The following is a 46,709-nucleotide window of genomic DNA, read 5'->3' on the forward strand; positions in this document are numbered from 1 at the left end:
TCTCTAAAGCTGGTTGCAAATAGGATATCGCTTTAGTGTATTCACCCTGCTGTTCTGCCAAATCTCCTAACTTCCGCAGAGTCATTGCTTGAGTTCGGACAGCACCAATGCGTTGACTTATTTCCAAAGACTGATTGTAGAGTCTGATCGCTTCATCCACTTCCCCTTTGTTGACGTAGATAATTCCCAGACAGTGCAACGTCGCCGCTTTCTCTTGGACATTTTACGAATTACGCATTACCCTATCAAGACTTGCACTCACACTTTCAGCATCCGGTGACTTCAATCGATGCAAAATCTCTAAAGCGGGTTGTAAATAGGATATCGCTTTAGTGTATTCACCCTGCTGTTCTGCCAAATGTCCTAACCACCACAGAGTCATTGCTTTGCCTTTAACATAATTAATACGTTCGTTTAGTTCCAAAGATTGATTGAAAAGTGTCATCGCTTGGTCTACTTGCCATTTGTTGGCGTAGATAATTCCCAGAGAGTGCAACGTCCCCGCTTTACCTTGGATATTTCCAATGCGTTCGTTTAGTTCCAAAGACTGATTGTAGAATATGATCGCTTGATCTACTTGCCCTTGGTTGGCATAGAGAATTCCCAATTGGTGCAACGTTACTGCTTTACCTTGGACATCTCCAATGCGTTCATTTAGTTCCAAAGACTGATTGTAGAGTGCGATCGCTTGATCTACTTGCCTTTTGTTGAAATAGAGATTTCCTAGTGAGTGCAACGTTGCCGCTTTGCCTTGGACATTACCACTACGCTCTGTTATTTCCAAAGACTGATTGTAGAGTGCGAACGCTTGCTCTGTTTGCCCTTTGTTGGCGTAGATATTTGCTAGGTTATGTAAAATTCGTGCTGTCCAGTCGGTATTGCCAACATGTTCAAACACTTTCAAAGACTGATTGTATAGAGTGAGCGCTTCATCTACTTCCCCTTTGTCGGCGTAGATACTTCCCAATTGGTGCAACGTCGCCGCTTTAGTCTGGACATCCTCAATGCGTTCTGTTATTTCCAAAGACTGATTGTATAGAGTGAGCGCTTCATCTACTTCCCCTTTGGTAGCTTTTAATATCCCTAAATAGTGATAGATTAATGCTAATTCTTGCTCGTCTTCTTTTGGACAAAGCTTTAAAGCTTGTTGATAATAATTCAGTGCTTGTTCAACCTCACCAAGTTGGTGTTCACAATAAGCCATTTCTTTGAGAACACGATAGTCTTCAGCAATTTCTATGGTTGATTTGCATAAATGTACCGCTTCCCTAAACCGACTTTGATGCCATAAGATATTTGCTAAATGACTGGCAATGTTCGCCGTAATTCCTTTATCCTTCCCTAACAATGCCAGGCGATGAATTTCTAACATTTGTGCTTCCGTAGAACTTTCCGCCTCTTCCCACCACAGACGATATAAAATTTGTGCAGCTTGTTTATATAACTCTTCACCCTTGGGGTTTTCTGGAAACTCTAGCAACGGTGACAAAATCCGGGGAACACGATACAACCTCTCTGTGTTGTTGGTAAGGGTAACTTCCAACAAACCCAAAATTTCAGCGCGTTGCTTATGACTTTCCCAACTTGAGATATCCTCACAAATCGGGTCAATAGCAGCTTGAGGAACAGGTAACTCATACACCAACAACTTCCCCAGCATTTGACGCAAAGCTGGAGTTTGCTGCTTCAGCAATTCCTGTGCCAAAATATCCTCACGAAATTCCTTTACCCTATCTAGCATCTTTTGCAGAATCATCTCAACTCCCCTCTCCGCTTCCGGCGACTTCGGGGAATTTTGCAAAATCTGATCTAACCATTCCAACAGCCGAGGATTTCCATCTGCTGCTTGTTTGGCACGTTCGGGCAAATCTGGCTGAAATTGCCAACTGCCATTAAACGAATCCAGACGATTATACTTTTTAATTAAATCTGCCCCACCCAGAGCACCCAGAGGTTCGCGGTACAGACGATGATTCAGTTCCGACAATGTGAAATTGTAGCGACAGGTAATAATTACCTTGTGGGGAAGTTGGGAATTTTGCATCGCCTTCAGCAACGCCAGCAGAACATCCACAACTTGTGGTTGCAAGACATAAACCCCATTTCGTAATTCCAAATTAGCCTCAAAGTCATCCAGCACAAAGGCAAAGCGCTGTTCTTTGGTATTCAGTCCTTCAGTGAAAAACTTGGTGAGGCGCTGCATCAAGGGTAACTTGCCATTGAGAATATCATGCCCCCGTTCTTCGGTACATTGTTCAGCAAGGGTTTTGAGCAGTTTGTCCTCATCCAGTTGCCGAAAGTTCACCAGCCTGTGATAGCCAACCATCCTTTCCAGAAGTCGCGCCGTCACAGTACTCTTACCCACACCCCCCAGTCCGTGAATTAGTACCCCTAATGAAGTGCGAATCGCTTTGAGACAACGTTGCAAAGTCCGGCGTCTCCCAACAAACTCAGAGGGTTTCGCCACCCGCACCAGTTGGGTATCGGGATCTAAAAACTGTTGATAAGCAGGTTCCGGCGCAGAGGGTGGCAAATCTCCCACCACTTCCACCAACGCACCCGGACATTCTCCCTGGACATATAACCGCAACAAATGCCAGTCACCCACTTTCTGTTTAAACAACTGCTGGTAAGTGCTAGCGAGTGCTTCAGCTAATTGATATCCGGCAGCCAATTTGCCGTAGAGGTGCGCGGCGGCGGCTGTAGCTGTCCGATCTTCGACAGGCCGCCCCCAACTTAAAACAGCCCTAGCTCCTTGTTCAATAAGTGCCTCAGCCATTGAAGGGACAGCGCCTTTATCTGCTGCTTGTCCAGTCCGACACCCAGACAAAAACACCAACTTAGGAAAACGAAACCGAAAAACTTCCGCCAGTTCTGCGGCTGTAGTTTCGTGGCGTTCCCCAATATCCGTCTCCGTAATAAAGTAAGGCGTATTCGCCTCTAATTCTTCTCCCCTCCTCGCTTGCGGGGAGGGGTTGGGGGTGGGGTTCTTTTCCGCTTCACCAGGAGTAATTGAAGCGTGTCCTGTGAGGTGAAACACATCAAAGTCATTAAAATAGCGACTCCACACCTTACCCAACTCGCTAACGCAACCGCTTTCTTCCACCCGCAAATCTACAGCAAAATCTCGCGTATCAGCCAGAATTCTCGCTTCTTCCTGTTCAAACTCTAACTTTGGTTGCACATCTTCCGGGTCGGTTGCCATAAACAATACTCGCAATTGTCGTGCTTCCACAGAAAACGCTTCCGTTTCTTTTTCAATCCAGCGCAGAGGTAACACCACTGGATTAACCCGCTTCACCAAAAAATCCTCACCATCATGCAGCACTTCCCAGGGTAGATGTGCCAATTTTTTATCAGTATCAATAGCAATTACCAACCCCTCACCGCGACAGTTAGCAATTCCGCGACTCAACCACCGTCCATCCCCATCCAACCAAAAAAATAACTGCTGCCCGATTCCTGGTAAATTGGGCAGCAGTTTATAGTAATCTCGTTCACCTTGCTTGAGGAAATCAGCAATTTCTGCTAATTTCAGGCGACGTGATTCATAGTGCTTTTGTTGAGGTAGCCAATACCTGAGTTCAACAGTTTCCTGCGTACTTTCCCGAAGTTGAATGCGGATAGTTTGCACTTATTTGTTGAGAGATTTGAGGATTTCCGTGATTTCCTCTATAGTAGCGTCTTCGAGTAAAATCCTGTTTCCAGTATCAGGGTCAAGAATTACCACATCAAATTGCTTCCCAGGATGAGATTTATGCCATTCCTGATACCATTTGCGGATTTGTTCAGCTAAAGCCGCCACACCACCCACAATGCCAATAATAGTAGCGATCGCCGCTAGAGTTCCCTCCCTTTGCGTCGGAACTTCATAGCTTCCCGATATTCCAGGAATTTCTAGCAAAGCCTCCGCTGCTGCTGGTGCGCCTTCCCCTTCAATTCCAACTTGAATTTCTGCCATAGCTCATCTGCAAACTTATACAACATACTGTATATTCTGCGTTGAAATAAGGATAATACTCATCCAAAGACACAGAGACAGCAAAATTATTTACTTAGTGTTGTACCAATTGTCTAAAATAAGACAACAGACCCAAACCTGGAAACCCAGATTTAATCTGACTTTCAAAAATTACGAATTACGAATTACGAATTACGAATTAATATGTCTCTTGCTCCTTGGCGAGGTGCGATCGCTCATGCACTCCATCGCAACCGCAGCCTTGTTTATGCCCGTTACCTGCAACTAGCAACAGTGCAACCCAATGGCCGCCCCGCTAATCGTACCCTAGTCTTTCGCGGCTTCCTGGAAGATACAAACCAACTAAGATTTATCACTGATACTCGTAGCGCCAAAGCCGACCAAATACAGCAACAACCTTGGGCAGAAATTTGCTGGTACTTTCCCAATACACGAGAACAATTCCGCATCACTGGTTGTTTGACTCTGGTAAGCGGTGATGATTCTCACCAGAATTTACAGCCAGCCCGGATCGCAATGTGGCAAGAATTAAGTGATGCGGCGCGTTTACAGTTTGGTTGGCCCTATCCTGGTAAACCCAGAATCCAAGAAGCAGGAGCCTTTGAGCCATCACCGCCTGATCCTGTTGAACCAGTCCCTAATTTTTGTCTCCTGCTACTCGATCCAGTGCAAGTAGACCATTTAGAATTACGCGGCGAACCACAAAATCGATGGCTTTACCACCGTAATCACCAGCAAGAGTGGTCTAGCGAAGCGATTAATCCGTGAAATCATTACGAATTACGAATTACGAATTACGAATTATTTGGTCAAGAGTCAAAAGATTGACCCTTAACCCTTGACTTTTAACTAAATGCCAGCACCATCTAGAAATTGCTGGATGGTCTTATCTTTGAGGTTGCACCAGCGAGAATCGTGGGTTGGCTCATCCTCTTTGGTTGCTAAACAACCCACTAAAACAGGAGTTTTTTCTGAAGAATTGGTGCGCTGAAGAGTTTGTATTTGTTCTTCCAACGCCTCAATCCGGTCTACTAAAGCACGAATTACTTGAGCTTCTGAATCTGGTAAGTTATTGTGTTCAAGAGGTGAAACCCGAACTCCAGAACGATACATAATGCGCCCAGGCACACCTACCACAGTACAGTCTGAAGGTACATCCCTTAAAACAACAGAACCCGCACCAATACGGACATTATTGCCAATTTGGATATTGCCCAGTACCTTCGCTCCAGCCCCAACTACGACATTTTCACCCACAGTTGGATGGCGCTTGCCACATTCTTTACCAGTACCTCCAAGGGTGACACCTTGATAAATTAGGGCATAGTCTCCGATGATCGCAGTTTCACCAATTACTACACCCATACCGTGGTCAATAAACACACTTTGCCCAATTACTGCACCAGGGTGGATTTCAATTCCAGTCAAAAATCGAGCCAAGTGAGAAATCAGGCGGGGAATCAAAGGAAGACCAAGACTATACAACCAGTGAGCCAGCCTATGAAATAGCAGGGCTTGCAAACCTGGGTAACAAAATAAAACTTCCAACCAGTTACGGGCAGCTGGGTCACGTTCAAATATGATACGAAAGTCAGCACGCAGTATAGATAGCACGAGATAGCACCCTCGGAAAGCACAACAAGCTACTCTCCCATCTTATCCTCTCAAGTGTTACACCTAAAAATTGGGAATAGGGGATTGGGGGTTGGGGATTGGGGATTGGGCATGGTTATTCTCCTTGTCCCCTTGTCCCCCTCATCCCCTATCCCCTACTCCCTACTTCACTGCTGCTCCACTGTCAGAGTATAATCTTGCTTGACTCCAGGATTAAATGTACCTACCCAAATCCGATATGTGCCGTTTTTCCAGTCGCGATCGCTAACGCTAGCATCTTTACTTTTGCCAGTGTCATCACCACAACGAATTGTAGTGTTATCTGGGCCTTGGATTAGTAAAGTTGTGTCGGTGTTGTTGCTATCGACTTGGATTGTTAGCTGGGAAAAGTCCTTTTCCAAAACCATAATATGATCTGGATTTGGATCGGCAAAACCAATACAGGCTTTTTGATCGCGATCGCGGTTACTTATGGCAGACAATGAGTAAGAACCACCTGTAAATCCCTGTAATGTTCCTTGTGCTTGATCAAAGTTTGTTGATAAATTGAAAGTGCCAAAATTCGCTGTCTCTGCTATTACGGGGGTAGCTGTGATGGCGGTAAGTAAAGCCAATAGCCAACCGCCGCAAAACTGAAGTCGGGGGCGACAGTATTTCATAGTAGCCCTCCAACAGGCTTTTAAATTAGTAGTTATATATACATATTCTAATGAAAAAATTCCAGTGAAATTTCAGTTGGGTGTGCCACATTAAAATGTGCCACAATTAATGACTTTTAATGCAGGCAGGTAATTGCTAGGTTGTATCTTGATCTAGATAGCAGCTACAATTTTGCAACTAATGATTTAGATGTAATTACCTCTTTTGGACTAGACAACTTCAGCTAGCGTGTTTAGTTTATTACGCCAATATTGTGGTTTAATCTGAACGATAAATGGACAGTCTCCGCTCAAGCTGTACGTAAACGTTCAATATCCTTAATTGGCGGCGCACCGAACATACGGGAATATTCACGGCTGAACTGTGAGGGACTTTCATAACCCACCTGATAGGCAGCATTGGCGGCATCAGAGTTTTCGGCAAGCATCAAGCGACGCGCTTCTAATAGTCTTAATTGCTTTTGATATTGAAGCGGACTCATTGATGTTACTTCCTTAAAATGGTGATGGAAAGATGAAGGAGACATACTAGCTTGCCCAGCTAGATCCTCAATCCGCATCGGCTTTGTAAAATCAGCCTTGATAAGTTTTATCACCTCGGCAATGCGCTGCATATTGCTGCCGGATGTAGCAATCTGGCGGACAGCTTCACCCTGTTCACCCATTAAAAGGCGATAATACATTTCGCGGATAATCATCGGCGCCAGTATGGGGATATCCTGTGGCGTATCTAAAAGCCGTGTCAGTCTTAGGGCACAGTCGATCAACGGTGCATCAACATTACTTACAAACAAGCCTCTGACAGAGTTTTCTTTCTTAGGCGTACCTGGTCTAATTTGGGCAATAATGTCACAGAGTTGCCGTGGATCTAAATTCAGCTTGAATCCTAAATAGGGCTTGTCTGGCGTGGCCTCGATAACAAATCCACTGAGCGGTAAATCAACTGAGACAACAAGATATTGAGCCGCGCCATAACGATAAGTTTCCTCACCCAATAAAGCTTCTTTTTTACCCTGAACGACGATGCCAAGAATAGGTTCATAAACACACTGTAGTGCGGTGGAAGTAAAAGATTCCCGCATAAATTCCAGTTTATTGATATCTGTTTTGTGGACACCGTTCCCCTTGCCGTCAGTGTGCCTCTCTAATAATGCTGCCAGTTCTTTACACTCATTGACAGCCGCGCCATGCTTCAGTATTTCAATCGCCATGCTGGCTTCCTGAGTGATTTAATCATTTTTCTTTGATGATTGTAGAACATCTTTGCCTACTCATAAAATCTTGTTTTGGAGAATTAGGCAATAAAACGCGAGGTTTGTGCATTTAAAACTCTTGATTACAGGCATATTATGAACACATCGAATAAAACAGTCAAAGGATAAGGCAATGACGAAAGACAAGACAAACGTAGAAAACAAAGTTGTTATCATCACTGGAGCCAGTAGCGGAATTGGTGAAGCTACAGCCAAATTGCTAGCTAAAAACGGTGCAAAAGTTGTTTTAGGCGCACGACGCACGGAAAAACTGGAAAAAATTGTTGAGGATATCCACAAGGAAGGCGGCACAGCAGAATTCAAGGCAGTGGATGTCGCTAATCGTGAGGATATGAAAAAGTTCATTCACTTTGCTCTAGACAAGTTTGGCCGCGTTGATGTCATCTATAACAACGCAGGTGTTATGCCCCTTTCCCCGATGAACGCCCTGAAAGTTGAGGAGTGGGACACCATGATTAATGTGAACATCCACGGCGTTTTGAATGGCATTGCTGCGGGTTTGCCCATCATGGAAGCGCAAGGCGGCGGTCAGTTTATCAATACTGCTTCCATCGGCGCACATGTGGTGGTGCCCACCGGTGCGGTTTATTGCGCGACAAAATATGCCGTTTGGGCCATATCCGAAGGGCTGCGTCAGGAATCGAAAAATATCCGCGTGACAACAATATCCCCTGGTGTTGTTGAGACTGAACTCGGCTCTGATATCACGGATGATTCTGCAAAAGGCGCTTTGAAAGAATTTCGCAAAATCGCACTGACTCCAGATGCGATCGCTAGAGCCGTCTTGTATGCCGTGTCCCAGCCAGATGATGTCGATATCAATGAAGTAATTGTCCGCCCCACAGCAAGCGCATTCTAATCTTGGGAAGATAGCGGCGCTAGGGGAAATACTAGGAGATAGAGTCAAGGTAGGCAGTAACGCCTACCTTGACTCTATTTTTTGTCATTCTCCAAATATTATGTAGGCGGCCGCCTCATCACAGACACCCTAGAAAAACGAATTATTTATGGAGTTTGAAGAAAACGCCACCTTTGAGCGATCGCGTGTCAGTTCCATAACTACTGACTGTGAGTGATCGCAGATTATCAAAAAACGGTTTCCCTAAAACTTCCGCTAGTTTGAGAATTGGCACTTGACGCTCTAACAAATTCTGGCTCTTTATCCAGTCAAGATATATATAGCCTTGGTTTGGTAAGGGAATTGCAGCAATACTATCTTTGAAATTAGGATTGTCAATTATGGAATTATCCTTAGTTGTGAGAATTTCATCCATAGTTTCTAAGTCAGAGGTGAAAATTTCGTAATTTCCTAAAGTTGTATGCAATCCCAGCACTTTTGTTTCAATGCTAAAGGATGCTCCTTCTTTGGCATCAGTTTTTTTTGTAGCCGTGGTTAACTCTGTCCAAGCGGAGATTTTTTGCTTGTCTATAGTCAAGGGATTAATACTGAGTCCATTGGATGAGGCGATCGCATCTAAACGAGCAACGCCTTGTTCCACACCCTCGGATTTTTCCACCACAAAAATCCAATGGGGGGTTATTTGCTCTTTATCAGGTAACAATGCTATGGCATATTCTCCTTGTACCCAGCTAAAAATATCCTCTGGTAAGTTTATCCCCCAGCGTTTTTGAACATCTACCAGAGGTTTTGCTAACCGAGCAACCACATCTTCTTCAGAACCATATATAGTTGCTGTTGCTTGTTTCCAGAGTTTGGCTAAATCACTGTCAGCTAAATTATTCAAATTCGAGCCGGAAATTGCCAAACCTGCGGACGCTGGAATATACTGCAATGCTCCCACAGGTTTAGATAGCGGTGGAGATGGAGGAAAAATTTCCAATGAAGTCAAAAAGGTGGTTTCCGCTAGTAATCCTTTGGGGTTTAACACCAGAGAAATGATTTCGCTGTTATATGTTTGTTCTGGTAGCTCTAACCCTTGCCATTTTGCCACGATGGGAAGATTCAAGAAAGCTATAGCTAAACCCCCTTTGGGCAGTTCTTTTCTAGCTTTTTGGTATTCGAGGGAACTAGTCAAATTCAGATCGGGCGCTTGGACGTTATTGATCGCATCTCGCAGCACTTTCGGATCGTTGGCAAATAATACAAAGCCTTCGCCAACAACAGCACCAGCAAGCAAATCTTGTTCTGGTTGAGAATTGTCAGAAATCAGTTTTACGCCTTTATATTGTTCAACAGCTAAGTTTGCTCCAGCTAACGCCCGTTTAGAAAACAACAACTCGACAAACTCGCGGCTTTTCTCCGGTTGCTTGGTTGCTAGTGCTAACAGATACCCTAGCTGCTGTCCGTTTTCTGGATCGCGATCGATATCTAATGTGGTGATCGCTAATGTAATTTCGTTCCCTAACCAGGGTTGAATGTCTTGCTTGTAATCTATGCCACTTTTGGCGAATAAACTGGTTTTGAGTTTAGATAGTTCTTCTTCACGCTCCAACACTTGCAAACGGTCAGGATTCGTCAGCAATGAAACCATTGCAGGGGAAAGTTTGGACACGAATATGGCTGCACCAGGCCCAGAGGTAGAAGCAATGAGGTTAGCCGGATTTTTGGCGAAGAACCAGTAAAAGCCAGCGATCACAATTACTAGCAGTGCGATCGCCCCAGCTACGATAAAACCAATAAATGAACGTTGCCTATTCACATTAAACCTATTAAAAAAGACGGTTTACAGCCATTTAAGCAGAAAGCCTAGCAGAATTTATCAACCCTCTTGAGAATGGATACTCATGCGAAGGCAGAGATTTTCTGTCACCATAAATAGGATTAGGACTGTTTATAGGGAATTCTTTTAGTCAACCCATGAACCAAATTAGTGTAGAAGAACTGGGGCAACGTCTTTCTTCTAGTGATGCAAGTATTCAGCTAGTAGATGTGCGTGAACCAGAAGAATTGGCGATCGCTAGCATTGAAGGCTTTGTCAACCTACCTTTAAGTCAATTTACCGAATGGGGAGATCAAGTACCTACCCTCTTCAATCCCCAAGCGGAAACTCTTGTGCTATGCCACCACGGTATCCGCTCTGCTCAGATGTGCCAGTGGTTGATTGCTCAAGGTTTTACAAATGTGCAGAATATTTCGGGTGGTATTGATGCCTATTCTGTATTAGTAGACCCTTCAATTCCCCAATATTAGCTTTTGCTCAGGTGGAACTCACTCTTCCATCTGGCTTTTGCTATGCTAATAACAGTAATACATCACTTTAAATGCTTGCCGGAAAGCTTGCAATTTGGACATCAAGTACATCTGCACAAGATTTTTTGATTTGCCCAAATTACAGTTCAGCATGAGCTATTGCGAAAAATTACGTATCTAATAATACTTTTGCAAATACAAATTTGTGCAAAAATACGGTTAGAAAGAAGCAGATTAAGGGTACATTATAACTAGCAGCTTTTGCCAAAAAATTGGGCTACTATCTCAAACCTACTCTTAAAAAATGCTGCATGTATATTAACTTTAAAAATACTTATCATAATATAGCTGTATAATTTGCTATCTTAATAAATTATTAATATTCTCTGTTTTCGATTAAATTCACAAATTTTTCAGAGTTTGATTAAAATTTGCCTTCAGCAAAACATACCACAATGGAAGTCCAGTTAACAAATCGACAACAGCATATACTTTGGGCAACGGTACGTCACTACATTGCTACGGCAGAGCCAGTTGGTTCAAAGGCTTTGGTCGAGGAGTACGACCTGGGTGTAAGCTCGGCGACAATTCGCAATGTGATGGGCGTTTTAGAAAAGTCTGGATTACTCTACCAACCACACGCGTCTGCTGGACGTGTACCTTCAGACTCAGGCTATCGCATCTATGTTGACCAGCTAATTACACCCTCTCTGCGAGACGCTACGCGAACGGAAACTTTAGGGCGAGAAGTAGAGGTGGCGTTGCAAAAGCATCTTCAGTGGGAAGATCGGAGTTTAGAAGCCTTACTCCAAGGAGCCGCGCAAATTCTAGCAACCTTGAGTGGTTGTATTAGCTTGATCACTATGCCGCAAACCACTACAGCACTATTGCGACATCTGCAATTAGTGCAAATTGAAGCTGGGCGGATCATGCTGATTGTCGTGACTGATGGTTACGAGACACATTCAAAATTAATGGATTTGGCTTCAACACCAGAAGAAACACAGCGCGATTCAGAGGTGATTGATCGCGAGTTGCAGATTGTTTCTAATTTTTTGAATAGCCACTTGCGGGGTCGAAGTCTGTTGGAATTAGCCTACCTCAACTGGAGTGAACTAGATCAAGAATTCCAACGCTACGGGGAATTCTTGAAAAACTCAGTTGCCGAATTGAGTCGTCGCACTCATGCACCGACTGCAACCCAAATTATGATTCGGGGTGTGTCAGAAGTTTTACGCCAACCAGAATTTTCCCAGTTACAGCAGGTACAAACCATCATCCACCTGTTGGAAGAAGAACAAGACCAACTGTGGCGATTAATATTTGAAGAACCAGAACTGGAGGATGGTGCTAAACCAAAGGTAACAGTTCGCATAGGTGCAGAAAATCCATTAGAACCGATACGCACCTGCACCTTGATTTCTTCCAACTATCGCCGAGGTTCTATACCAGTAGGAAGTGTGGGAGTTTTGGGGCCAACACGCCTAGATTATGAAAGTGCGATCGCAGTAGTAGCATCTGCTGCTGATTATCTCTCTGAAGCTTTCAGTTATTTCAATCCTTAATATCGTATCGTGTAATAGCAAATGAACGATACCATAGCAAGCAGATAGCCCAATTTATAGCGGCAAAATTAATAGTACTTAAATATTTCATGGTTAGAAAAATTTCCTTTAGCTTACTGTGGCTGGGATTCACTATCTATGCGTTTTTCCTCGCGCCTCCTGAGCAACCCGGTACATTCGAGTTAATTAAAAACCTTTCTACTGTGCAGTGGGAAGGTGTTAACCCTTTAGTAATATCACTATTCAACCTCATGGGTATTTGGCCTCTCATCTACAGTGCAGTAGTGTTGATTGATGGCAGAGGACAAAAAACACCTGCTTGGCTGTTTGCGATCGCTTCGTTCGCAGTTGGTGCTTTTGCTTTGTTGCCGTACTTAGCCATTAGGGAACCAAATAATCAGTTTATTGGTAAAAAAAATACCTTACTCAAACTGCTAGATTCTCGTATGACTGGGGTTGTTTTGACGGTAGCGACAGCTATTTTAGTTGCTTATGGTTTAAGAGAGGGAGATTGGGGCAATTTTGTCCAACAGTGGCAAACTAATCGCTTCATCAATGTGATGAGTTTAGACTTCTGTCTACTTTGCCTATTATTTCCCACATTACTGGGGGATGATATGGCGCGTCGCGGTTGGAAAAATCCCCAGTTTTTCTGGTTAATAGCGTTGATACCGTTATTTGGCCCATTAATTTATTTATGTGTGCGTCCACCTTTAAAAGAAGTGGGTATAGACTCCATATCCCAGCAGCCAGTAGCGAATTGAAGATTGAAGAAGGCAGGAGGCGGGAGGCTACACTGATTGCAGGATAACAAATCAGAGATTTTGGAATGGGTCTTAAACCCGGCAGGAAATAGATAGCGCAGCGGTAGCAAGTCAGACGCTCCTGTGTCGCTAACGCTGCGCTATTGAGCGTCGGGCAGTTTTCCTTCTGCCTCCTGCCCTCTGCCTCCTGCCTTCATTGATAAAGTGCGTTTCTCACAATCCAAAATCTAAAATCCAAAATCGTATCACCCAAAATCCCCTTTTTCAGTGAATTGGGGATTTTCTGTGGGTGCGTAAATCCCAAGAGAAAATTCTTTCTGAAAGTACTTTACAAAACGCAATAAATTATTTAAGATGTGTAACAGGTAGTCAAACCTACCTAAATTCATCTGCAAATAATCGCATTTATAAAACAATGACAACAACCTTACAACGTCGCGAAAGCGCCAACGTATGGGATCGATTCTGCGAATGGATCACCAGCACCAACAACCGGATTTACATCGGTTGGTTCGGCGTAGTAATGATTCCAACCTTGCTAGCAGCTACCGCTTGCTTCGTAATCGCTTTCATCGCCGCTCCTCCAGTAGACATCGATGGTATCCGTGAACCAGTAGCAGGTTCCTTGATCTACGGAAACAACATCATCTCCGGTGCAGTAGTACCTTCCTCCAACGCAATTGGTTTGCACTTCTACCCAATTTGGGAAGCAGCTTCCTTAGATGAGTGGTTGTACAACGGCGGTCCTTACCAATTGGTAGTTTTCCACTTCCTGATTGGCGTATTCTGCTACATGGGTCGTGAATGGGAACTATCCTACCGCTTAGGAATGCGTCCTTGGATTGCGATCGCATACTCTGCTCCAGTAGCAGCAGCAACCGCAGTCTTCTTGGTATACCCAATCGGACAAGGTTCCTTCTCTGATGGTATGCCTTTGGGTATCTCAGGAACATTCAACTTCATGATTGTGTTCCAAGCAGAACACAACATCTTGATGCACCCCTTCCACCAATTAGGTGTAGCTGGTGTATTCGGCGGAAGCTTGTTCTCTGCAATGCACGGTTCACTCGTAACTTCTTCACTAGTTCGTGAAACAACTGAGACTGAATCACAAAACTACGGTTACAAATTCGGTCAAGAAGAAGAAACCTACAACATCGTTGCGGCTCACGGCTACTTCGGTCGTCTAATCTTCCAATACGCTTCTTTCAACAACAGCCGTTCACTGCACTTCTTCTTAGCAGCATGGCCTGTAATCGGAATCTGGTTCACCGCCTTGGGTGTAAGCACAATGGCGTTCAACTTGAACGGTTTCAACTTCAACCAATCAATCATTGACTCTGAAGGTCGTGTGATTGCAACTTGGGCAGATGTAATCAACCGCGCTAACCTGGGTATGGAAGTAATGCACGAGCGGAACGCTCACAACTTCCCTCTAGATTTGGCTGCTGGTGATTTTGCTCCTGTAGCTCTTTCCGCTCCTGCTATCAACGGTTAATTCTGAAGTTTAGCTAAATTGAGAAAGCGCCCTCTCTAAACAGAGGGCGCTTTCTTATTTGTACTCATACAGTCCAAGTACCAAAACAAGTACAAGAATTAACTTTTGCGCGAACTCTAGGTAAAATACATAAGCCTCATCCTTTTTCTTTAAGATCATGGGCAACACTTTTGGTCATCTATTTCGCATCACTACTTTTGGTGAATCTCACGGCGGCGGTGTGGGGGTTGTGATTGATGGTTGTCCTCCACAACTAGAAATTTCGGCAGAAGAAATTCAAGTAGAATTAGATAGAAGGCGTCCGGGACAAAGTAAAATCACCACCCCTCGCAAAGAAGCGGATACCTGCGAGATTTTATCAGGGGTATTTGAAGGTAAAACCTTGGGAACGCCCATAGCAATTTTGGTACGGAACAAAGATACTCGTCCCCAAGATTATGACGAGATGTCCGAAAAATATCGTCCTTCTCATGCAGATGCAACTTATGATGCAAAATATGGCATTCGCAATTGGCAAGGTGGGGGTAGATCGTCAGCGCGTGAGACAATTGGCAGAGTAGCAGCAGGTGCGATCGCTAAAAAAATTCTCCGTCAAGTTGCCAATGTTGAAGTTATCGGTTACGTCAAGCGCATCAAAGACTTGGAAGGTGTAGTTGATCCAAATACTGTCACCTTAGAACAAGTGGAAAGTAATATCGTCCGCTGTCCTGATGCTGAATGTTGCGATCGCATGATTGAATTAATTGAGCAAGTTGGTAGACAAGGTGATTCTATCGGCGGTGTCGTGGAATGTGTAGCGCGTAATGTGCCGAAAGGTTTGGGCGAACCAGTATTTGATAAATTGGAAGCTGATATTGCTAAGGGTGTGATGTCTCTCCCTGCTAGCAAAGGCTTTGAAATTGGTTCCGGTTTTGGCGGAACGCTGTTAACGGGAATTGAGCATAACGACGAATATTATATTGATGAAAATGGTGAAATTCGCACTGTAACTAACCGTTCGGGTGGTATTCAGGGGGGAATTTCCAACGGGGAAAATATCATTTTACGAGTTGCATTTAAGCCGACGGCGACAATTAGAAAAGAGCAAAAGACAGTAACTCGTGAAGGTGAAGAAACATTATTAGCTGCGAAAGGACGACACGATCCTTGTGTGCTACCACGTGCAGTTCCAATGGTGGAGGCGATGGTGGCGCTGGTGTTGTGTGACCATTTGTTACGGCATCATGGACAGTGTAAGGTGTTGTAAAGATTTTTCAGAAAATATTTATGCTTCGGGGGTGAGTGTCTGACTCGCCCTTTTTTATCTGTATTGCTATAGTAGCGGATAACACATTTGAGTAAGTGCTATGACGGCTGCTATCAATACGGATAAAGAGTATCAAGATCGCTTAAAACACTTTACTAGCCTAAAGTCCAAGTATCAAGCAACGAAATATAAAGATTCATCACCCTCTAGTCTTCTCTATCTCATACTTCGTAAAGTTGATTTAGGAATTGAGCTAACTACATTAGAGATTGAATGGTTAAAAGAGCATGATCTTGAATTTATATGTCAAGAACAGCAAGATAAATTAAAGGACTTCGTAAAATTAGGGGTTGAATTCTCTAAATTAAAGTCTAAATATAAAGCTACAAAGCATGGTGTTTCTTGGCAATCTAGTCATTTGTATTTCATGCTTTGGAAACTTGAGTCAGGGAATTTACTCACTGATTCAGAGGTTCAATGGCTGAGAGCAAATGGTTTATATGAAACCAATAAAATTTCTCAAGAGATAAAACAATTTACTCAAGTTAAATCTAAGTACAAAGCGACTCAATCTCAAGATTCATATCCTGATAGTCTACTTGAGCAAATACTGAAAAAATTAGAATTAGCAGAACGTCTAAGTAATTATGAATATAATTGGTTAATCAACAACAAACTCTTTGAAACAGCAGAAGTTTTTCAACAAAAAGAGTCACTAAAAGAAACTCACTTTGCTCAGTTAAGAGAGAAATACCAAGCGAATCTAAACTCTGGCTTATCATTATCCAGTCCACTGTATCCAATCTTGCAAAACATTGATGCGAACAAAAATTTGCGTGAGTCGGAAATTAACTGGTTAGAACAGCAAGGACTTAGCCAAACAATTACCATTGGTCAAGAATTGGAACAAACACGAGAATTTTCTGCCTTGAGAGTTAAATATAAAGTAACTCATTATGAAGATTTATCTCCTAAAAGTCACCTGTATAAAGTTCTCAAAAGACTTGATTTATCCAATCAATTAGGCGAACAGGATATTAACTTTCTGAAAAAGCGTAAGCTGACTAAGATAATAGAAATTGCTAACGAAAAATATGCTAATACTCTCAAGTTAAATATAGAATCAGGAGAAACTCTAAATGAATCAGAAATTGACTGGCTGAAAAATAATGGACGAGAAAATATAATTATTCTTGCTCAACAAAAGCATTTTGCAGCTTTGAAATCCAAATATGATGTTTTAGGCTATCAAGATAAATCACAGACCAGTTTTTTATACACAATTTTGCAAAAGCTTGAGTTAAAAGAGCGACTTGAACCAACAGATTTTGCTTGGCTTCAAGAGACTAAAATTAAAGTGCTTCAACCAACATATAGTTATTACACGTGGCAAAAAGAGCCTAAGTATCAAGAGAAGAATTTAGTCTCTGGTAAGATTTGGATTGCTTACCACACAATTGAAGCAAATTTCTATGAGCAGGAGTTTCAGCGCACTGACAACAAATGGAACCTAGCAAATGCTAGTAGCCATTGGCGCAAAGCAGATAAACCAGAACAGGCATTGCAACTGACGAATAATTTGGAATTCGACAAAATAAAAGAAAATAAACTCAAGTCAGCGTTGCTAACCAGCAGAGGTGGAGCATTTCGAGATATTGAAAAATTAGATAACGCAGAAAATTGCGCCCGTCAAGCTATTGAGTATCAACCAAAAAGCCATCACCCTTACACTTTGATGGGAGCTATTTGTTTTGAACGACATCAATATTCAGATGGTGAATATTGGTTTCAAGAAGCAATCAAATGTGGTGCTAATCCTAGAGATATGGATTCTGAAATCAAGCGAGTAGTGAAAAATGCTAAGGATGAAAATAAGCGTCGGAAAGTAATAGAATACCTGCTGAAAAAAGATTCACAACGATATGCTTGGGCTAAATCTTATCTCAACAAATCGTCAGACAATGGTAAATAAACTGGTTTGCATCACCAAACTATCAACATGACCAGATTCATCCATGACCAATTTGCCAAAGACTACCTCGAACAATTACTCACTCCTTACGGCGAAGTCCAAGCATCTAGACGAGTCGCAGGAGAAGTTAGACAGATAGTAACAATTCATCAGTTGCCATGTATCTCAGAAACCTTATGGCTGAGAATCATCGGTAGGGGAAAATTTCAAAACATAAATGACAATTTTCACCGATTATTATTGCTAAGACCGTGATACATTTTTAGATTAGCGACTTATTCAATAAGTCGCTAATCTTGTTGTTTCGCTGTTGTAGCGATCGCTCAACAGTGTAAAATGTCTCATATAGCGTTTTATTAAGCAGGCAAGGGCGATCGCTGATGTATAATATTGCAACTTAATATAAATAATTAAACATGGATTTTCTGACAGTTCTAGGATTAGCGGCTGCCACAATAACCACAATATCTTTTTTGCCACAGATGTTTAAAACTTGGCAAACAAAATCAGCAAAAGATGTTTCTTTCGTTACGTTAATTACATTCATAAGTGGTATTTTTTTGTGGTTAATCTATGGAATTTATTTACAATCCTTGCCAATTATTCTTGCTAACGCCGTAACATTGGTTTTTAACTTAATTATTCTATGGCTTAAAATTAAATATAGATAAACTTGCCTCTAACAAACACCTGTGACATCATCTGTATTTGACTCTGAACGCCTTCTCTTTACACCTACCACCCCAGACACCAACGCTATACCCATAATCTTCGCCTTTCCCAACGAGTACAGCGTAGGTATCACTAGTCTTGGCTATCAAGTAGTGTGGGCAACTTTGGCAATGCGTGATGATGTACAGGTGAGTCGCCTGTTTACCGATACTCACGAACAACTCCCTAGAACGCCGGAAATTGTGGGATTTTCGATTTCGTGGGAACTGGATTATGTGAATATTTTAAATTTGCTGGAATCTTTAGAAATTCCCATTCGAGGAACCTCTCGTGATGATTCTCATCCGATAATTTTTGGTGGTGGCCCCGTTCTTACTGCTAACCCCGAACCTTTTGCAGATTTTTTTGATGTCGTTTTACTGGGGGATGGCGAAACCCTGTTAGGGAATTTTATTGAGGCTTATAAAGAAGTCAGAAATGCCTCAAGACAAACTCAACTAAAAAGACTTGCACAAATACCAGGAATTTATGTACCCAGTTTGTATGAGGTGGAATATCACACAAAAGATGGTGAAGTAAAGTCTATTAAACCGATTTCTCCCGAAATTCCCGCAGTGGTGCAAAAGCAAACTTACCGAGGAAATACTCTATCGGCATCAACTGTAGTCACCGAAAAAGCCGCCTGGGAAAACATTTACATGGTGGAAGTGGTGAGAAGTTGTCCAGAAATGTGCCGCTTTTGTTTGGCGAGTTATCTCACGTTACCTTTTAGAACAGCCAGTCTGGAAGATTCGTTAATTCCAGCGATCGCAAAAGGTTTAGAAGTCACAAACCGGCTAGGATTATTAGGGGCTTCAGTTACTCAACATCCAGAATTTGAGGCGTTGCTAGATTATATTAGTCAGCCAAAATATGATGATGTCCGTCTCAGTATTGCCTCAGTGCGAACTAATACTGTAACAGTCCAGTTAGCAGAAACTTTGACGAAACGAGACACGCGATCGCTTACCATTGCAGTAGAGAGTGGTTCTGAGAAAATCCGCCAAATCGTCAACAAAAAGCTGCATAATGATGAAATTATTCAAGCAGCCATAAATGCCAAAGCTGGCGGATTAAAAAGCTTAAAACTCTACGGGATGGCAGGAATTCCTGGTGAAGAAGCAGAAGATTTAGAGCAAACTGTGGCGATGATGCGTAATATCAAAAAAGCTGCGCCGGGATTGCGCTTAACATACGGATGCAGCACCTTTGTACCCAAAGCACACACACCGTTTCAATGGTTTGGGGTGAATCGCCAAGCCGAAAAGCGGTTGCAGTTTTTGCAAAAACAGCTAAAACCACAGGGGATAGAATTTCGCCCAGAAAGCTATAATTGGTCGATTATACAGGCTTTATTATCGAGAGGCGATCGCAGACTCTCCCAACTTCTTGAACTTACTCGTGACTTTGGCGATTCCTTGGGTAGCTACAAACGTGCTTTCAAGCAACTCAAAGGACAAATCCCCGATTTAGATTTCTACGTCCACGCCGAATGGTCAACAGAACAAGTATTACCCTGGAGCCACTTGCAAGGGCCTCTGCCACAGTCTACACTACTAAAGCATTTGGCTGATGCTAAGAGTTATATCAACCCATCTCCAAAGGAATTACAGCCATTGAATTCATAGCTGAAAACTTGATGCAAAACACAGCCGAGTATTACTGCGCCTATTGCGGCGAACCGAACTTAACTTTTATTGATTTGAGTGCTGGAGGACAGCAATCTTACGTTGAAGATTGTCAAGTTTGTTGTAACCCAAATATTTTGTATGTGCGGGTTGATGAAGATACCCTAGATATCGAGATTGATACCGAATCCGAAAGTTGAATTTTAGGTTTTTCTTTCCATGCTGCACTTTAAACATTCCTCAATCATTAACGCCTCACCAGAAGTAGTTTGGAAATTTCACGAAAGGCCAGATATTTTGCAACTGTTGAATCCACCTTGGCAGCCAGTCCAAGTGGTTCGTCGTGAAGGAGGACTAAACGTGGGCGCTATCACCGAATTTCGCCTGTTTCTCGGCCCATTACCCTTAACTTGGTTAGCGCGTCATACTGAATGTGAAAAATATCGTCTGTTTACCGACGAACAGATATCTGGCCCCTTTGAATCTTGGGTACATCGACATGAATTTGAATCAGAAAATGGCAAAACCAGATTAACTGACGCTATTTCCTTCTCTATGCCTGGTGGAGGAACTGTTGAATTTGTCAGTGGTTGGCTAGTACAAGCGCAATTAGAAGCGATGTTTCGCTACCGCCACTATGTGACTAAACGAGAATGCGAGTAATTATAAGCATTCTCTTGTAGTAAGTGGCTCCAGGTTTTGAGCTTACTAGGAGCCATATTTATTATTTTATCTTTGTTAGTTTGGATAATAAAAATCAGTAAATTTCCTAATTGACATTATATTTTTTTGACAATATAAATACTATTTCGCTAACTTCAAAGTGTTTCCTGAAAAGCTTGGAAATCTCATCCTTAGAGTTGAAGTTTAATCTTTAGTCTGAACTTTGGTGCGATCGCTTGGCAAAGATAGCTTTCTAGCCTACATTAGTTTGGGATCTCAACGGCTACAGCCTCATGCACGAATTACTCTACTTCATTCCCTACTCTTGACGCTAATTATGTTACCGCCTTTTTTCCAGACTTCGGCTGTTTAAAAAGCCCCATTTTAAAAACACTAGTTTTTATAATCACCAAAGCTATCAGTACCATAACTTACATAATCCAACCGCCATACCAAAAACAGTTGTTGGTATGGCGGTTGGATGTGTAATAATAGTTAAAGTATCTTAATATTTCTAAATATCTTAAGTGTTGGCACTATCCAATGCAAAACACTGACCACTAATAGAGTTTTCTGGCTGGTGGTTAGTGGTTTTTGTGGTGACTATATTTTAGGAATTTTCACCTGAATACTAGGCGGAGTAAAAGCGTGATTCAATTAGAACAACCACCCAGTCATCAAACAAAACTGACTCCAGTAGTGAAAAGTAAATCCCAGTTTAAAGGACTTTTCATTGCTATTGTCATTGTTAGTGTATGGGTCATTAGCTTGAGTTTATTACTTCCCCTTGACATATCGAAGTTAAAACTTTGGATGCTATTGCCTAGCATAGCTTGGCAAACATTTTTATATACAGGATTATTTATTACATCTCATGATGCTATGCATGGGGTGGTGTTTCCCCAAAACAGCAAAATTAATCATTTTATTGGGACATTAACCCTATCTCTTTATGGTCTTTTACCATATAAAAAATTATTGAAAAAGCATTGGCTACACCACCACAATCCAGCAACTCAAATAGACCCAGATTTTCATAATGGTAAATACAAAAACTTCTTTGCTTGGTATTTACATTTTATGAAAGGTTACTGGAGTTGGGGACAAATAATTGCTCTAACAATTATTTATAACTTTGCAAAATATATACTTCATATACCAAGTGAAAATCTAAATTATTTTTGGGTACTTCCTTCACTTCTAAGTTCATTCCAATTATTTTATTTTGGTACTTTCCTCCCACATAGTGAACCAATCACAGGCTATATTCAGCCTCATTGTGCCCAAACGATTAACCGTCCAATTTGGTGGTCATTTATTACGTGCTATCATTTCGGCTACCACGAAGAACACCACGAGTATCCCCATATTCCTTGGTGGCAATTACCAGAAATTTACAAAGCAAAATAGTTTTCGTTTATCTAATAAATAAGTTGGCGTGAATAATTAAAGGTTTGTAGTCAGTCTCTCCAGACCTTAAAATAAACCTGGGGCTGCTTACTAAGAGCAAATTTATTCTGCTTATGCCAATTAATAATTCTCGTCTTGTAACCTATAGCCCTGCTTATACAATCGTTCCCACTTACGAGTGCTTTAATCGGTGTAGTTACTGCAACTTTCGCAGCGAACCGGGTAAAAGTCCGTGGATGAGTCTTTTAGATGCAGACAGTATTTTAAAACCACTTCAAAACGAAAAAGTCTGTGAAATCCTTATACTTAGCGGTGAAGTACATCCCCATTCGCCAAAGCGTCAGGTGTGGTTTGAGCGGATTTATGATTTGTGTGAATTAGCGCTTTCAATGGGGTTTTTACCTCACACAAATGCGGGGCCACTGAGTTTTGAAGAAATGCAAAAACTCAAGCGTGTGAATGTTTCGATGGGGCTGATGTTGGAACAGTTAACGCCAACATTGTTAAATAGTGTACATCGGCACGCACCGAGTAAATTACCAGAAGTTCGTTTACAACAATTGCAATGGGCGGGAGAGTTGCAGATTCCCTTCACAACTGGGTTACTGTTAGGAATTGGGGAAACTGTAGATGATTGGTGGGAAACATTGACAGCTATATCTGAACTGCATCAACGTTATCACCACATTCAAGAAGTTATCTTACAACCTCATAGTCCAGGATATCAGCAAACCTTTGATGCACCACCTTTTGACCCTCATCAGTTACCAGAAGTAATTGCTAAAGCGCGTGAGATTTTACCGCCAGATATTACTATTCAAATTCCGCCAAACTTAGTTAAAGATGACCGATGGTTACTCGCTTGTATCGAAGCTGGTGCGGGAGATTTGGGTGGAATTGGGCCAAAAGATGAGGTGAATCCTGATTATCCTCATGTTCAGGAACAGGCATTGAGAGAAATTTTACAACCTGCGGGGTGGGAATTGGTGGCGCGATCGCCAGTTTATCCGCAATTTGATAGTTGGTTGTCGGGAGAATTAGAAACAGCGGTGAAGCACTGGCGCAAGACTCTAACCCCAGTTTCTCTTTTGTAACAACAGGGAAGTAGAGATTTTCCTATCTCGTAGTAGTTTTATTGCTGACGAGTATTTGAGGTGCGTTCATCCACCTTTGAACTCCGTTAACGAGTCTTTGAACTGGATTAATCCACCTTTGAACTCCGTTAACAAGTCTTTGAACTGGATTAATCCACCTTTGAACTCCGTTAACGAGTCTTGGAACTGGATGAATCCACCTCTGAACTCCGTTAACGAGTCTTGGAACTGGATGAATCCACCTCTGAACTCCGTTGACGAGTATTTGAACTGGATGAATCCACCTCAACTCTGTATAATCTCGATTATTATGAGCATCATTGCTATATTTTTTACCTATGGTTAATAGTACTGACTTACTCGCAAACCTCTACAACGCCTTTAACCCCTTTGAACCCTTACCCGCAGGTGATCCAAAATATGTAGATTGTCAGGATGTGCGGGGAGATGCCGATATTTTGCAAGAGTTGGGAAATCGGATGCAACTGGCAAATACAAATACTTGCCAATTGTATTCTGGTCATCGGGGTGCGGGGAAGTCTACAGAATTACTTAGGTTAAAGAAGTATTTAGAAAATCGGAAATTTTATGTAGTCTATTTTGCGGCTGATGAAGAGGATATCGATTCTGAAGATGCCCAATATACAGATATTCTCCTCGCCTGTACCCGCCGTTTGCTCAAAGATTTAAAAGAAATTGCTAGTCCTCGTCCCATACTTGACTGGTTGAAAGATCGTTGGGTAGATTTAAAAGATTTGGCGCTGACTCCCCTAGAGTTTGAGAGTCTGGAAGTAGAAGCCCAAGTTGCTCAATTCGCCAAGTTAACCGCAAATTTAAGAGCTGTTCCTGAATTACGCCAGAAGATTCGCCAAAAAATTGATCCTTACACAGTTCCTTTAATTGAGGTGTTAAATGAGTTTCTAACGGATGCAAAAAAGAACTTACCTACGGGTAAAACTCAACTGGCGGTAATTGTCGATAATTTAGACCGGATGGTGTTAGTCAAAGATGGCGACGGACGCACCAACTATGAGGAAGTCTTTTTAGACCGCAGCGAACAACTCCAAGCTTTAGATTGCCATTTGATTTACACTGTCCCCATTTCAATGGCCTATTCTACAAGGGCAACAGACCTCAGAGATATCTACGGCGACCCCCAAATTTTGCCGATGATTATGGTAAACACTCTCAAGGGGGAAGTTTACCAGCCAGGACTCAAGAAAGTTAAGGAAGTAATTAACAAGCGAGTCCGGCAAATTGCACCCGAACTATCACTAGAAACAGAAATTTTCGACAGTCCCCAAACCTTAGATAGACTTTGTTTAATGAGTGGAGGTCATGTGAGGAATTTGCTATTGTTAACTCAAGATGCCATTGGACGCACTGAAGAATTACCTGTTTCAGAAAAGGCGGTGCGACGAGCAATTACTCAAGCCAGGGATACTTATCGCCGCACTGTGGAAAATCATCAATGGTATCTGTTAGCGGAAGTGTCTTGTTCTAAACGCATTATTAATGATGACTTGTATCGGAATTTAATGTATAACCGTTGTCTTTTAGAATACCGCTATTTGGATGATGAGGGAGAAATGCAGCGTTGGTATGATATTCATCCATTGATTCAAGGAATTCCAGAATTTAAAGAAGCCGTAGCGAAACTTTCATGAACCCAAATTTAAGCGATTGGGATGATGATTTACCCCCAGAATCAGAAGAAGTTTATCAAGACTTGCTTCGCGCACTGAAGCGTAAATCAGGATTTGGTTTGTTTTTCGTGCAATGTACACCTGGGGAAGCAGACAAGTTCATTGTCAAACTTCCCCAGGAGATTCCGCAGAAGAAGATTGCAGTTTTGCGGTTAGTTGAGGCGATTGATAATTTATATCAGCCCGTAGCAGAGTTTATTAAAGACAAGCAAGTTGATATTTTATTAATTAAGGGTCTGGAATATTCTTTATACAAGTATGAAAAAAGAAGTTTTGGGGAAATTACAGAAGGGCAATTTAGCAATTTAACTAGTGTTCCGCATATTTTAAATCACTTAAACCAACAGCGAGAACGCTTTAGAGATGATTTTCCTATTAGCTTTGTTTTTCTTTTGCGTTCATTTTCGATAAACTATTTTATTCATCGCGCTCCAGATTTTTTTGATTGGCGTTCTGGGGTATTTGAATTACCGACAACGCCAGAATTGGTAGAACAAGAATCAAATCGTCTGTTATTGGAAGGAGACTATGAAGAATATCTGAAACTTAGTGCAGAACAAAAAATTGAGAAAGTCCTGGAAATTAAGGACTTGCTAGCGGAAAGACATCAGACAGAAAATTGTAAGGTTAGTTTACTACTTGAACTGGGAAGCTTGCTCATCACTGTGAAAGAATATGAAGCAGCTATCGTATCCTACAACCAAGCTCTAAAAGTTCAGCCAGCTAAAGACGAAACTTGGTACAATCGGGGCAATGCTCTAAAAAATTTAGGACGCTATCAAGAAGCTATTGCATCCTACGACCAAGCGATAAAAATTCAACCAAATAACTATCAAGCTTGGAACAAGCGGGGCATAGCACTAGGCAATTTAGGACGCTATGAAGAAGCGATTACTTCCTATGATCAAGCACTGAAATTACAACAAAATTACGATTGGGCTTGGTACAATCGGGGGATTGCTCTACGGAATTTGGGATTCAATAAAGAAGCGATTGCATCCTATGATCAAGCTCTAAAAATTCAACCAGATAAACACGAAGCTTGGTACAACCGGGGGATTGCTTTATACAATTTAGGATGCAACGAAGAAGCAATCATATCTTACGATCAAGTAGTGAAAATAAACCCAAATAAACATGAAGCTTGGAACAATCGGGGGATTGTGCTAGATGATTTAGGATGCTATGAAGAGGCGATCGCATCCTATGACCAAGTACTGAAAATTAAACCAGATTATCACCAAGCTTGGTACAACAAAGCTTGCAGTTATGCCCTTAAAGGTAATATTGAGCAGGCACTAGAAAAACTGCAAAAAGCAATTAATTTGAATCCTGATCAATGTAGTAAATGGGCAAAGACTGATTCAGATTTTGATGGCATTCGTAAAGATGAACGGTTTCAAGCTTTAATTCAATAACCGCTATAAAGACTAAATTAATGTAGCGATCGCCTTCACACTTCTACTGAAAATATTCACTGAAATTAATAGCGATCGCTCAGGTGCAGACAAGCACCACCAAAATAACCTCAAATCAATACCACCGTGAACTAATTCACAATGCATCCCTCAAAGGAGAGAGATAGGAGCCTAAACCCTGTTGTAAAATAGACATATAAGGATTCGGGGGGCCATTTAACTGGTCATAAACGCCTATAGAGACTATTTTTGGAAATCTCCAAGGTTTGAAGTCCAGCCAGCTGAAGCAACTACAGCGGCTGTATCACCAGCGTATACCGGGCGATCGCATCACCACGTCCGAGTTTTCCCAGCGTCTGGCAGCAATTAGCACAGAAGTCAATCAGCCTGTGTGCGCCTACATCAACCGTCGCGGACAAGTGATTCGCGTCGGGGTAGGCACACCGCGTCAAACACAAATACCACCGATGGAATTGCCCCGTTATGGTGCAGAACGACTCAGTGGTATTCGTTGTATCGCCACCCATCTCAAGCCAGAACCGCCGAATGAAGCGGCACTCACAGCTATGGCACTGCAACGCTTAGATGCCCTAGTTGTCCTAAATATTACCGGAACCGGATTCACACGGCGGGGAGGCGGTGCGACTGGGTATGTCAAAGAAGCTTATCTAGCTCATCTGACACCCCAAGACTCTCGCACCCTCATTCCTAGTCCTGCTGCTGTCAAAGTAGAGGAAAGCCAATTCGGCTTCGCTCACTCTAAACAAATCCAAACCCCAAGTTGGAATATATCGCCACCTCTGAGCTTGGATGATCTGGCAGACCAGGATTTAGTAGACTTGGTAGAAAATCTGGAAGCGGAATTCCAGCGCGAATTTATCGCCCAGGAAGTAGATTCTGACCACGATCGCGTGCTAATTGTGGGGCTGATGACCAGTGAGATGACTCCCCTACAATTCCAAGATACCCTAGTGGAATTGGCACGGTTAGTTGATACTGCTGGGGGAGATGTATTACAAACAATACAACAAAAGCGATCGCGCGTTCATCCCCAAACCGTAGTTGGCGAAGGTAAGGTGCAAGAAATTGCCCTAACTGCCCAAACACTAGGGGTTAATCTCGTCGTCTTTGACCGCGACCTCTCACCCTCCCAAGTCCGCAACTTAGAAATGCAGATTGGTATCCGGGTAGTTGACCGCACCGAAGTAATTTTGGATATCTTTGCCCAACGCGCTCAGTCCCGTGCCGGTAAGTTGCAAGTAGAACTAGCACAGCTAGAATACATGCAGCCGCGACTAGCTGGTAGAGGTCGTACCATGTCCCGATTGGGTGGTGGTATTGGGACTCGTGGCCCTGGTGAAACAAAATTAGAAACTGAACGCCGTGCCATTGGGCAGCGTATATCTAGACTGCAAAAAGAAGTGAACCAGTTGCAGGCCCATCGTTCGCGGTTACGGCAGCGACGGCAGCATCGGGAAGTTCCTTCAGTGGCTTTGGTTGGATATACCAACGCTGGTAAGTCCACTTTGCTGAATGCTCTCACGAATGCAGAAGTTTATACAGCCGACCAGTTATTTGCCACTCTCGATCCTACCACCCGCCGCCTGGTGATTCCTTATGGCGAAACAAATGAACATCAGGAAATTCTGATTACAGATACAGTAGGGTTTATACACGAACTGCCTGCATCGTTAATGGATGCCTTCCGCGCCACCTTGGAGGAAGTCACAGAAGCCGATGCCCTACTACATTTGGTCGATTTGTCTCACCCAGCTTGGTTGCGTCATATTCGCTCAGTCAGAGAAATACTGGCACAAATGCCAATAACACCTGGCCCTGCGCTGGTTGTTTTTAACAAGATTGATCAGGCTAATAGTGAGACACTGGCTCTAGCTAGGGAAGAATTCCCTCTAGCAGTGTTTATTTCTGCGAGTCAGCGCTTGGGATTAGAAACCCTACGTCACCGCCTTGCCCAGCTGATCCAATATGCCGTTGACTGTGGGTAAATACTAGAATTGCATCAATATTTAATGTTAATAAAACTCAGTAGCAATACTGGGTTTTTTCTTGTATGAAGCTAAAAATGAAGTCTTTTTGAACTAAGGCTGGTATCATAGACAACTTCTAATTGAATATCTAGAGTAGTAAAAGACTTTTCACTGGGTGCATCTGATTTTACATGGATAGAAAGCAGCAAATTCCCATCATTAGCAACTGAGTCTTACCATTTTCTTTTCCAAACATTGATTAACATGAAACATCTATTTTCCACCACAACAATACCTGCGTTTTTGGCTGCTACTGCCGTTGTGATATCGTCTTCTGCTTTTGCCCCTGCTAATGCCGCTTCGATGAATTTCACTATCAACGACTTCACAGGTTCGGATACTCAGGTGAAGTTTACCTTAGATGACTCAATAGCGGGGTCTGGCAAAGTTCAGTTTAAAGTAGATTATTTATCCACTGGCAGCAACACAATTGCTGATATACGCGGTATTTTCTTCAACATTTTAGATAACTCACTCCTTAGTGGTCTTCAAGTAGTAGGTACAAATGTAACAAACAAACAATTTGGCCCTGCTGGAACAGTTAACTCTGTTGGTAGTGGTAGTAACAATCTGAACGGTGGTGGCGTCTCCTTTGATGCTGGTGTAGAAATTGGTCAAGAAGGTATAGGTCAAGGAAAAGGCGATATTCAATCTACCATCTTTACCCTATCCCATACTTCAAAAGCTTTAACGTTGGCTCAGTTTTCTCAGGAAAACTTTGGAGTGCGCCTAATGAGTGTCGGTTCTGGAAACAATCGTAACGGAAGCAGTAAACTCAAAGGACAAGCCCCTTACTACACACCCCCACCACCACCACCTAAAAAGGTGCCTGAGCCTACTACAGTAGTTGCCCTTGGTCTATTTGCTGTGGGTGCGCTGAGAATAGCGAAGAAAAAGCCTTTAGTATCAGCTTCAATGACAGTCGCCTAGAAGCTTTACTAGGAGACACTAGATGCATCCCTTGTCGGATTCAGGTGTGTCTCCTAGGCTTATAAAATTTAATTATTAAATAGATACTAAAACATCATAATTACTAATTTTTTAATCCTCCCACCCGTTATAGCTGTGGGATTTTTGAATGATAGGGGTTCTAGTGAACTCACCTTCATCAAGCATCGTAAACCCAGTTAGCAACTTTTAAAGATCAGGTCAAAACGGGATAAAGCAGCTACAGTCAGTGGCAAAGTTCTAAAATTAAGAAGCATGAAATCAATTTGAGGACTTTATGGCTGCAAAAGTAGAAATTTACACTTGGAGAACTTGCCCGTTTTGTATCCGTGCCAAAAGTTTGCTGAAAAACAAGGGTGTTGAATTTATCGAATACAGCATTGATGGAGATGAAGCAGCCAGAAGTAAAATGGCTCAAAGGGCAAATGGACGCCGCTCTTTACCGCAAATTTTCATTAATGATGATCATGTTGGTGGTTGTGATGATATCCATGCTTTAGATAGTCAAGGCAAGCTGGATGAGCTACTAACTTCTAGCAATAGCGTTTAGATTCATAAGTGCGCTAGCGACAGGCCGCTGCAAATTACACGGCAGTCGCTACAACTCTAAAACAAACAAAGCGCTATCTCTTGTCTAAGAGCTTTTCCCCACAAAAGCGAATATGTCTACAAGATTTTACTGAGCAGTACAGATATACATCAATTGGTGAGAGCATCAAGAGATAATAGTTGAATAACCATTTAATTTCTTGGTGATTGAGGTATAAAGGGTGAAACTGGCTTTTATCATTGATCCTATCCATCTGCTTGACCCGTGTCATGATACCAGTGTTGCCTTAATTGAAGCAGCGCAAATCCTGGGACACGAAGTCTGGGTGACTCAAGCAAATTTGCTGAGTGTGGTGGAGGGCAAAGCTTGGGCTTTTCTACAGCGAGTTGAAGTTGTACCAGTGCAGTTGGTGGAGAGACGCTGGGTAGCGGTGAATCCTTGGTATAAGTTGAGTGATTCTTCCTTAACTTCTTTAGAAACAATGGACGCCGTATTTATGCGGACAGATCCACCGGTCAATGATTCCTACCTCTATGCCACCTATATTCTCGATTACATTGACCAAAATAAAACCCTGGTAATTAACAGTCCGAGCGGCATCCGAGGAGCAAATGAAAAAATGTATGCCCTCCAGTTTACCAAGGCGATTCCAGAAACCATTGTCAGTGCTGATAAGGAGTTTATCCGGCAATTTGTTGAAGCAAAGGGGGCTGCGGTTCTCAAACCACTAGGTAACAAAGCTGGGGAAGGAATTTTATTTTTGCAATCAGGCGATCGCAATTTTAACTCCATTGTCGAACTCAGTACCCTCCAAGGCCGAGTGCCAGTAATGGTACAAACCTATTTACCAGAGGCAAAAGAGGGAGATAAGCGAATTATCCTGCTCAATGGCGAACCGATTGGTGCGCTCAATCGCCTCTCTAGTGGAACTGATTTTCGTAATAATATGGCAACTGGTGGCACAGTTGCTCAAACTGAAATTACCCCAAGAGAGTATGAAATCTGTACCCAATTAGCCGAACGCTTACGCCAAGACGGCTTAATCTTTGTGGGTATTGACATTATCGGTGGCTACCTGACTGAAGTTAACGTCACCAGTCCCACCGGAATTCGTGAGATTGACCGACTAGATGGCACTCTCCTTGGTCATCAGGTAATTCAATGGATTGAACAGACTTCCTTTGGACACTTGCGTGAGTAAGTTCTCTAAGCAACTTGCCTTGAGTAAGTATATTACTTATACCGGATATTAAGTTTAATGGAACGCGATGGGTAGATGTATCAATGTCTACGACTGGCTACGCCTACGCATTCCTATTTGGGCAGGTCTTCCTGGTTTTTTGTTCCAGAAGCATAGCTGATTATGTGAGTCAGCAGACTCCTGCCCAAGTTCATTCTATAAAGTAGCGTTGACAAGTTTTTTACCAATTGGCAAAATTGGGGATGGCAAAAGATTGCTTACCCCTGCCCTTGGTAAAACCCTGGTGGAAGTAGCAGATTTTATACAGCGTTCAGCCTGACCTGAGACTGCTCAGTTAATCTAAAATCTCAAATCAAAAATCTTTTAATTCCTTGGTGTACGTCGGTTTCTCAGAAAATCAGGTATATCCAATCCAGGTTTTTCTTTTGGTTCTGGAATTGGAGTTGGAGTTGGAGTTGAGGTTGGAGTTGAGGTTGGGGGATTAACTGCGGGTTGCTGGGTTGTTGTTCGCTTCGAGGCATTCGGTGCTACTCGAACGTTAGCCACACTTTGTTGTACCGCAGCTTGCACTTCACCTGTAAACCCAGTGGCAATTACAGTAATTCTCACCTCACCTTGAAGTCTGTCATCAATTACGGCCCCAAAAATAATATTAGCGTTGGGATCAACTACTTCATAGATTGCTTCTGCGGCAGCATTCACTTCATGCAAGGTGAGGTCAGTACCACCAGTAATATTAAATACAACCCCTCTTGCGCCTTCAATAGAACATTCTAGTAACGGTGAAGAAATAGCTGCGATCGCAGCTTCTCTAGCCCTAGATTTTCCAGAGCTAACGCCAATTCCCATCAATGCCGATCCCGCATCTGCCATCACAGCCCGAACATCAGCAAAGTCAACATTTACCAAACCGGGGATCGTGATGATATCAGAAATACCTTGCACCCCTTGACGCAGCACATCATCTGCATAGCGAAAAGCTTCTTGTACAGGTGTTTGTTCAGGGATCACTTCCAGCAGTTTGTTGTTGGGGATAATGATCAGTGTATCTACTCTACTTTTTAGTCCTTCAATACCTTGTTCCGCTTGGCTGGTGCGGCGGCGTCCCTCAAAGACAAATGGACGTGTGACAACACCAACAGTAAGAGCGCCCATTTCTTTAGCTACTTCTGCCACGATTGGGGCTGCACCCGTCCCAGTACCACCACCCATACCAGCAGTAATAAATACTAAGTCTGCACCCTCCAAAGCTGTAGCAATTTCGTCCCGTGATTCCTCCGCTGCCTTTTGACCGATTGCAGGATTACCGCCTGCTCCTAAACCCCGTGTTAGCTTCTGTCCAATTTGCAATCGACTTGGAGCGCCTGCCAGAGTTAAAGCTTGGGCATCAGTGTTAATTGACCAAAACTCTACCCCAGAAACATCAGACTCGATCATGCGGTTAACAGCATTGCCACCACCACCACCGACACCAATCACTTTGATGTTGGCCACCCGACCAGGAACAATCTCGCCTATTCGGCTATTTTCCGCAGAAATCTTCTTATTATCGTGATTTTGTCCGAAGTTCAGCCCAGAGTTATTAAAGGGATTGGTCGAGTTAACTGCCAGAGAGAACCCCGGCTGTCCCGTAGATTGGGAATTTTTATAGTTAAGTCCTTGGTTATTATCAAGTGTCATTGGATTTGTGAAAGGGTAGATAAACGACTTTTTCAGGTGTTATTCACCTAAGAGTCAACTTTAGTTTGACACTGCCACAATACTATGGCACTGTTCTTTATTATTTTCACTACTGCCAAGCCTAACAGAATTGGTAGTGCGAAAATTTGCTATGGGATAAGCTTTTAGGGCAGCCGATCGCACAGCCAATTCTAGAGAAGTATACCTATATTTATCTAAAAGTGACCTGTATAACTTCAACCAGACATTAATCTCTTCATTATTCTCAGGGGAGGGCATAACTTGTAAAGACACACTACAGCGTATCTTCTCTGCCTCAATAATAATATTGTTAATAGGTTTCTCCATTGGGGATAATTGCAACTTTAGACACAAAATTTACCTTTTACTTACTTATCCTGAAGTTAAACTAAGCAAGAATTTACTTGTCAGACTATACCTGATTAATTTGTTGCCTGGGGGGTCTTAATGGACACTTTGTTGGAGCAATAGTCTATCCTACGAGAACCCTCACTAGTACAGTCAATAAATCAAGATTTCCTAAGAGGTTTCGTCACCTAATAAAAATTACGGTACAGAATAGTCTAAATTTATTGCCCAGAAGCAATGCTTACGCAATTTCGGGTGGCATTTTCTGTTACAGTTTGCAACCTCGGTAAACTGTCTTTTTAGAAGTTAATGCTGATTTTCGTCAGGGTTGTGGGAAAACTGAAAATAATAAATATATTTATCAGCATAAAGCTTCTTAATTTACTAAGAGCTATCAATACATTAAACACCCTAAATATTCTTAGGGATTTTAGGAGTTGATTTTTGATCTTTTTGGTTCATTTGTACTAAGGGAAATTCGGGATTTTTCAGATCAATATACTCTATTTGACCAGAATTGAATTTTGCTGTTAAATGCCGCATTTGGGCGAGTAGCTTGATTTGTTCAGATAACTGAGGGCCTGGAACGCCGAGATGCACATTTCCTAATTCTGTTTTCAAAATTAAATTCGTTGGATTTTGGCAATCAACTTCCATCACTTTCACAGGACTTTGGCTGACAGCTTCATGGAGTTGAGTCCAGTAGAGGTAGTATTGTTTTGGTGAACCAATTACTCTGAGATTTGGTAATTTCCTAGTGGGATTCAGTGATGTGTATTTTTCTAAGGGTATCCAGGCCCCACTTGCATCTAGTAAGCCAATAGTTACTTTTTTGTTGTCACGTGTTTGAGTTACTGCTACAGGTACTCGTTCTTGAATTTCGATGAATAATCCAGGAGGAAAGAGGCGGCGTCTCACGATAGCTTGGGCAATAGTTGGTTGTTTCTTCAGAGAGTTAGCGATCGCTGATGGTTCAATCCGCCACAAAGACTGGGGGTAAGATAACACCAACAGTGACTGAGTTGTTTCATCCGACAGTAATTTATTGCCTGATTTCATCACTATTTGCTTGGGAGCTTTTAGCATCCACACTGGTTGGACTGCCATCCACAGTAATCCACCCGCCAAACCAGTAATAGCAAAGGTTCGCCAAATAGCCTGAATAATTTTCATCTGCCGCTGCCGACGTAATTTTTTACGACGCTGGGCTATATCTGTGCGGGAAACTGATATTATGCCAGCCATTCAAACCCCTTTTTGATTGCAATCTAAATTCCTTGACGCACTTATATCATTATTAATTTCAGTAAACACTGTTGGCATCTGTTAGCCGCTCTCCTCAAGACTTTTTTTATTTTTAGTAACACTTTACAGTAACAACACAAAGATTATGGCGCTAGTCACCATTCCTATTAAAGTTTCCGGTGTCCATTTTTAACTGACTGTAGTCTTTTTGACAAGTTATTTTTGAATATTTTTCCCTAAAGATTACAAAATATTAATTTAGATGTTTAGGATTTTGTTTTCTTGACAAATAGAATGTGAAATGATAGCTAAGTATTCCTGAATCTCTGTATAGCTTGCTATAATTCATACCAGTCCTCCTCATAAGCTATACAAATTGAGAACCATGCAATCTAGTAACTTTTTTTACTGATTCACTCAGCCCTAACGGTTTGTGGCAGTTCAAACTAAAGCTAGAGATTGTCAAAACCTCAATAGCAGGTGTAAAAAGGACAGATATGCTTAAGGTTATTAGGGTCAATTAAATCTCTACCATACTACGACAGCTACTGACAGTAGTCCTGCATCAAGTGCTGTCCCTTGCAAGACACTACCAACTTGCAAGTTAATCGTATGTCTACATCCCGGATAGAGATTACTTGTATAAAAAATACGAATTAAACTGCATCTACACACACGTCTACATACACCTCTACATACATGAAAACGACATTAAATTTGTCACGTTTTTATAAAGCATGTAACCCAAGCTACACGCTAAATACAAGTAACGTGCTAGATCGTCAGTATTACATAGATTTTGCTGATGTCCGTGGTTGCAAGATTGTCGAAGAATTGCAACGGACTATCATTCGAATTTCTCCTGATGAGCCAACTTGTCAGTTATTTACGGGTCATATTGGCTGCGGTAAGTCAACGGAATTGCAGCGCCTCAAGTCAGAACTAGAAGTGGCGGGATTTCACGTGGTTTATTTTGAATCTAGTCAAGACTTAGACATGGCGGATATTGATGTTAGCGATATTCTGCTGAGTGTAGCCCGTCAAGTCAGTGCCAGTTTAGAAGGGATTAACATCAAACTCAAACCTGGTTACTTCACCAATTTGTTTAAAGAAGTAGGCGATTTTTTGCAAAGCCCCATAGAGCTTTCTGGACAAGCAGAGTTGTCCTTGGGTATTGCCAAAATTACTGCCAAAACCAAAGATAGCACCCAGATGCGGAATCAACTGAGGCAATATCTGGAACCACGTACCAATAGTATTTTGCAGGCGATTAACGAAGAAATTTTAGAAAAAGCTGTTGAACAGCTAAAGCTACGGGGTCAAAAAGGACTGGTAGTGATTGTAGATAATTTGGATCGAGTAGATATGCGTCCTTTAGCATCGGGGCGATCGCAACCAGAATATCTCTTCATTGACCGAGGCGAACAGTTACGCCGACTCAAATGCCACCTAGTTTACACAATTCCTCTAACATTAATTTTCTCCAATGAGTACGAGACACTAAAAAATCGCCTGGGGGGAGGGATTGCACCAAAAGTACTGCCAATGGTATTGGTGCGGCAAAGAGATGGCAGTGACTACGAACCAGGGATGTCACTAGTGCGCCAGTTAGTTCTAGCAAGAGCTTTTCCAGAAGTTCCTTTGAATAGCAGGCTTTCATTAATTACAGAATTATTCGATCACCCTCAAACCTTAGATCGTCTATGTCGCGTTAGCGGTGGTCACATTCGTAACTTATTGGGTTTACTTTATAGCTGCCTACAACGACAAGATCCGCCTTTTTCTAGGGACTGCTTAGAAGCCGTAATTAAGGACTACCGCGACGATCTGCTATTAGCTATTGATGAATCCCAGTGGGAATTATTGTTTGAAGTGGTGCAGCAGCAAAGAGTTAAAGGTGAGTCTGACTATCAAAGCTTACTAAGAAGCATGTATCTGTTTGAATATCGCGATCCTCTAGGACGCTGGTTTGGTATTAGTCCAGCCTTGGCAGAAACAGAAAAAGTTTTAGCTTGGCAACATAATAAGTAACACTGCTGGGTAAGTCATTTGTCATTAGTCATTTGTCCTTTGTCATTTGTCATTGGACTAATAACTAATGACCAATGCCCCATTCTCAATGCCCTATTACCAATGCCCAATGCCCAATAAGCAATGACTAATGATAAGCAGCTACACGTTTACACCAAAGACAATCAGCATACTTTGCAAAGACTGATTAGAGCGATCGCGCTTTCTGAAGGTCAATTTGCTCTGATTTTAGTTCGATGTAACTATGGGCGATTACGTGAGCAAATGTTAGAGAATATTCGCTCTATCACCAAAGACATCAATATCAGAGAAATCGTTCTCAATCCATCAACTACTTCTTTACACACCACAATAGTCTCAGAACTATCTTTAGATAATCCTGCCGTCCTGACAGACTCTTTGCCATCTGCTGTGATGGTTTTTGGTATTGAGTCAATTATCGACCTGGAAAACTTACTTACAGGCATCAACCAAGCACGAGATATCTATGCTGCAACTTTTCCATTTCCAGTAGTGTTGTGGCTACAAGATGAAGTGGCATCATTGCTTTCAAGATTAGCGCCTGATTTCAAAAGCTGGGCTGCAACCACGATTAAATTTGAAATGGCCAAAGCAGATTTAATTGCTTTGATCCACCAAGAGGCAGAATCTTTATTTGCCAAAGTTTTAGAAGCAGGTGCCGAAACATTTTTATCTAATGCCTTCCTAGATTTAGATCCTAAGTCTCAACACCGCCATGAAATAGAATCAGCCCGTAATGATTTGCTGCGCCTGTATGGCGTTCAATTAACACCAGGATTAGAAGCTAGTTTAGAGTTTGTCTTGGGGCGAGATAAATACGCCAACGATCAAATTAATGGTGCTTTAGCCAATTATCAAAGAAGTTTAGCATTATGGCAGCAAGAAACAAAGAGAGTAGCGGAGTGGGAGAGTCATTGTTCTTTCTCCCTCTCATGTCCTCACCCTACTCCTACCTCGTCTTTACTCAAGCAAGCAATAGTACTATTTCATCTGGGGCTTTGCTATCACCGAATGGCAGACTTATACCAGAATACTAACAGCTATTGCGAACATGCTCTCTTGTGGTTTAAACAATGCTTGGAGCTATTGAATGAGGTACAAAGAGAAGACTTAGTTGCTAAATTCATTTTGCCTGCTTGTGAAATGCTGCAACGTTTACAAGCCTGGGATGATTTAAAAGAATTAGCTCAAAAGTCATTACATCTACATAAAACTTATGGAACTCCTGCACAAATTGCTCAAAATTATGGCTTTTTGGCAAATGTAGCGGCTTCTGAGTCTAATTGGGTATTAGCTCATGAATTAGCAAATACAGCACTTTCTATCGCCGAAGAAGCAACAGAAGTTTATCTGCGAGATGCTTTGCGAACACGCCGACAAGAAAGTTGGTATCTTCTCTTGCTAGCACGTACACAACGGCATCTGGGTGAGTGGGAGGAGGCTATCAATAACCTGGAATGGGCGAGGGTAGTTTGTGAGCTACAACATCAGCCATCACTTTACCTAGAGATTTTAGAGGAACTGCGATCGCTTTATTTTTTTGAGCGCCATGACTATACAGAAGCCTTTAAGCTGAAGCAAGAAAAAATTCAAATAGAACACCAGTATGGCTTTCGTGCCTTCATCGGCGCAAGTCAGTTGCAGCCGCAACGCCCTAGAATTAACCCAGTACTGGAACCTCATAAAATTCCGTTTATTCCTGAAGAAATTGCTCAAGAAATATCTGCTTCTGGACGCCAACAAGATGTCAATCGCTTAATTGAAAGAATTACTCGCGCTGACTACAAACTTACAGTAATTTATGGGCCATCAGGTGTAGGTAAAAGTTCGATTCTCAAAGCTGGTTTAGTCCCAGCACTTAAGGGAAAAGTTATCGGTGAACGAATTCCTATACCTATTGTTTTGTCTGTTTATACTGATTGGATGACAATCTTGATCAGCAGTATTAATCAAGCACTGGCATATACAGGAATATCGCTTAATCTTGACTCTACACCAACTATACTGCTAGAAAAAATCCGGTTAGCATCTGAACGCAATTATACAATAATACTCATACTAGACCAATTTGAAGAATTTTTCTTTGTTAGTAATCCTCCCACACAAAGAATAGAATTTTATAAATTTTTTAGTGAATGTTTAAATATTTCTTATGTAAAAATTATTCTTTCTTTGCGAGAAGATTATTTACATCATTTGTTAGAATTTGAACGTTTGAGCCAAAACAATAGCACTGGATTATATGATTTAGGCGTAATTAATAAAAATATTCTCGATAAAGATATTCGCTACTATTTAGGAAAATTCTCTAGCCAAGATGCAAAAGCTATCATTCATAGTCTTACTCAACGTTCACATTATGAACTGAGTAATGAATTAATTAACCGATTAGTGCAGGATTTAACAGGGGAAATAGATGAAGTAAATCCAATTGAATTACAAATAGTTGGCGCTCAACTACAAATAGAAAACATTACCACACTTCCAGAATATAAACTTTGCGGTGGCTCGGCAAAATTGGTAGAACGCTGGCTTGGGGAAGTTATCAAAGACTGTGGTCAAGAAAATGAAGAGTTAAGTTGGAAATTATTATTTGAGTTAACTGATGAAAAGGGAACACGACCTTTAAAAGGTAAAGCTGATTTAGCGGCGGCATTAGTTAATAATCATGATATCGATACGATATTAAATTTTGACAAAATTGGGGAATTGATTTTAGAAATATTGGTAGGTTCAGGGTTGGTATTGCGAGTCAGAGAAGAGTTAGGCGATCGCTACCAGTTGGTTCATGATTATTTAGTTGAACCAATTCGCCAAAAGAACAACTATGGTATGCTCGCCGAATTAGAAAAAATCAAACTTGAAAAAACTAGAGCTGAAGTAGCTCAAAAACTTAGTCAAAAGCAACTTAATTTGGTATTGCAACGGCGACTGCGGGAGGCACGGATAGCAGGTGCAATCCTGGCAATTATGGGGGGAACAATAGCAGCATTATGGTGGCAAGCCGACTTACAGAAAAGAGCAGCAGTCCGCCAAACTCTACGAGCTGAACGCAGTGAAACCAACTTGCAAATTAGTGCGATCACTGCTGCTAGTGAAGCTCTGTTTGCCTCTAATAAAGAATTTGATGCCCTATTAGAAAGTTTGCGGGCTTGGAGAGCACTTAAACAGGCTGATGGAGTGCAACCAGATACCCGAATGCGGGTGGTAACAGCCCTGCAACAGGCAGTTTATGGAGTAACGGAGGTTAACCGCCTGGAAGGGCACACTGATATTGTCTGGGGAGTAACTTTCAGCCCGAATGGTCAGTTGCTAGCATCAGGTAGCCGAGATCATACGGTGAAACTTTGGCGTCCTGACGGTACCTTACTTCAAACCCTCAAAGATCACACTGATGCTGTCACCTGTGTAAGTTTTAGCCCTAATGGTCAAACCCTAGCCTCCGCCAGCCTCGACAAAACAGTGCAAATCTGGCACAAAAACCCGGTTACAGGTGAATTTGACCCCAAACCATATAAAACTCTGAAAGGACATGGAGATTGGGTTTATAGCGTTAATTTCAGTCCTGATGGCGAATTGTTAGCTACTGGCAGTAAGGATAAAACTGTAAAACTCTGGCGTAAAGACGGTAGCTTAGTAAAAATACTGAGGGGACATCGAGGGTGGGTTAACTGGGTCAACTTCAGTCCCGATGGTCAATTTATCGCCTCGGCCAGCGACGACAAGACAGTTAAAATCTGGCGACGGGACGGTAGCCTCGTTAAAACTTTGCAGGGACACCAGCAGGGTGTGGTTGTAGCTGTTTTCAGCCCAGACGGTAAATTTTTGGCATCAACAGGTCGAGACAAAACAGTAAAACTTTGGCGGCGGGAAAGTAACAGCACTAAAAACGGTTTTGAATATCGTCCTTACAAAAATTTACGTCAGCATAGTAGTACAGTGTGGAGTTTGAGCTTTAGTTCCGATAGTAAAAAGTTAGCTTCCGTAGGTGAAGATAATACTATAAACCTCTGGAGTACCACTGGTATCTTACTCAAAACCTTTAAAGGACACAGCGATGCCGTTGTCAGCATCGCTTTCAGTCCAAATAAAAAATTGCTGGCTTCAGGAAGTTTTGACAAAAGCGTGAAACTATGGAGTTTAGATGCCCCAACACCGTCTATTCTTAAAGGACATCAGGATCGAGTTTTGAGTGTTACTTGGAGTCCCAACGGTCAGATGCTAGCTTCTGGTAGTAGCGATCGCACTGTCAAACTTTGGCAACGATACACCAGTCATGGCGAAATCAAAACCCGACTTTACAAAACTTTGGTGGGGCATACAAATAAAGTTCCTAGTGTCAGCTTTGATCCCAAAGGTAAAATGCTGGCTTCAGGAAGTTTTGACAAAAGCGTTAAACTTTGGCGGCTTGACGGTACTTTAATCATGACTCTTCACGGACATACTGATAGTGTGATGAGCGTAAATTTCAGCCCTGATGGTCAAACACTAGCATCAGCTAGCAAAGATAAAACTGTGAAACTTTGGAACCGTGAGGGGAAGTTGCTCAAAACCTTAGTAGGGCATCAGGGTTGGGTAAATAGCGTGAATTTCAGCCCTGATAGTCAGATTTTAGCCTCTGCCAGTGATGACCAAACTGTGAAACTTTGGCAGCAGGATGGTGCTTTGCTCAAAACTTTCTCGCCCCATGATAGTTGGGTATTGGGTATCAGCTTTAGTCCCACTGACGAGTTACTGGCTTCTGCTAGCTGGGATAACACCGTGAAACTATGGCGACGGGATGGGACGTTGTTAAAAACCTTATTAAAAGGGTATAGCGATAGCGTTAATGCCGTGACTTTCAGTCCCAATGGTGAATTGCTTGCAGCTGCCAGTTGGGATAGTACAGTGAAACTTTGGAGCCGTGATGGCAAATTAATTAAAAGTCTTAATGGGCATCGCGCTCCGGTGTTAAGCGTCAGTTTTAGTCCAGATGGTCAAACATTAGCATCAGCTAGTGATGACAACACGATAATTCTGTGGAATTTACACCTTGATGATCTGCTTGTTCGTAGTTGCAACTGGGTGGGTGATTACCTCAAGCACAACCGCAATCTTGAGGAGCGCGATCGCTTTCTTTGTGATGGCATAACCCTTACAAACCCTTTTTAATTACGAATTACGAATTACGAATTAGGTTGAAGCCTCAATGGGCAACCGCTCTTGGTTTAGCGGTTGATGAGGCGATCAGAGTTGTTAATTCAGAGTTAGAAATTTATTTCGAGATAATCAGCCAAAGGAGCGATCGCTCTCCAGAACTTCATGGTTATTTTCTTCGGGAGCCTCTTGTGGCAAATTCGCTAAAAATGCTTGTAGTCTCATGCGCTCAATGTAAGGCCAGCCTCCCTCAGACTCAATATCTTTTAGCAGCGAGTAGAGTTGGCGACGATTAACAGGCAAACTCTCTTGAAAAACCCCATCCCGGATCTCTCGGTGTAACTGTTCCAATTGGCGCAGCAAAGCTAAAAGAGCTACAGTATCGCCTTGACAACCCTGGACTGCATCATATACCACAGTTGCGATCGCTTGCACTTTACAGGACAACTCCCCTGATTCAATATTTTTGTTATCGTTCATGCCACCCTTTCCGTATAAATGAGGTCAACTCAAATTTACCGGAGATTTTTAATTTTCCCTAGTTTGTTCCCTGTCCCCTGTCCCCTCACTTGCCCTAGTCAGGGTTGAATATAACTAGATTTGTATCTTTATCAAAAGTAATTGCGATCGCTCCTAAAAGAACGTAATAACCTTTAGCATAGCCTCCACAGCAGCTAGATGCGATCGGTACGAGACTTTCTTGGATTTTGAGTACTTTGATTTTGAGTTAAAAAAAATCGTATGATCTGGCTGATTTACCCATCAAACAATGGGCTGTATGTAGTGGCGTCACATACATGATACAAAAAGACTTGGGCGACGCCGCTTTTGCCATAAGCAAAAGCAAAGTGCGAAACAGACACCCCTCTTCGCACTCTTCGAGGCAAGCATTTATGCTTCTCTGTGTGAGGCTTACTCATCCACCCGCCCAACTCTAACAAATGCCCCAACAGTAAAACTGCTGGTTTTTTGCTCCCCTAGTGACACACATCCAAAATGGATGCAGTGTGCTACTAAGTCTGGGGTTTACATCCCAAGCTCAAGAGAGCGACACGTTTAACTACGTTTAGCAGAGAAAAGTTTGAGCAGCGGCTGACAACCTAAACACCCGAACACTTGCTTAAAATCTGGAAATCAGAGCAAAGCCGTGTCCGATCAAAGGTAGCTTTTCGCAGAGTAGCGGCTTCTCATCAGAGATCAAAGCTTCGATGCAGTTTTACAACTTAGATATTAATTTTTGAGATTGAGGTTGACCATGAGGTATCGCGCTTTAATTGTTGCATTCTTGGCTTTGTGCCTGGGTCTAATAACTGCTTGTAGTGATGCACCTACTAGTAGTAGTGGTAGAGATGTACTTACTTACGATCAAATTCGCGGCACTGGCTTGGCTAATAAATGCCCCCAACTAGCAGAAACAAGCCGTGGTTCCATTCCCATTGATTCTAGCCAGTCTTATGCCATCAAAGAACTTTGCTTAGAGCCAACTAGCTTCTTCATCAAAGAAGAACCTGCTAATAAACGGCAAGAAGCAGAATTTGTTGCTGGCAAATTATTGACCAGATATACTTCCACCATTGACCAGGTGCAAGGTGATCTAAAAATCAACTCAGATAATAGCTTGACCTTTACGGAAACTGATGGTCTTGATTTCCAAGCCATCACTGTGCAGCTTCCTGGTGGTGAGCGAGTACCTTTTCTCTTCACCATCAAAGACTTGGTTGCTCAAAGCCAACCCAGTTTGACCAGTATTAACACCTCTACGGACTTTGAAGGCACCTTCAAAGTTCCTTCTTATCGTGGTGCTGCTTTCCTAGATCCTAAAGGTCGTGGTGTCGTTAGTGGCTACGATAATGCCGTAGCACTCCCCGCTCAAGCAGATGATGAAGAACTTACCCGCACTAACGTCAAGCGTGCTGAAAATCTCAACGGCAAGATTTCTCTGCAAATCGCTAAAATAGACAGTTCTAGCGGTGAAATTGCTGGTACTTTCGAGAGCGAACAGCCATCTGATACAGATTTAGGTGCTGGCGAACCTAAAGAAGTTAAGATTCGCGGTCTATTTTATGGACGGGTTGAACCTACTCGTGGCTAAATCTTTGGAAGTAAGGCAAATAACTGGCACTCAGAATGACAATTCTGTAAGTATCAGACTTGATCACAAAAGTTAACTTATCTACCCTCTTTTTTCAAGAGGGTAGATAGGTTTTTTACAAAGATTGGGAAAAGTTAAAGCCGAGCAAAATTGTGGGCGCAATAACTCTGGCAATTGGGAAAATTTTGATCTCTCAATTTTGTGAGTCACTTGATTCATCGCTTTAACCTTTTCCCTTTCATTAAAAGACTATAGACTTAAGTACAAAAAAGGGCGAGATGCCCTTTTTTTATTGGCTTGCGTAAATATACATACCATTATTTTAAATTATTTAGTAATTTTTAATTATTGGATAAATCCCTGTTGAATAGACACGTAATTTTACTGTAAATATAACTTTTTATATTCCAACAAAAACCTGGCTACTGTTGTTTTATTTCTATAAATTAACTTCATCATTAATTAATTGAAGTTAAGTACAATCTCGGTTTGATATTTAGTGATTAATTTTATATTTTATTCCTATGTAGTTCTAAAAAAACCTACAGATCATACAAAGATAAATAACCAACTAAATACCGATTTCGCCCATTTAATTTTTGCTCTATTGTCAAGCAACCTATGGAATTTGGATATAGAATTTGTTATCTGCCATAGTATTTGCTCGGAAATATAGCGCGATATTATCTTTGATATCGTGCGATCGCAGCTTAATTTAAAAGCGAATAATTAATTCTTTATTTGCTCAATAAAACCGGTGCTATGCCTACCACAGTCACCACTGAACTAAAACACGAAATTTGGCAGTTGTTGCGAGAATATCAGCAATCTCCGTCAGAAAATATCCGCAATCAACTGGTAAAACTCAATTTTGGACTTGTGAGAAAAGAAGCTCACTACTGGACAAATCAATGTCATGAAACCTACGATGATTTGCTCCAGGTTGGATGTTTGGGTTTAATCAGAGCTATTGAAAGATTTGAACTTTCCAAGGGACATGCCTTCAGTTCCTATGCTCTTCCTTATATTCGGGGTGAAATTCAACACTATCTCCGAGATAAAGGCGTCACCGTGCGAATTCCTCGGAGATGGTTAGCACTCCAACAGCAAGCAATAGGAATATCACGTTCTTGGCGTGAAAAACATAATCGCCAACCAACCGACTCGGAATTAGCAGCAGCACTAGAAATTTCTCCAAACGAATGGCAAGAAATTAAACTAGCATGGGTCAATCGCGCTCCCTTGAGTCTCGATGTGCCAATCCAAGATGGAGAAGAAGGTTCTACCTGCTTAGGAGAATTGGTTCCAGATCCTCACTATCGTAGCTTTCAACTGGCACAAGAAGACCAACTTCGCTTACAACAAGCGTTAGTTCAGCTAGAAAAACGTACCCGCGATGTGTTGGAATGTGTGTTTTTGCAAGATTTAACCCAAAAACAAGTTGCAGAACATCTGGGTATCAGTGTAGTTACAGTTTCCCGTAGAGTCAAGAAGGGCCTGGATTTGATGAAAGAGCTTATGGGTGTGGCAGAGGACTAACTGCAAACAAATACCAACCCGCAGTTATGCTGGGTAGGCAGTGCTAAAAATAACCCTTGAAATGTAAAAAATTAGGTTATAAAGGGAACATACTTTGCCTTTAATACACATTTCAGGCATTTTGATTTCCATTTTTCAATTTTCCAATGGCTTTTGAGAACAGCTCATGGGCAGAACTTCAAAAATTACAATTGCAGCTATTTTAACTTTGGCGATCGCTGGATGTGCTTCTGAAGATACACAACAAGCAATCAATCCTGTGCCAATTCCCAAAATAGCCACAAAGTCGCCACCAGCGGCTCAATCCTTTAAGAATCCAGTGATACCTGCCAAACAGGTTTCACAAGTTAATCCTGCGTCTGCTAACTTGATTCAATCCACTAATGCTACACAACGGGCACGAGAACTTGTGGTATCAAAAGATCGAAGTGACCCCTTTACACAACTTTTCGGGCAGATGGTTCCCGGAATACCTCAAACGTCTAGAAGACCTCTTCCCGTGTTGCCTAAGTTACCTACTGCATCACTAGCAGTACGAAAACTTCCAACACGAAAACTTCCAACACGTACCATAGCTTTAAATCCAAAGAAAAATAACGTTTCTTCTGTAGCAAGAAAAGTCAATCCTACCTTGACTTCAGTCTTACCCAAGGTTTTGCCTCAAGTTGTCCCCAACCCTACTTTAGCCTCTGTATTGCCACCACCAGTACAACCTGAATTAGCAAGGGCAGTGGTTGTGACTGGTGTAGTTCTAATTAGTAAGGAACCACAGGCAATTATCAAAGTACCCGATGAGCCGACAAGTCGCTACGTACAAGCGGGACAGCGATTGGCAAATGGCGTACTGATTAAACGTATTGAAATGAATCAGGGCTACAACCCTATCGTGATTTTGGAACAATTTGGTATTGAAGTTGCCAAAATGGTAGGGGAAGGGGCTGTCACCTCAACGCCGTCAGCGGCATCTGCTACCGGCAATCCTATTTCAGTGACAACGCCTCCCCAAAATTCTTTTAATGTGGGAGCTTCATAAAGATGGAGAGTAAGGAAAAAATTGAATTCGCTAGTTTGCCTTTAGCTGTTTATAGAGAAATAGCAGCGCATTTACATCAAGTCGAAGGGGTGGAAGTGGATTTAATTTCCCAGTCATCCCAGCAGTTTGATTACAATCAAAGTCAAATTGCTGGTTTGAGCCTCTCGTGGACAGCAAACTCTGGTTCAGAAAGTCGGCAACGAGTTAACCAGATTTTGGCTTACTATCAAAATCGCTATATGAACCCTACTTGATTTTTTGATTTGTGAGAATTGCAACCCGCAGAACCCCGACTTCTTTAAGAAGTCGGGGTTCTTGTTGTTCACGAATGATTAAGTAGGGCAATATTGTCTGAAGTTCGTTTTCATCCCCGAAAGGCAACTAAACGCCTTTCTCTCTTTCTCATAACTGGAGTTTAGACTAAAAGCGATATGAGAGAACGCAAACCAAATGGAATTAGA

At 42.1% G+C, this 46,709-nt stretch carries 40 protein-coding genes; 27 read left to right on the plus strand and 13 right to left on the minus strand.

Annotated elements, in window-relative coordinates:
- From ABF638_RS16070 to ABF638_RS16080, 3 genes are all read right to left on the minus strand, one after another.
- Positions 1-199, minus strand: a 199-nt coding sequence (locus tag ABF638_RS16070) for a tetratricopeptide repeat protein (RefSeq protein ID WP_435023793.1), incomplete at its 3' end; no start/stop codon positions are given.
- 24 nt (positions 200-223) lie between these two features.
- Complete coding sequence (locus ABF638_RS16075; protein WP_435023794.1) at positions 224-3,634, minus strand: tetratricopeptide repeat protein; 3,411 nt, start codon at positions 3,632-3,634, stop codon at positions 224-226.
- Positions 3,635-3,961 carry a hypothetical protein gene (locus tag ABF638_RS16080; RefSeq protein WP_435023795.1) on the minus strand — a complete coding sequence of 109 codons (327 nt, stop codon included), beginning with the start codon at positions 3,959-3,961 and terminating at the stop codon, positions 3,635-3,637.
- A gap of 204 nt (positions 3,962-4,165) precedes the next feature.
- Between ABF638_RS16080 and ABF638_RS16085 the strand changes: the two genes are divergently transcribed.
- The gene (locus ABF638_RS16085; RefSeq protein ID WP_435023796.1) at positions 4,166-4,750 is read left to right on the plus strand and encodes an Npun_F5749 family FMN-dependent PPOX-type flavoprotein; all 585 of its coding nucleotides are present in this window, start codon (positions 4,166-4,168) and stop codon (positions 4,748-4,750) included.
- A gap of 81 nt (positions 4,751-4,831) precedes the next feature.
- On the opposite strand, the gene cysE is transcribed toward ABF638_RS16085, so the two are convergent.
- The 3 genes from cysE to ABF638_RS16100 form a co-directional block, all read right to left on the minus strand.
- Complete coding sequence (gene cysE / locus ABF638_RS16090) at positions 4,832-5,596, minus strand: serine O-acetyltransferase (RefSeq protein WP_435023797.1); 765 nt, start codon at positions 5,594-5,596, stop codon at positions 4,832-4,834.
- A 167-nt stretch (positions 5,597-5,763) separates the two neighbouring features.
- Positions 5,764-6,255: a hypothetical protein gene (locus ABF638_RS16095; protein ID WP_435023799.1), complete on the minus strand. Its 492-nt coding sequence runs from the start codon at positions 6,253-6,255 to the stop codon at positions 5,764-5,766.
- 290 nt (positions 6,256-6,545) lie between these two features.
- Entirely contained in the window at positions 6,546-7,466 is a 921-nt protein-coding gene (locus ABF638_RS16100; protein ID WP_435023801.1) for an AraC family transcriptional regulator, read from the minus strand.
- 175 nt (positions 7,467-7,641) lie between these two features.
- Between ABF638_RS16100 and ABF638_RS16105 the strand changes: the two genes are divergently transcribed.
- Complete coding sequence (locus tag ABF638_RS16105) at positions 7,642-8,388, plus strand: SDR family oxidoreductase (RefSeq protein ID WP_322676152.1); 747 nt, start codon at positions 7,642-7,644, stop codon at positions 8,386-8,388.
- Positions 8,389-8,530: 142 nt separating this feature from the next.
- Here the strand turns inward: ABF638_RS16105 and ABF638_RS16110 are convergent, their stop codons facing one another.
- Positions 8,531-10,189 carry a DUF3352 domain-containing protein gene (locus ABF638_RS16110; RefSeq protein WP_435023802.1) on the minus strand — a complete coding sequence of 553 codons (1,659 nt, stop codon included), beginning with the start codon at positions 10,187-10,189 and terminating at the stop codon, positions 8,531-8,533.
- A gap of 158 nt (positions 10,190-10,347) precedes the next feature.
- Between ABF638_RS16110 and ABF638_RS16115 the strand changes: the two genes are divergently transcribed.
- The 7 genes from ABF638_RS16115 to ABF638_RS16145 all read left to right on the plus strand — a co-directional run bounded on the left by ABF638_RS16115 (position 10,348) and on the right by ABF638_RS16145 (position 17,980).
- Positions 10,348-10,680: a rhodanese-like domain-containing protein gene (locus ABF638_RS16115; RefSeq protein WP_435023804.1), complete on the plus strand. Its 333-nt coding sequence runs from the start codon at positions 10,348-10,350 to the stop codon at positions 10,678-10,680.
- Positions 10,681-11,135: 455 nt separating this feature from the next.
- Positions 11,136-12,245, plus strand: a complete 1,110-nt coding sequence (gene hrcA / locus ABF638_RS16120) for a heat-inducible transcriptional repressor HrcA (RefSeq protein WP_435023805.1) — start codon at positions 11,136-11,138, stop codon at positions 12,243-12,245.
- 89 nt (positions 12,246-12,334) lie between these two features.
- Positions 12,335-13,009 (plus strand): DUF2834 domain-containing protein, encoded by a 675-nt coding sequence (locus ABF638_RS16125; RefSeq protein ID WP_435023806.1) that lies wholly within the window; start codon positions 12,335-12,337, stop codon positions 13,007-13,009.
- A 415-nt stretch (positions 13,010-13,424) separates the two neighbouring features.
- A complete protein-coding gene (psbA, locus tag ABF638_RS16130) occupies positions 13,425-14,507 on the plus strand; it encodes a photosystem II q(b) protein (protein ID WP_181932309.1) in 1,083 nt (360 codons plus the stop codon).
- Between the two features lie 157 nt (positions 14,508-14,664).
- The gene (gene aroC / locus ABF638_RS16135; RefSeq protein WP_435023807.1) at positions 14,665-15,753 is read left to right on the plus strand and encodes a chorismate synthase; all 1,089 of its coding nucleotides are present in this window, start codon (positions 14,665-14,667) and stop codon (positions 15,751-15,753) included.
- A 100-nt stretch (positions 15,754-15,853) separates the two neighbouring features.
- Positions 15,854-17,725, plus strand: coding sequence for a tetratricopeptide repeat protein (locus tag ABF638_RS16140; RefSeq protein WP_435023809.1), 1,872 nt, complete (start codon positions 15,854-15,856; stop codon positions 17,723-17,725).
- A gap of 27 nt (positions 17,726-17,752) precedes the next feature.
- Entirely contained in the window at positions 17,753-17,980 is a 228-nt protein-coding gene (locus ABF638_RS16145; protein WP_435023844.1) for a hypothetical protein, read from the plus strand.
- 24 nt (positions 17,981-18,004) lie between these two features.
- Here the strand turns inward: ABF638_RS16145 and ABF638_RS16150 are convergent, their stop codons facing one another.
- Positions 18,005-18,205 carry a hypothetical protein gene (locus ABF638_RS16150; protein WP_435023845.1) on the minus strand — a complete coding sequence of 67 codons (201 nt, stop codon included), beginning with the start codon at positions 18,203-18,205 and terminating at the stop codon, positions 18,005-18,007.
- Here ABF638_RS16150 and ABF638_RS16155 point away from each other — a divergent pair.
- The 8 genes from ABF638_RS16155 to ABF638_RS16190 all read left to right on the plus strand — a co-directional run bounded on the left by ABF638_RS16155 (position 18,142) and on the right by ABF638_RS16190 (position 26,355).
- On the plus strand, positions 18,142-18,396 hold the full coding sequence (locus ABF638_RS16155; protein WP_435023810.1) for a SemiSWEET transporter: 255 nt from the start codon (positions 18,142-18,144) through the stop codon (positions 18,394-18,396). The two genes, ABF638_RS16150 and ABF638_RS16155, sit on opposite strands and share 64 nt — an antisense overlap.
- Positions 18,397-18,417: 21 nt before the next feature.
- The gene (locus ABF638_RS16160) at positions 18,418-20,064 is read left to right on the plus strand and encodes a B12-binding domain-containing radical SAM protein (protein ID WP_435023811.1); all 1,647 of its coding nucleotides are present in this window, start codon (positions 18,418-18,420) and stop codon (positions 20,062-20,064) included.
- Positions 20,065-20,075: 11 nt separating this feature from the next.
- Positions 20,076-20,264 (plus strand): CPXCG motif-containing cysteine-rich protein, encoded by a 189-nt coding sequence (locus ABF638_RS16165; protein WP_012411100.1) that lies wholly within the window; start codon positions 20,076-20,078, stop codon positions 20,262-20,264.
- Between the two features lie 19 nt (positions 20,265-20,283).
- Positions 20,284-20,727, plus strand: a complete 444-nt coding sequence (locus ABF638_RS16170; RefSeq protein ID WP_335054672.1) for an SRPBCC family protein — start codon at positions 20,284-20,286, stop codon at positions 20,725-20,727.
- A gap of 648 nt (positions 20,728-21,375) precedes the next feature.
- Positions 21,376-22,137: a beta-carotene ketolase CrtW gene (gene crtW / locus ABF638_RS16175; RefSeq protein WP_435023813.1), complete on the plus strand. Its 762-nt coding sequence runs from the start codon at positions 21,376-21,378 to the stop codon at positions 22,135-22,137.
- A gap of 113 nt (positions 22,138-22,250) precedes the next feature.
- On the plus strand, positions 22,251-23,231 hold the full coding sequence (cofG, locus tag ABF638_RS16180) for a 7,8-didemethyl-8-hydroxy-5-deazariboflavin synthase subunit CofG (protein ID WP_435023815.1): 981 nt from the start codon (positions 22,251-22,253) through the stop codon (positions 23,229-23,231).
- Positions 23,232-23,569: 338 nt separating this feature from the next.
- Positions 23,570-24,898, plus strand: a complete 1,329-nt coding sequence (locus ABF638_RS16185; RefSeq protein ID WP_435023817.1) for an ATP-binding protein — start codon at positions 23,570-23,572, stop codon at positions 24,896-24,898.
- Entirely contained in the window at positions 24,895-26,355 is a 1,461-nt protein-coding gene (locus ABF638_RS16190; RefSeq protein ID WP_435023819.1) for a tetratricopeptide repeat protein, read from the plus strand. Before ABF638_RS16185 ends, ABF638_RS16190 begins: the two co-directional genes overlap by 4 nt.
- 12 nt (positions 26,356-26,367) lie before the next feature.
- Here ABF638_RS16190 and ABF638_RS16195 read toward each other — a convergent pair whose 3' ends face one another.
- A complete protein-coding gene (locus ABF638_RS16195; RefSeq protein WP_435023820.1) occupies positions 26,368-26,502 on the minus strand; it encodes a hypothetical protein in 135 nt (44 codons plus the stop codon).
- Positions 26,503-26,591: 89 nt separating this feature from the next.
- Here ABF638_RS16195 and hflX point away from each other — a divergent pair, with 89 nt between their 5' ends.
- From hflX to gshB, 4 genes are all read left to right on the plus strand, one after another.
- The gene (hflX, locus tag ABF638_RS16200) at positions 26,592-28,361 is read left to right on the plus strand and encodes a GTPase HflX (protein ID WP_435023842.1); all 1,770 of its coding nucleotides are present in this window, start codon (positions 26,592-26,594) and stop codon (positions 28,359-28,361) included.
- A gap of 246 nt (positions 28,362-28,607) precedes the next feature.
- Entirely contained in the window at positions 28,608-29,333 is a 726-nt protein-coding gene (locus ABF638_RS16205; protein ID WP_435023822.1) for a PEP-CTERM sorting domain-containing protein, read from the plus strand.
- Between the two features lie 295 nt (positions 29,334-29,628).
- Positions 29,629-29,901: a glutaredoxin 3 gene (grxC, locus tag ABF638_RS16210; RefSeq protein ID WP_181932365.1), complete on the plus strand. Its 273-nt coding sequence runs from the start codon at positions 29,629-29,631 to the stop codon at positions 29,899-29,901.
- A 220-nt stretch (positions 29,902-30,121) separates the two neighbouring features.
- The gene (gshB, locus tag ABF638_RS16215; RefSeq protein WP_435023824.1) at positions 30,122-31,102 is read left to right on the plus strand and encodes a glutathione synthase; all 981 of its coding nucleotides are present in this window, start codon (positions 30,122-30,124) and stop codon (positions 31,100-31,102) included.
- 363 nt (positions 31,103-31,465) lie between these two features.
- Here gshB and ftsZ read toward each other — a convergent pair whose 3' ends face one another.
- The 3 genes from ftsZ to ABF638_RS16230 form a co-directional block, all read right to left on the minus strand.
- Positions 31,466-32,782: a cell division protein FtsZ gene (gene ftsZ / locus ABF638_RS16220; protein WP_435023826.1), complete on the minus strand. Its 1,317-nt coding sequence runs from the start codon at positions 32,780-32,782 to the stop codon at positions 31,466-31,468.
- Positions 32,783-32,842: 60 nt separating this feature from the next.
- Complete coding sequence (locus ABF638_RS16225) at positions 32,843-33,130, minus strand: hypothetical protein (protein WP_435023828.1); 288 nt, start codon at positions 33,128-33,130, stop codon at positions 32,843-32,845.
- Positions 33,131-33,562: 432 nt separating this feature from the next.
- Positions 33,563-34,396, minus strand: coding sequence for a cell division protein FtsQ/DivIB (locus ABF638_RS16230; protein WP_435023831.1), 834 nt, complete (start codon positions 34,394-34,396; stop codon positions 33,563-33,565).
- 699 nt (positions 34,397-35,095) lie between these two features.
- Here ABF638_RS16230 and ABF638_RS16235 point away from each other — a divergent pair.
- Together ABF638_RS16235 and ABF638_RS16240 are read left to right on the plus strand one after the other, a co-directional pair.
- Positions 35,096-36,427 (plus strand): P-loop NTPase fold protein, encoded by a 1,332-nt coding sequence (locus tag ABF638_RS16235; protein WP_435023832.1) that lies wholly within the window; start codon positions 35,096-35,098, stop codon positions 36,425-36,427.
- A 123-nt stretch (positions 36,428-36,550) separates the two neighbouring features.
- Positions 36,551-41,599, plus strand: coding sequence for an nSTAND1 domain-containing NTPase (locus ABF638_RS16240; protein WP_435023834.1), 5,049 nt, complete (start codon positions 36,551-36,553; stop codon positions 41,597-41,599).
- A 117-nt stretch (positions 41,600-41,716) separates the two neighbouring features.
- Here the strand turns inward: ABF638_RS16240 and ABF638_RS16245 are convergent, their stop codons facing one another.
- On the minus strand, positions 41,717-42,064 hold the full coding sequence (locus ABF638_RS16245; RefSeq protein WP_420761604.1) for a hypothetical protein: 348 nt from the start codon (positions 42,062-42,064) through the stop codon (positions 41,717-41,719).
- Between the two features lie 775 nt (positions 42,065-42,839).
- On the opposite strand from ABF638_RS16245, the gene ABF638_RS16250 reads away from it, so the two are divergent.
- From ABF638_RS16250 to ABF638_RS16265, 4 genes are all read left to right on the plus strand, one after another.
- The gene (locus tag ABF638_RS16250) at positions 42,840-43,676 is read left to right on the plus strand and encodes a photosystem II manganese-stabilizing polypeptide (RefSeq protein ID WP_435023836.1); all 837 of its coding nucleotides are present in this window, start codon (positions 42,840-42,842) and stop codon (positions 43,674-43,676) included.
- Positions 43,677-44,438: 762 nt separating this feature from the next.
- The gene (locus tag ABF638_RS16255) at positions 44,439-45,215 is read left to right on the plus strand and encodes an RNA polymerase sigma factor SigF (protein WP_181932357.1); all 777 of its coding nucleotides are present in this window, start codon (positions 44,439-44,441) and stop codon (positions 45,213-45,215) included.
- A 166-nt stretch (positions 45,216-45,381) separates the two neighbouring features.
- Positions 45,382-46,248, plus strand: coding sequence for a hypothetical protein (locus ABF638_RS16260; protein WP_435023838.1), 867 nt, complete (start codon positions 45,382-45,384; stop codon positions 46,246-46,248).
- Positions 46,249-46,250: 2 nt separating this feature from the next.
- The gene (locus tag ABF638_RS16265; protein ID WP_435023840.1) at positions 46,251-46,502 is read left to right on the plus strand and encodes a hypothetical protein; all 252 of its coding nucleotides are present in this window, start codon (positions 46,251-46,253) and stop codon (positions 46,500-46,502) included.
- Positions 46,503-46,709: the final 207 nt, after the last annotated feature.

This window comes from Nostoc sp. CALU 1950 (assembly GCF_051172895.1).
GTDB classification, from domain to species: domain Bacteria; phylum Cyanobacteriota; class Cyanobacteriia; order Cyanobacteriales; family Nostocaceae; genus Nostoc; species Nostoc edaphicum_A.

What these genes read in the sequence shown, in the direction of transcription:
- ABF638_RS16235 (WP_435023832.1), top strand. Translation starts at nt 35,096, where the DNA reads ATGAAAACGACATTAAATTTGTCACGTTTTTATAAAGCATGTAACCCA.
- ABF638_RS16100 (WP_435023801.1), bottom strand. Translation starts at nt 7,466, where the DNA reads ATGGCGATTGAAATACTGAAGCATGGCGCGGCTGTCAATGAGTGTAAA.
- psbA (WP_181932309.1), top strand. Translation starts at nt 13,425, where the DNA reads ATGACAACAACCTTACAACGTCGCGAAAGCGCCAACGTATGGGATCGA.
- ABF638_RS16105 (WP_322676152.1), top strand. Translation starts at nt 7,642, where the DNA reads ATGACGAAAGACAAGACAAACGTAGAAAACAAAGTTGTTATCATCACT.
- ABF638_RS16140 (WP_435023809.1), top strand. Translation starts at nt 15,854, where the DNA reads ATGACGGCTGCTATCAATACGGATAAAGAGTATCAAGATCGCTTAAAA.
- ABF638_RS16265 (WP_435023840.1), top strand. Translation starts at nt 46,251, where the DNA reads ATGGAGAGTAAGGAAAAAATTGAATTCGCTAGTTTGCCTTTAGCTGTT.
- ABF638_RS16190 (WP_435023819.1), top strand. Translation starts at nt 24,895, where the DNA reads ATGAACCCAAATTTAAGCGATTGGGATGATGATTTACCCCCAGAATCA.
- ABF638_RS16155 (WP_435023810.1), top strand. Translation starts at nt 18,142, where the DNA reads ATGGATTTTCTGACAGTTCTAGGATTAGCGGCTGCCACAATAACCACA.
- ABF638_RS16125 (WP_435023806.1), top strand. Translation starts at nt 12,335, where the DNA reads ATGGTTAGAAAAATTTCCTTTAGCTTACTGTGGCTGGGATTCACTATC.
- cofG (WP_435023815.1), top strand. Translation starts at nt 22,251, where the DNA reads ATGCCAATTAATAATTCTCGTCTTGTAACCTATAGCCCTGCTTATACA.
- ftsZ (WP_435023826.1), bottom strand. Translation starts at nt 32,782, where the DNA reads ATGACACTTGATAATAACCAAGGACTTAACTATAAAAATTCCCAATCT.
- ABF638_RS16260 (WP_435023838.1), top strand. Translation starts at nt 45,382, where the DNA reads ATGGGCAGAACTTCAAAAATTACAATTGCAGCTATTTTAACTTTGGCG.
- ABF638_RS16170 (WP_335054672.1), top strand. Translation starts at nt 20,284, where the DNA reads ATGCTGCACTTTAAACATTCCTCAATCATTAACGCCTCACCAGAAGTA.
- aroC (WP_435023807.1), top strand. Translation starts at nt 14,665, where the DNA reads ATGGGCAACACTTTTGGTCATCTATTTCGCATCACTACTTTTGGTGAA.
- grxC (WP_181932365.1), top strand. Translation starts at nt 29,629, where the DNA reads ATGGCTGCAAAAGTAGAAATTTACACTTGGAGAACTTGCCCGTTTTGT.
- ABF638_RS16115 (WP_435023804.1), top strand. Translation starts at nt 10,348, where the DNA reads ATGAACCAAATTAGTGTAGAAGAACTGGGGCAACGTCTTTCTTCTAGT.
- ABF638_RS16240 (WP_435023834.1), top strand. Translation starts at nt 36,551, where the DNA reads ATGACTAATGATAAGCAGCTACACGTTTACACCAAAGACAATCAGCAT.
- ABF638_RS16195 (WP_435023820.1), bottom strand. Translation starts at nt 26,502, where the DNA reads ATGCATTGTGAATTAGTTCACGGTGGTATTGATTTGAGGTTATTTTGG.
- ABF638_RS16085 (WP_435023796.1), top strand. Translation starts at nt 4,166, where the DNA reads ATGTCTCTTGCTCCTTGGCGAGGTGCGATCGCTCATGCACTCCATCGC.
- ABF638_RS16205 (WP_435023822.1), top strand. Translation starts at nt 28,608, where the DNA reads ATGAAACATCTATTTTCCACCACAACAATACCTGCGTTTTTGGCTGCT.
- ABF638_RS16165 (WP_012411100.1), top strand. Translation starts at nt 20,076, where the DNA reads ATGCAAAACACAGCCGAGTATTACTGCGCCTATTGCGGCGAACCGAAC.
- ABF638_RS16095 (WP_435023799.1), bottom strand. Translation starts at nt 6,255, where the DNA reads ATGAAATACTGTCGCCCCCGACTTCAGTTTTGCGGCGGTTGGCTATTG.
- ABF638_RS16080 (WP_435023795.1), bottom strand. Translation starts at nt 3,961, where the DNA reads ATGGCAGAAATTCAAGTTGGAATTGAAGGGGAAGGCGCACCAGCAGCA.
- hrcA (WP_435023805.1), top strand. Translation starts at nt 11,136, where the DNA reads ATGGAAGTCCAGTTAACAAATCGACAACAGCATATACTTTGGGCAACG.
- ABF638_RS16255 (WP_181932357.1), top strand. Translation starts at nt 44,439, where the DNA reads ATGCCTACCACAGTCACCACTGAACTAAAACACGAAATTTGGCAGTTG.
- ABF638_RS16245 (WP_420761604.1), bottom strand. Translation starts at nt 42,064, where the DNA reads ATGAACGATAACAAAAATATTGAATCAGGGGAGTTGTCCTGTAAAGTG.
- ABF638_RS16185 (WP_435023817.1), top strand. Translation starts at nt 23,570, where the DNA reads ATGGTTAATAGTACTGACTTACTCGCAAACCTCTACAACGCCTTTAAC.
- ABF638_RS16250 (WP_435023836.1), top strand. Translation starts at nt 42,840, where the DNA reads ATGAGGTATCGCGCTTTAATTGTTGCATTCTTGGCTTTGTGCCTGGGT.
- ABF638_RS16230 (WP_435023831.1), bottom strand. Translation starts at nt 34,396, where the DNA reads ATGGCTGGCATAATATCAGTTTCCCGCACAGATATAGCCCAGCGTCGT.
- ABF638_RS16145 (WP_435023844.1), top strand. Translation starts at nt 17,753, where the DNA reads ATGACCAGATTCATCCATGACCAATTTGCCAAAGACTACCTCGAACAA.
- ABF638_RS16225 (WP_435023828.1), bottom strand. Translation starts at nt 33,130, where the DNA reads ATGGAGAAACCTATTAACAATATTATTATTGAGGCAGAGAAGATACGC.